At 62.5% G+C, this 47,328-nt stretch carries 42 protein-coding genes and 1 tRNA gene; 30 read left to right on the top strand and 13 right to left on the bottom strand.

Going from position 1 to position 47,328, the window contains the following annotated elements; genetic code table 11:
• Positions 1–223: 223 nt before the first annotated feature.
• Entirely contained in the window at positions 224–1,063 is an 840-nt protein-coding gene (locus V2B23_RS26620; protein WP_430953048.1) for an alpha/beta fold hydrolase, read from the top strand.
• A gap of 3 nt (positions 1,064–1,066) precedes the next feature.
• On the opposite strand, the gene V2B23_RS26625 is transcribed toward V2B23_RS26620, so the two are convergent.
• The 4 genes from V2B23_RS26625 to V2B23_RS26640 all read right to left on the bottom strand — a co-directional run bounded on the left by V2B23_RS26625 (position 1,067) and on the right by V2B23_RS26640 (position 5,650).
• A complete protein-coding gene (locus V2B23_RS26625; protein WP_430953049.1) occupies positions 1,067–2,443 on the bottom strand; it encodes an alpha/beta hydrolase domain-containing protein in 1,377 nt (458 codons plus the stop codon).
• Positions 2,444–2,550: 107 nt separating this feature from the next.
• On the bottom strand, positions 2,551–3,690 hold the full coding sequence (locus V2B23_RS26630) for a sulfotransferase family protein (RefSeq protein WP_430953050.1): 1,140 nt from the start codon (positions 3,688–3,690) through the stop codon (positions 2,551–2,553).
• 7 nt (positions 3,691–3,697) lie between these two features.
• Positions 3,698–4,480, bottom strand: coding sequence for an SDR family oxidoreductase (locus tag V2B23_RS26635; RefSeq protein ID WP_430953051.1), 783 nt, complete (start codon positions 4,478–4,480; stop codon positions 3,698–3,700).
• A gap of 3 nt (positions 4,481–4,483) precedes the next feature.
• A complete protein-coding gene (locus tag V2B23_RS26640) occupies positions 4,484–5,650 on the bottom strand; it encodes a hypothetical protein (RefSeq protein WP_430953052.1) in 1,167 nt (388 codons plus the stop codon).
• Positions 5,651–5,765: 115 nt separating this feature from the next.
• On the opposite strand from V2B23_RS26640, the gene V2B23_RS26645 reads away from it, so the two are divergent.
• The 5 genes from V2B23_RS26645 to V2B23_RS26665 all read left to right on the top strand — a co-directional run bounded on the left by V2B23_RS26645 (position 5,766) and on the right by V2B23_RS26665 (position 11,063).
• Entirely contained in the window at positions 5,766–6,689 is a 924-nt protein-coding gene (locus V2B23_RS26645; RefSeq protein ID WP_430953053.1) for a helix-turn-helix domain-containing protein, read from the top strand.
• A gap of 93 nt (positions 6,690–6,782) precedes the next feature.
• Positions 6,783–7,709, top strand: coding sequence for a sulfate adenylyltransferase subunit CysD (gene cysD / locus V2B23_RS26650; protein WP_430953054.1), 927 nt, complete (start codon positions 6,783–6,785; stop codon positions 7,707–7,709).
• Complete coding sequence (cysC, locus tag V2B23_RS26655) at positions 7,709–9,553, top strand: adenylyl-sulfate kinase (RefSeq protein WP_430953055.1); 1,845 nt, start codon at positions 7,709–7,711, stop codon at positions 9,551–9,553. The genes cysD and cysC overlap by 1 nt, the downstream gene beginning before the upstream one ends.
• The gene (locus tag V2B23_RS26660) at positions 9,550–10,695 is read left to right on the top strand and encodes a 3'(2'),5'-bisphosphate nucleotidase CysQ (protein ID WP_430953056.1); all 1,146 of its coding nucleotides are present in this window, start codon (positions 9,550–9,552) and stop codon (positions 10,693–10,695) included. Before cysC ends, V2B23_RS26660 begins: the two co-directional genes overlap by 4 nt.
• Positions 10,692–11,063 carry a limonene-1,2-epoxide hydrolase family protein gene (locus V2B23_RS26665; protein WP_430953057.1) on the top strand — a complete coding sequence of 124 codons (372 nt, stop codon included), beginning with the start codon at positions 10,692–10,694 and terminating at the stop codon, positions 11,061–11,063. The genes V2B23_RS26660 and V2B23_RS26665 overlap by 4 nt, the downstream gene beginning before the upstream one ends.
• A gap of 6 nt (positions 11,064–11,069) precedes the next feature.
• On the opposite strand, the gene V2B23_RS26670 is transcribed toward V2B23_RS26665, so the two are convergent.
• The gene (locus tag V2B23_RS26670) at positions 11,070–12,218 is read right to left on the bottom strand and encodes a N(5)-(carboxyethyl)ornithine synthase (RefSeq protein WP_430953058.1); all 1,149 of its coding nucleotides are present in this window, start codon (positions 12,216–12,218) and stop codon (positions 11,070–11,072) included.
• A gap of 235 nt (positions 12,219–12,453) precedes the next feature.
• Positions 12,454–12,831: a MarR family winged helix-turn-helix transcriptional regulator gene (locus tag V2B23_RS26675; RefSeq protein WP_430953059.1), complete on the bottom strand. Its 378-nt coding sequence runs from the start codon at positions 12,829–12,831 to the stop codon at positions 12,454–12,456.
• Positions 12,832–12,916: 85 nt separating this feature from the next.
• Here V2B23_RS26675 and V2B23_RS26680 point away from each other — a divergent pair, with 85 nt between their 5' ends.
• A complete protein-coding gene (locus V2B23_RS26680; RefSeq protein WP_430953060.1) occupies positions 12,917–14,416 on the top strand; it encodes an MFS transporter in 1,500 nt (499 codons plus the stop codon).
• A gap of 59 nt (positions 14,417–14,475) precedes the next feature.
• On the opposite strand, the gene V2B23_RS26685 is transcribed toward V2B23_RS26680, so the two are convergent.
• The 4 genes from V2B23_RS26685 to V2B23_RS26700 all read right to left on the bottom strand — a co-directional run bounded on the left by V2B23_RS26685 (position 14,476) and on the right by V2B23_RS26700 (position 18,866).
• A complete protein-coding gene (locus V2B23_RS26685) occupies positions 14,476–16,338 on the bottom strand; it encodes an FAD-dependent monooxygenase (RefSeq protein WP_430953061.1) in 1,863 nt (620 codons plus the stop codon).
• A 2-nt stretch (positions 16,339–16,340) separates the two neighbouring features.
• Positions 16,341–17,651 (bottom strand): MFS transporter, encoded by a 1,311-nt coding sequence (locus tag V2B23_RS26690; protein WP_430953062.1) that lies wholly within the window; start codon positions 17,649–17,651, stop codon positions 16,341–16,343.
• Between the two features lie 128 nt (positions 17,652–17,779).
• Positions 17,780–18,706 (bottom strand): LysR substrate-binding domain-containing protein, encoded by a 927-nt coding sequence (locus V2B23_RS26695; RefSeq protein WP_430953063.1) that lies wholly within the window; start codon positions 18,704–18,706, stop codon positions 17,780–17,782.
• 84 nt (positions 18,707–18,790) lie between these two features.
• A tRNA-Arg gene (locus V2B23_RS26700) sits at positions 18,791–18,866 on the bottom strand.
• Between the two features lie 198 nt (positions 18,867–19,064).
• Between V2B23_RS26700 and V2B23_RS26705 the strand changes: the two genes are divergently transcribed.
• The gene (locus tag V2B23_RS26705; protein WP_430953064.1) at positions 19,065–21,434 is read left to right on the top strand and encodes a phosphoketolase family protein; all 2,370 of its coding nucleotides are present in this window, start codon (positions 19,065–19,067) and stop codon (positions 21,432–21,434) included.
• Between the two features lie 45 nt (positions 21,435–21,479).
• Here V2B23_RS26705 and V2B23_RS26710 read toward each other — a convergent pair whose 3' ends face one another.
• Both V2B23_RS26710 and V2B23_RS26715 read right to left on the bottom strand, forming a co-directional pair.
• Positions 21,480–22,190 carry a DUF305 domain-containing protein gene (locus tag V2B23_RS26710; protein ID WP_430953065.1) on the bottom strand — a complete coding sequence of 237 codons (711 nt, stop codon included), beginning with the start codon at positions 22,188–22,190 and terminating at the stop codon, positions 21,480–21,482.
• Between the two features lies 1 nt (position 22,191).
• Entirely contained in the window at positions 22,192–23,019 is an 828-nt protein-coding gene (locus V2B23_RS26715; RefSeq protein ID WP_430953066.1) for a DUF3105 domain-containing protein, read from the bottom strand.
• A gap of 217 nt (positions 23,020–23,236) precedes the next feature.
• Here V2B23_RS26715 and argS point away from each other — a divergent pair, with 217 nt between their 5' ends.
• The 21 genes from argS (at position 23,237) to V2B23_RS26820 (ending at position 45,218) form a co-directional block, all read left to right on the top strand.
• On the top strand, positions 23,237–24,889 hold the full coding sequence (gene argS / locus V2B23_RS26720; RefSeq protein WP_430953067.1) for an arginine--tRNA ligase: 1,653 nt from the start codon (positions 23,237–23,239) through the stop codon (positions 24,887–24,889).
• Complete coding sequence (gene lysA / locus V2B23_RS26725; protein WP_430953068.1) at positions 24,886–26,307, top strand: diaminopimelate decarboxylase; 1,422 nt, start codon at positions 24,886–24,888, stop codon at positions 26,305–26,307. The genes argS and lysA overlap by 4 nt, the downstream gene beginning before the upstream one ends.
• Positions 26,304–27,617 carry a homoserine dehydrogenase gene (locus V2B23_RS26730; RefSeq protein WP_430953069.1) on the top strand — a complete coding sequence of 438 codons (1,314 nt, stop codon included), beginning with the start codon at positions 26,304–26,306 and terminating at the stop codon, positions 27,615–27,617. The genes lysA and V2B23_RS26730 overlap by 4 nt, the downstream gene beginning before the upstream one ends.
• A complete protein-coding gene (gene thrC / locus V2B23_RS26735) occupies positions 27,614–28,696 on the top strand; it encodes a threonine synthase (protein WP_430953070.1) in 1,083 nt (360 codons plus the stop codon). Before V2B23_RS26730 ends, thrC begins: the two co-directional genes overlap by 4 nt.
• A 44-nt stretch (positions 28,697–28,740) precedes the next feature.
• On the top strand, positions 28,741–29,685 hold the full coding sequence (thrB, locus tag V2B23_RS26740; protein ID WP_430953071.1) for a homoserine kinase: 945 nt from the start codon (positions 28,741–28,743) through the stop codon (positions 29,683–29,685).
• Positions 29,686–30,153: 468 nt separating this feature from the next.
• The gene (gene rho, locus V2B23_RS26745) at positions 30,154–32,274 is read left to right on the top strand and encodes a transcription termination factor Rho (RefSeq protein ID WP_430953072.1); all 2,121 of its coding nucleotides are present in this window, start codon (positions 30,154–30,156) and stop codon (positions 32,272–32,274) included.
• Between the two features lie 235 nt (positions 32,275–32,509).
• Positions 32,510–32,743, top strand: a complete 234-nt coding sequence (gene rpmE / locus V2B23_RS26750; RefSeq protein WP_033236138.1) for a 50S ribosomal protein L31 — start codon at positions 32,510–32,512, stop codon at positions 32,741–32,743.
• A gap of 146 nt (positions 32,744–32,889) precedes the next feature.
• The gene (gene prfA / locus V2B23_RS26755) at positions 32,890–33,969 is read left to right on the top strand and encodes a peptide chain release factor 1 (protein ID WP_045071323.1); all 1,080 of its coding nucleotides are present in this window, start codon (positions 32,890–32,892) and stop codon (positions 33,967–33,969) included.
• Between the two features lie 50 nt (positions 33,970–34,019).
• The gene (gene prmC, locus V2B23_RS26760) at positions 34,020–34,952 is read left to right on the top strand and encodes a peptide chain release factor N(5)-glutamine methyltransferase (RefSeq protein WP_430953073.1); all 933 of its coding nucleotides are present in this window, start codon (positions 34,020–34,022) and stop codon (positions 34,950–34,952) included.
• The gene (locus V2B23_RS26765; RefSeq protein ID WP_033236099.1) at positions 34,949–35,611 is read left to right on the top strand and encodes an L-threonylcarbamoyladenylate synthase; all 663 of its coding nucleotides are present in this window, start codon (positions 34,949–34,951) and stop codon (positions 35,609–35,611) included. The genes prmC and V2B23_RS26765 overlap by 4 nt, the downstream gene beginning before the upstream one ends.
• Positions 35,612–35,651: 40 nt before the next feature.
• A complete protein-coding gene (locus V2B23_RS26770; protein WP_430953074.1) occupies positions 35,652–36,836 on the top strand; it encodes a glycosyltransferase family 4 protein in 1,185 nt (394 codons plus the stop codon).
• A 23-nt stretch (positions 36,837–36,859) separates the two neighbouring features.
• Positions 36,860–37,339, top strand: coding sequence for a hypothetical protein (locus V2B23_RS26775; protein WP_430953075.1), 480 nt, complete (start codon positions 36,860–36,862; stop codon positions 37,337–37,339).
• Positions 37,340–37,621: 282 nt separating this feature from the next.
• Positions 37,622–38,449: a F0F1 ATP synthase subunit A gene (gene atpB / locus V2B23_RS26780; protein WP_092807602.1), complete on the top strand. Its 828-nt coding sequence runs from the start codon at positions 37,622–37,624 to the stop codon at positions 38,447–38,449.
• 80 nt (positions 38,450–38,529) lie between these two features.
• Complete coding sequence (locus tag V2B23_RS26785; protein ID WP_033236102.1) at positions 38,530–38,778, top strand: ATP synthase F0 subunit C; 249 nt, start codon at positions 38,530–38,532, stop codon at positions 38,776–38,778.
• A 9-nt stretch (positions 38,779–38,787) separates the two neighbouring features.
• On the top strand, positions 38,788–39,348 hold the full coding sequence (locus tag V2B23_RS26790; protein WP_092807604.1) for a F0F1 ATP synthase subunit B: 561 nt from the start codon (positions 38,788–38,790) through the stop codon (positions 39,346–39,348).
• 5 nt (positions 39,349–39,353) lie between these two features.
• Positions 39,354–40,178 (top strand): F0F1 ATP synthase subunit delta, encoded by an 825-nt coding sequence (locus tag V2B23_RS26795; RefSeq protein ID WP_430953076.1) that lies wholly within the window; start codon positions 39,354–39,356, stop codon positions 40,176–40,178.
• Positions 40,179–40,240: 62 nt separating this feature from the next.
• Positions 40,241–41,884 (top strand): F0F1 ATP synthase subunit alpha, encoded by a 1,644-nt coding sequence (gene atpA / locus V2B23_RS26800; protein ID WP_092807606.1) that lies wholly within the window; start codon positions 40,241–40,243, stop codon positions 41,882–41,884.
• Between the two features lie 48 nt (positions 41,885–41,932).
• On the top strand, positions 41,933–42,916 hold the full coding sequence (locus tag V2B23_RS26805) for a F0F1 ATP synthase subunit gamma (RefSeq protein WP_092807608.1): 984 nt from the start codon (positions 41,933–41,935) through the stop codon (positions 42,914–42,916).
• Between the two features lie 3 nt (positions 42,917–42,919).
• Positions 42,920–44,371, top strand: a complete 1,452-nt coding sequence (gene atpD / locus V2B23_RS26810) for a F0F1 ATP synthase subunit beta (protein ID WP_003941349.1) — start codon at positions 42,920–42,922, stop codon at positions 44,369–44,371.
• 6 nt (positions 44,372–44,377) lie between these two features.
• Entirely contained in the window at positions 44,378–44,746 is a 369-nt protein-coding gene (locus V2B23_RS26815) for a F0F1 ATP synthase subunit epsilon (RefSeq protein ID WP_033236107.1), read from the top strand.
• A 49-nt stretch (positions 44,747–44,795) separates the two neighbouring features.
• Positions 44,796–45,218 (top strand): DUF2550 domain-containing protein, encoded by a 423-nt coding sequence (locus V2B23_RS26820; protein WP_033236108.1) that lies wholly within the window; start codon positions 44,796–44,798, stop codon positions 45,216–45,218.
• A 14-nt stretch (positions 45,219–45,232) separates the two neighbouring features.
• Here V2B23_RS26820 and V2B23_RS26825 read toward each other — a convergent pair whose 3' ends face one another.
• A complete protein-coding gene (locus V2B23_RS26825) occupies positions 45,233–45,805 on the bottom strand; it encodes a cob(I)yrinic acid a,c-diamide adenosyltransferase (protein ID WP_430953077.1) in 573 nt (190 codons plus the stop codon).
• Positions 45,806–45,859: 54 nt separating this feature from the next.
• On the opposite strand from V2B23_RS26825, the gene murA reads away from it, so the two are divergent.
• On the top strand, positions 45,860–47,119 hold the full coding sequence (gene murA / locus V2B23_RS26830; protein WP_430953078.1) for a UDP-N-acetylglucosamine 1-carboxyvinyltransferase: 1,260 nt from the start codon (positions 45,860–45,862) through the stop codon (positions 47,117–47,119).
• Positions 47,120–47,328: the final 209 nt, after the last annotated feature.

Below are 47,328 nucleotides of genomic sequence, written 5' to 3' on the forward strand. Positions count from 1 at the left end.
GCGGTGAAGAAGGCGATGGCAGCGGCACCGAGCTTGAAAACCTTGGTGATGTCATCGAGGGTGACGCCTTCGGGCAATACGTCTTCAACAGACTGCATGTCGTAATTCCTTACGTTTGTGGGAACTGTGGTCCAGTACCGCTGCAAGCAAGATACCTAACGGCACGCTTCTGTGGACGGTGGACTGGGTCACAAATGCAACGAATTGCACTTAAAGTCGTGTTATGACGCGCCCGGTGCCGAGATTGCGAAGGTACACACGCTCTGGTTTGTCGTTTGACGTCCGTGACGAAGGCCCACTCGACGGACCGGTAGTTGTCCTACTTCACGGCTTTCCGCAGGATTCGACGTCCTGGGATCGGCTGGTGCCGTTGCTCCATGCTCGGGGCTATCGGACGCTCGCGCCGGATCAGCGTGGATATTCGCCGGATGCCCGGCCGAGAGCTCGGAGTGCGTATCGCCGAAGCGAGCTTGCCGCCGACACCATCGCACTGATCGACGTAGCGGGAATCGCACCGGTGCACCTGGTCGGCCACGACTGGGGAGCTGCGGTGGCTTGGCAGGTCGCGGCGGAGCGCCCGGACTTGATCCGCACCTTGACGGCGTTGTCGGTTCCGCATCCCGCAGCGTTTGTCCGAGCGCTGCTGACCAGCAGTCAAGCCCTGCGCTCTTGGTACATGCTTGCCTTCCAGCTGCCGATGCTTCCGGAATGGGTACTGAATCGAACCGCTGGCGCAGTCCTGGTCAAGACCGGGCAGAGCCCAGATTGTGCCCGGCGTGATCGGGACGCGATTGCCTTGCCTGGACGACTACGCGGAGGCCTGAATTGGTACCGTGCGTTGGCCTTGAATAGTCCGAGTACGGGTTCCGGGCGCATCAACGTGCCAACCCTGTACATCTGGAGCGACGGAGACGTTGTGCTCGGAAGGAAGGGAGCCGAGCTCACGGCGCGATTCGTGGACGGCCCGTATCGATTCGAAATTCTTCGCGGCGTGAGCCACTGGATACCCGACGAGGTTCCGGAACAACTGGACCGGTTGCTCGCCGAGCACCTGCAGAAGTGACCGCTAACGGCCGACGTCGGAACCCTGAGCGTCGGCGATCAGAATCGCAGCGTCCTCGGGGAGCAGGAAACCGTTGTCGACGCCGCGCTGAGTGGCGTCGGTGAAGGCGGTGACGTACGCGTCGTGGCTCGGGTAGAGCTCAGCGAGTGTCGCGGCGTCGAAGGCGACGGTTGCGCCGTTATGAGGCACGTGGGTCAGTTCGCCCGTCAATGTGGCAATCGGGGCATCGAGTTGAGGAGTGCGCACACCGCCGGTCGCGTTGCCGTGGTGGTCCCGCACCACCGCATTGTCGGCAATGTCGATGAAGGGTGCCGAGGTGGGGGCAGCGCCCCCTGCGGCCCATTGACGCAGCCCGCGCAGGGCGGCCTTCGCGACGTAGCGCTGTGGTCCGTCGTTGACGATCGGGAACAGTGCTGCCAGATCCCTGATGTCGGAGAACTGCCGAACATACTGTGGATGAAGGATTTTCAGAGAGTAGGCGTCGGAGTGGGCGGTGCCGGCGATTTCCCACGTGCGGATCATGTCGGTATCGGGCTGACGGGCCGCAACGAAACTGGTGGGGCCTGGTCCGCCGCACAGTTCGAAAAGTTCGGTCTCGGTGATCAACTGAAATACGGGCACATCGAGATCGGTGCGCACGCGGGCAGGCGCCGGATCCATGAGCATCATGCCGTCGCCGAGTGGGGCCCCGATGCCGCCGCGGGCGTGAATGATCATGCCGTCGAACACTCGTGCGTGAGGATGAACGGCGTTGACGTAGGTCAGCATGCGGAAACCTGACTGTGACTGCCCGGTAGCGAGCAGTTGTGTCGGAACCAGGCCGCCAAGCGGATCGACATCGCCGGGCGTGCGCAAGGCAGTGCCTACCTGAGAAAAGATGTCGTAGGAGTACCGATCACCTGGGTGATCAAGTGCGCTGTATCGCTCGGGATCCCAGGCGAGAAGGCCCACGACTCCGTCGCCGAGGCCGCTGCCTCCGGTGCTGGTGATTCCGGCAGCCTGTGCGGAGACTCCGACCCACGCATACCCTCTCGTGATCTCCTCGTGCATGTGTCCGAAGTCGACATCGATATCGGTGTTGCCACTGACATTGAGCCATTCGACAACCACGGTTCCGTTGAACCGGCTGGGGTCGGCAGGTGTGCGTACAAGGATCCGGGTGGTAAACGGTGCGCTGGGTCCTTCCTTTACCGACCACTGGCCATCAAACGCCCAGTCTTCTGCGGCGACGTACGACGCTGCGTCGCCGCTGACGAAAAACTCACGCTCGACGTACCCTGCCGCCGCGATATCCAACGATGTCGACGTACCTGGGAACCCGTGGGATCCGCCGTCGATCGGTCCGGAAATAAGTGCGGATCGGTTGAGATGCAGAGTCATCGCGAGCGGGCCCTCCGGTTTCGGCTACAACCGACGAGTTCGGTTCTCGCGGATGATCACACAGTGGAGGGCCCGTCACCGAGACTTTTCCCGATGAGCGGGACGCGTCAGCGCGCCCCGAATCGCTCCTCAACTTGCTCGGCACTCAGGCCGAACTCCTCCAGGGTGTACTTGTGTGCCGGTTTGCGTGCACCGGAACGGCTTTCGTCATGCATTGCCTCCATCGACTGTTGTGCGGTGGAGGTGAGCGGAAGGTCGAAATGGGTGTAGATGTTCTCTACGGTGGCGAGTGGATCGGCAACAAAATCCTGGTAGTCGACGTCGATGAATTGGGCGGGGTTGTGGTGGGCCCGTGCCGCGTCGAATTGTTCGAGCCCTCTAGCCCACAGTTCGAGTTGACTCTCGCCGATCACCTTGTCGGTGAACGTATTCGACCAGCCCTCGGTGGCTTGCGCGGCGAGGCTGCATACCGACGGAATGATGGTCGTGGGGGAGCGGTGGGTCTGGACGATCAGTGCGTCCGGGTACACCGCCATCAGTTCGTCGAGTGCAAACAGGTGACTGGGATTCTTGAGCACCCACCGGCGATCCTGATCCGGGAGACCGATCAGCTGCAAGTTCTTCTTATGCCGCGCATAGGCATTGGACCATTCCTGACCCTTGAGCCAATTCGAGTATGTGGGCAGGTTGGCCAGGCACTCGTACGAGACCGACTTGAAAGTCTGCCGGAGCAGTTGCCAGCATTCTTCGACTTCGCTGGCGGACATGTAGTGCACACCCATGAACTCGGGGTGTTCGACGTGGTGTTGGCCGAACGTCTCCTCGATCTTGGCGAACACCGGGTTCGATGCCCACGTATCGCGTGGCGGACGAGGCTGCGGGAACTCCGTCAGCCACATTTCGAGACCCTGATGTGCGGGGTCGACCGTCAAGAGTCGGTGCAGTGCCGTGGTTCCGGTGCGGGGCAGCCCGGTGACAAAAATCGGTCGTTCGATCTTGACCTCGGAATGCTCCGGATGCTGCTTCCACGCAGATTCACTGAGGAGGCGGGCAACAAGTGCACCGCGGAGGAAAACGCGAGAGATTTTGCTACCGAACGGAGTCAGGTCCTCGTCACGGTCGTACGACTCGAGGAGAACTGACAGGGCTTCGGTGTAATCGTCGACGCCAAAATCGGTGAGCCCCGTCATCTTGGTTGCGGATGCATGAAGATCTTCGACGGTTCCGACGTGTGTGCGCTCAGCCATGATGCTCCTAGTGATGGAATTCGCCGCAGTTGACGTCGATACATTGACCGGTGATGGCGCTGGCCATCGGCGATGCGAGGAAAATTGCCGCGTCGGCAACTTCGTCGGTGGTGGGGAGGCGCTTCAAGTCGGTGTTGGCCGCAGTGTGCTCGTAGATCTGCTCCACGGTCATACCGAACTTCTCGGCTTGATGGGCGAAGTAACCTTTGAGGGTGTCACCCCAGATATATCCGGGTGCAATCGAATTGACGCGGATTCCCTGTGGGCCGAGTTCGGTGGCCAAGGATTGAGACATCGCAAGCAAAGCCGACTTTGCCATCTTGTAGCTGCCGTACCGCTCTTGAGAGTGTCGCAGAACCATCGAGTTGATGTTCACTACCGAGCCTTTCGACTCGGCCAGCGGCGTTGTGAAGAGTTGCGTCAGTCGAAGTGCACCGAGAACGGTGAGTTCGATGCTGTCGCGGATGTGCTGATAGTCGGTGCGCGCCAACGGCTTCATCGACGGTACGGAAAAGGCGTTGTTGATCAGCGTGTCGACTTTGCCGTAGGCGGAGAGGGATTCGGCCACCAGGTTTTCGGCGGACGCCTGATCGGTGATGTCGGTGGCAACGGTGACAGCGCGTCCACCCGCGTCGACTATCTCCTTGGCAACGTCGTCCAATCGTGACTGCGTGCGCGCTGCGAGAACAAGATTCGCGCCCGCCGATGCGCAGCGCAGTGCCAGTGCACGGCCCAGCGCGGGGCCGACTCCGGAAATGACAACTACTCGGTCTTTCAGTAATTCGGTCATCGGTTACCCCAGCATTCGATTGTCGATGGCGGACTGGCGCTGAGCGATTCGCTCTGCCCATTCGTCGGTAGTGATGGCGTTGGTGTCGAAATGTGGCAGGTGTTTCGGAATGTCCTCAACGGTAACGATTTCGACGGTGGGACCGTCCTCGGGCGTCAGTTCGCGCGAGACCCGCTGCCAGCGGAATTGCAGGATCCCGCGCGGGTGGCCGACAGTTTCGATCCAGTTGGTGATGCCAGGATTCTTCTCGCTCACCACCATTCGGATCATGCCGTCCGGGTCCACCTGAGCCTGGCTGTTGTTGAGTGACGTTTGGTGATTGATGTAGTCGAGCGAGATGTACCACAGGCTACCGAGTTGGAAGCCCTGGTAGGGCGCATCCGAAGCGGGAACGGTGATGATCATGGCCTGATCGTCGTTGAGTTCGTAATGCCCCACCGAGGAATACTGCGTGGCGAGGCCACCCGGGGTCAGGCGAGGTTCGGTCATCGTGTTGACCGGGAGCTTCAGGTAGAACCACTCCGGGAACTGAAGCCACGTCTTGACCCGGGTGACCAGTGCTTTCCCGGCCCGCGCGAAACGCTTCTCGGTCTCCTCGGCAGTGAGCGGCGCGGGCGCCGTGCCGATCGAATCGGTCCGCTCGATGCGAATGACTCCGCGTTCCTGGCTCCAATCGCTGTACACCTCTCGCGCGACGAGCTGTGACGATCCCGGTGCAAGTGTGTAGTAATTTGCGCGGCCGTCGGCCGGTCCGGGGCCGAACCACACGACAAAAGTGCCGTCATCTGCGATTTCGAGTTCACGGTCGTCGAACGCGATCTCGCTGCCGGGCACATTCGAGTTGGTGTAATTTCCGCTCAGGACCTGGAAACTGAGATCGGCTGTGGTGCCGCGCTTTCCCGTGACCTTGTATTCCTGATCGTCGTTGATGCGGGCGCCGAAGTACATGGTGTCGGGATTGTCGAGCCCCATTTTTGTGAATGGCCCGGTTCCCTGGATAAAACTGGGGTGGGTTTTCTCGGCAGCCCAGGCTGCGTGCATCGTCGCGATGATTCCGCCTGCCAGGTACTGGTAGCCCTCGAGCAGGTCTTGTTCGGATCTGATGTGCGGGGCCGTCTCGATGAGTTTTTCGGCCTCGGCGATGGCCTGGGCAAACGGGTCGGTCAGCACGCTGGCTCCTCACAGTTCCGGCAGCCTCGCCGGCCCAGAGCGTCGTGGTACAAATATGTACCTATGGGGTAGATCTTGGTATTCTGACAATAGAACGCGTTCTAGGGAGTGGTCAATGCCTGAATTCGAGAAGCCGCATTCGGCGGGGCGTCAGTCACCGCCCACCGAACGCGTCGTGCAGGTTCTCGACTACCTGGTGGCGCGTCCAGACCAGCGTTTCGGGTTGTCCGAACTTGCCAGGACGCTCGAGATCAGTAAGCCCACCGCGCTGGGAATCCTGACGGTGTTGGCGGATCGTGGGTATCTGACGCGCGACGACGCCGTGAAGACCTACGGGCTGGGGCCGGCGCTGATTGCGGCGGGCCGGGCGGCGCAACGCGGATTTGCCGTCGGCCCCATTGCCCGGGCTCAGCTGGAGAAACTGAGCGCCGAATTCGATACGACCTGCACGGCGTCGGCGGTGGTCGGCGACCGGATCAGTGTTCTCGAAGTGACGGGGCCGGAAGGTATACGGAAAGCCGCAAAGGTCGGTCAGGTGTATCCGTTCGCTCCGCCGGTCGGGTTGATGTACGTGCTGTGGGGAAGCGATCATGATCTCGAGAGTTGGTTGACGCGGGAACCGAGTCTGCCGGTGCGCCTCGATCGGGACCGGTTGTGGACTGTGGTGCGCGACTGTCGTGATGCTGGGTATCTCGTCGAGAGTCTCGATCCGATCGGTCAGCGCCTGCATACGTTGATGGCAGGTGTTGTGACACATGATCTTCCGTCCGAGGTGCGGGAATTGTTAGGCGAAATGGTGTCGAGTCTGGGGGAGCGCGTCTATCTCGGGCGAGATATCAGCTCGGACGACGAGCATCCTGTTTCGTTGATCGCGGCTCCCACTTACGACGCCGAAGGCCATCAGGCGTTGGTGCTGACGCTCTATGTGGGGGGTTCGATTACCCGTTCCGAGATCGAACGTCGCGCCACGGCGTTGGTGGCTGCGGCCGATGCCGTGACTGCGGAGGTGGGCGGACGAGCTCCGGTTCGCAGTCATTGACCGCTAGATAGAACAAGTTCTATTCTGTGAAGGCGTTCGTTCTCGAACCAGTCCGGTACAAAAATGTACCGGCGCCGAGTAGGAGCTGAAGCGATGCCAGCACTCCAGACCCCGCCCGCCTACGAGCTGTCCCATCTGCGGGCGCTCGAGGCCGAGGCAGTCCATGTCTTCCGGGAAGTTGCCGCAACTTTCGAAAAGCCGGTGCTTCTGTTCTCCGGTGGCAAGGATTCCGTGGTGATGCTCCATGTCGCGGCCAAGGCCTTCTGGCCGGCGCCGTTGCCGTTTGCCGTCATGCATGTCGATACCGGGCACAACTTCGACGAAGTGATCGAGTTTCGTGATCGAACCGTGGAGCGGTTCGGCTTGCGCATGGTGATCGCCAGCGTGCAGGACGACATCGATGCAGGCCGGGTCAGCGAGGAGACCGGCGTCGGGGCGAGTCGTAACCGCCTGCAAACTCACGCACTGCTCCGCGGAATTCGGGACGGAAAGTTCGACGCCGTATTCGGGGGAGCTCGCCGGGACGAAGAAAAGGCGCGAGCAAAAGAACGAGTCTTCAGTTTCCGGGACGAATTCGGCCAATGGGATCCCAAGATGCAGCGCCCGGAACTGTGGAACCTGTACAACGGCAAACACCGTAAGGGTGAACATATTCGGATCTTCCCGCTCTCGAACTGGACTGAACTCGACATCTGGCAGTACATCGAGAGCGAGCAGATCGACCTTCCCGGCATCTACTACGCCCATCGGCGTGAAGTAGTTCCGCGCGACGGAATGTTGTTGGCACGCACCCGTTTCCTCGAGCTCCGTGCCGGTGAAGAATCGTACGAGGCGTTGGTGCGCTTCCGGACGGTCGGCGACGCAACGTGTACCGGGTGCGTCGAATCCTCGGCCGAAACACCGTCCGCCGTAGTGGAAGAGGTTGCGGCGAGCCGTATTACGGAGCGCGGAGCAACCAGGGCAGATGACCGGATTTCCGAAGCAGGCATGGAAGATCGAAAGAAAGAGGGGTACTTCTGATGCCGCAACTCCTCCGAGTCGCGACGGCGGGCAGCGTAGACGACGGAAAGTCGACGCTCATCGGCCGATTGCTCTACGACTCCAAATCGATCTTCGAAGATCAACTCGAAGCAGTTGAGCGCAGTAGTCGTGAACGCGGTGACGAGTACGCCAACCTCGCACTGCTCACCGACGGCTTGCGCGCCGAGCGTGAGCAAGGCATCACTATCGATGTGGCACACCGATATTTTGCCACTCCGCATCGCAAGTTCATCATCGCGGACACACCCGGGCATGAGCAGTACACCCGCAATATGGTCACCGGTGCGTCGACGGCCGACCTTGCCCTTATCTTGGTCGACGCGCGCAAAGGTGTGCTCGAGCAAACGCGTCGGCATGCGTTTCTGTCGACTCTCTTGGGAATTCCGCACCTCGTGCTGTGCGTGAACAAGATGGACCTGGTGGGGTGGTCGCAGGATCGGTTCGAGGAGATCAAGGAAGAGTTCCGGCAGTTCGCGATCAAGCTTGATGTGCACGATCTGTCCTTCATTCCCGTATCAGCGCTGTTGGGGGACAACATCGTTGCGCGCACCGAGAACATGTCCTGGTACGACGGTCCGTCACTGCTGCACCATCTCGAGCAGGTGCACATCGCATCGGATCGCAATCTCATCGATGCGCGATTCCCGGTGCAGTACGTCATCCGTCCGCAGCAACAGACCGACGCAGATCTTCACGACTTCCGTGGATACGCCGGCACAGTAGCAAGTGGAGTCTTCAAACCGGGCGACGAAGTAGTAGTTCTCCCTTCAGGTTTCACTTCGACGGTCAAGGCTGTTCACGGACCGGGCGGAACAGTGATTGACGAAGCTTTCGCCCCATCCGCCGTCTGCATCGAACTGAGCGAGCACCTCGACGTCAGCCGCGGAGATCAACTGTGTCGGATCAACAACCGGCCACAGGTAGGTCAGGAGATCGACGCAATGATCTGTTGGCTCACCGACCAATCCACACTGTCGGAGAACAACCGGTACTCGTTGCTGCACACCACTCGTTCCACCAAGGCACAGATTGTGCGCCTCGACTACCGTCTCGATGTCAATACACTGCACCGGGACGAGAAAGCGGAGGCGCTGTCCCTCAACGAAATTGGGCGTATCTCGATCAAAACGCAGCAGCCGTTGATGTTCGACCCTTACCGTCGTAATCGTGTCACCGGCAGCTTCATCCTCGTGGACGAGACCACCGGAAATACCGTCGCAGCGGGAATGATCAACGGCCCGACGCTCAAGGATTCACACGTCGTCTGGCACAGTTCCGAAGTCTCCCGGGAAGAGCGCGCGACCGCAGGCGCCACCGTGTGGCTCACCGGCCTCTCGGCATCCGGGAAATCCACGATCGCAGTGGAACTCGAACGCAGATTGGTTGCGGCAGGTACCCCCGCCTACCGACTGGACGGGGACAACCTTCGACATGGACTCAATGCCGATCTGGGGTTCAGCGCCGAGGACCGCGCCGAGAACGTGAGGCGGGTGGGATCGGTGGCGCAGTTGTTCGCCGATTCCGGCGCAGTCGCAGTGGCCTGCCTGATCAGCCCGTACCGCGAGGATCGGGACCGCGTCCGCGCTGCTCACGAAGCCGCGGGACTGCGCTTTGTCGAGGTGTATGTCGATACTCCGATCGAGCAGTGCGAGGCCCGGGATCCCAAAGGCATGTACGCAAAAGCGCGGGCGGGGGAGATTACCGGCTTCACCGGCGTCGACGATCCCTACGAGGTCCCTGAACACGCCGAACTGGTAATTCGACCCGAAGACGGAACGCCTGCCGAACTGGCACAGCGAATTATGGAAGTGTTGGCCAGGTGAGCGAACCTACGCACAGCCGAACTGCCGACGCCGAGTTGGCGACGCAGTTGGCAGAAGCCGCCGGAGAGATCCTTCTCGGTATTCGAGCGGAAGGTCTCGGCGCCGGCGACGGCAGGGAATTGGGCCGACGCGGTGACAAAGCTGCTGACGTCTACATCCTCGACCAACTTGCTGATGCCCGTCCCGGCGACGCAGTCCTGTCCGAAGAATCCGCCGACGATCGCACCAGGCTCGAAGCCTCGAGGGTGTGGATCATCGACCCGCTCGACGGATCCAAGGAATACGGGATGCCCGCTCGCTCCGATTGGGCTGTGCACGTCGCGCTCTGGGAACGGGGACACGGCATCACTGCGGCGGCGGTGTCGCAACCAGCGCTCGGGCTGGTGTACTCGAGCAACGACGCAGTGTCGGACGCACCGGCCAACCAGCCACTTCGTATTGTTGTCAGCGGCTCGCGCCCGCCCGCGTTCACCGATGCGGTGGCGGCCGAGCTCGACGCAGAGGTTGTGCACATGGGCTCCGCCGGAGCCAAGGCAATGGCCGTCGTGCGCGGCGACGTCGACGCGTACCTCCATGCCGGTGGGCAGTGGGAATGGGATTCGGCTGCTCCCGTCGGCGTAGCCCAGGGCGCGGGCCTGCACTGCAGTCGCATCGACGGTTCGCCGTTGTTGTACAACGAATCTCATCCATACCTGCCCGACCTGGTGATCTGCCGACCAGAGCTGGCCGAGTCGATTCTGGGTGCAATAGCCAAGCACTCCACGGAGTCTGCCGTCAGCGGACGCGTCGCCATGGCGCGCGAGTACGTGAACGCGTTGCTCACTCACGACGCAACGAAGGTTCGCTTTGCTGCCGACGCGTGGCGCGTGGAGAACGGCCAACGAACCGGTGACAGCGGGGCTTTCATCAGCAGCGAACTCGAACAGGGGCAGCAGTACCGCGGAATTGTCGCCATACGTGAACTTGCGCTGCGTGAGTGGGGCGAGAGCGTCGTAGCGCGGTATCTGCTGGACCTCGGAACTGCGGGCCAAGCGCCGGCCGTCACGGTATTCGTTACCGAATACTTCGCGATACCGGCCGGTGAAATCGAAAGCATCATGGCAATCATCGAACCCCACCCGAAAAAGGATGACGCACAATGACACCCGACACTTTGGTCACCGAATTCTGCAAGGAATGGGCCGACGCGGACATCGCGAAGATAGTCGACTACTTCACCGATGACATCGTCTACCACAACATTCCGATGGAACCCGTGGTCGGGCGTGACGCCGTCCGAGCCTTCATCGAACAATTTGTCGGCGCCTTCGGCAACATCGACTTTCAGACCAAGCGTCAGATTGCCACCGGCGACGTAGTCATGAACGAGCGCGTCGACGTCTTCAGCATCAACGGCGCAGAGGTCGCACTGCCGGTGATGGGTGTGTTCGAAGTCCGTGACGGGAAGATCAGCGCCTGGCGCGACTACTTCGACATGGCGCCGATCACCGCGGCAGCCGGCCAGGGCTGATTGTCCTTACGTCAGAATCGGGTGGGGATAGTCCGGTGAGCGGTGCTGGAATCGGGTGATGGCCGGATTCACGATGACGCCGTCACGGATTTCGATGGCCCGATCCAGAGTCTCGTCTGCTTTCCAGGCCGTCTCGCCGGCCATGACGGAAGGTAGGTACGGGAGAAGTGATTCGCTGATCTCCCACGACGCGGAGTTCCACAGGTACGACGGGCTGTGATCGACGCCGTAGTAGGTGATGTTGTCACCGACGATGAAGGTCGGCTCCGCAAACGAGGTGGGGCGTGCCCAGCTGAAGCCCATTCCTTCGTCGCACGACACGTCGACGATGAGGCTGCCGGGTTGAAAGTTCACGAGGTCTTCCTCAGTGAGAAACGTCAGTGGTGTGTCCGTGTTCTGCAGTACACAATTGACGACGATGTCGTGCTCGGCGAGGAACCCGGGGACCGGCACGCTGTGATTGTCGAGCATCACGTGGCTGCCGCGGACATCGCCGTTGTTGTTGTCGAACGAGACCATCCGAGCCGAGTGGATGGGGGAGCTGACGGCGGTGACTCCGCGTTGGGTCAGCACGTCGACTTCATGGATGCCGTGCGCCTTGAGCGCTGTGACGGCGCCGCGGGCGGTGGCGCCGAAACCGATGACGGCAGCGGTGAGACGGCGTCCGTAGTCGCCGGTGGACCCGATCAACTGCAACGCATGGAGGACCGAGCAGTAGCCGGCCAACTCGTTGTTCTTGTGGAAGACATGCAAGTTGAAGGATCCGTCGCTGTGCCAGTGATTCATGGCCTCGAAGGCGATGAGGGTCAGCTTCTTGTCGATCGCGATCTGGGTCAGTTCGGTGTCCTGCACACAGTGTGGCCAGCCCCAGAGCACCTGGCCGGTGCGGAGTTCGGTGAGGTCGCCCGCCAACGGTTTCGGTAGAAGAACGACGTCGGTTTCCGCCAAAATTTCCTTGCGCGTGCGGATTCCGGCCACCAGGCCCGCGAGGGAATCGTCGGAGTACCCGAAGGCATGCCCGTAGCCCTCTTCGAGGTAGATGCGCGCGCGAAGTTCAGCGTCGATCCGATCGAAATGGGCAGGGTGGATCGGCAACCGGCGTTCTGCCGGTTTGCTCGACTGTCCGATGACTCCAAGGGTGCGTACGTTGTTCAATTGTGTATCTCTCGATAGGAGCAGGTAGAGATGTCAGGCAGGAGCCTGAGGGAAGAGCAGAAGCCGCAGGAACGCTGGCAGAATGCCTGGGCCAGGACCGCTTGAATGCGTGCTGGGTGCGCTGCTGTCGATCGCCGACGGCATCAGAAAAGCGCGTCGGTACGAGGTCAGTCTAGCCGTGGTCGTTCATTGCCTGGGGTTCGGGCATGCGGCGGTACGTTCGAGTGTGTGAAGGCTACTGCTCGCGCAAGTGTGAATTCAGCACGGCCAGTTGAATTTTGCTGGCATCCGAGTGCACTTCGCGCCCTTTGTCGGTGACGTCGATGAAAACTCCGCGCCGGTCGGCTTCGCAGAGTGCTCGTTGAACGAGGCCGGCCTTCTCCAAACGTGCGACGCTGCGGGAGAGCGCGCTGGGGCTCAAGTACATCTCCGAAGCCAGATCCTGCATGCGTGGACGGTCGCACGACGTGTCCATCAGTCGGTCGAGCGCTTCGAAATCGCTCATGCTCAAACCGTGCGCCGATTGCATCTGGCGATCGAGTTCGCACGCAATGTCGTTGTAGCTGCTCGACAGCGAGCGCCACGTGCTGCGTAGTTCCGATTCCGACGTCACGACCGCATCCTAGTCGAAGGCTCAACTACTTGCAATTGCATTAAATGCTTGTGCATTAAGTGCATGTGCATCTATTCTCGCTGACGTGACTTGCACAGACTCGACACCACACTCACTCGACTCAACGGAATCCCCGGGTTCAACGGAATCTCCGGATCTCGCCACAGGGGAGGGCTGGTCCCCCAAGCTCTGGGGCATCCTCGCGGTGCTCTGCCTCGTGTTGTTCCTCGACGGTCTTGATGTGTCGATGGTGGGCGTCGCGCTACCGTCCATCGGCACTGAACTGGGCCTGTCCACTACCTCGCTGCAGTGGATCATCAACGGATACGTACTCGGATTCGGCGGACTACTGCTGCTCGGCGGGCGCACTGCCGACCTGCTCGGACGCCGGAAAGTGTTCCTGATCGCGCTGACGGTGTTTGCGATCGCCTCGCTCGTCGGTGGTCTCGTCGACAACGGAACACTGCTGATCGCCTCACGATTCGTGAAAGGGCTCGCTGCCGCTTTCACCGCTCCGACCGCGATGTCCATCCTCACCACGACGTTCAAAGAAGGTCCGGCACGTAACCGGGCGCTGTCCGTGTTCTCGGTATTCGGTGCCAGCGGCTACTCGTCCGGACTGATTCTCGGAGGCCTGTTGACCAGTGCCGGTTGGAGATTCACGTTTTTGATGCCGGTGCCCTTTGCCGTCATCGCGCTGATCGGTGGGTACTTCCTCATTCCGCGGGACCGTCCCGCGGACAACGGGGGACACGACCTGGTTGGCGCCGTCACCTTGGTGACGGGAATGCTGCTCACGGTCTACACAATGGTCTCGGCTCCGACCCGTGGTTGGGCGCACCCGATGACCTTGGGGTCGTTTGCCGTGGCAGCGGCACTCTTGGCAACGTTCTTTGTCGTGGAGAAGAAGGTGGCGCATCCGCTTGTGCGCCTTGGACTTCTGCGCGTCGGCAGCATCGTCCGCGCGAATCTCGCCATCATCGCGCTCTTCGGGTCCTATCTGAGCTTCCAGTTCATGATGACGATCTTCCTGCAGTCCGCCCTCGGCTGGTCGCCCCTGAAGATGGCAATGGCGCTGCTTCCCGCAGGCATTATCGTGGCCTTCGGTTCGCCGTTTGTCGGACGATTGGTGGATCTGTACGGCAGTGCGACACTCATCATCGCGGCACTGACGTCGCTGAGTGTCGGATACCTGTGGTTCCTGTTTGCCGGCAGTGATTCGCCGTCGTACGTCGTGGCGATTCTGCCCAGCGTCATTCTGCTCGGACTCGGATTTGCGTTGGGCTACACCTCGATCATGGCTCAGGCTACGTCCGGCGTCGACGACTCGGAGCAGGGTTTGGCCTCGGGTCTGGTGAACACGTCCGCTCAGGTCGGTGCGGCCCTTGTACTTGCACTGACGACCGCCCTCGTGACCGCTGGGTCGCATACCGCGACGGGCGCGGGGACTGCTGGGTTCGAACAGTTCCATCCCGGGCTGATCCTGGTCACCGGTGTTGCGCTGGTGGGCTTGGCTATCACCGTCTCGCCGATGGTGCGTGGAAAGCGCACCGAAGCGGAGAAGGAGTTGGCGCCCGTCTCCTGAGCAAAAAAGTTCAGCCGCGCAGGAATTCTCCTGCGCGGCTGAACTATTTTCGATCGTGACTAACGCGAAGCGGACCCCAACGCACTGTCGAAGTCGGCGGTGCTCGCCTGTGAACCGAGGATCATGGCCAGGCGTACCAACATGCCTTCACGATCAGCTGGTTCGGCCTGATCGAGGGCGTTGGAAAGTGCCAACCAGACGTTCTCGCGACGGGCTTCATCACCGACTGCCACGGTTGTCACGGTCGTTGCCGCGTCGAAGTGCGTCGGCGCGGTTCCGGCGGTGAGATGCTTGGCCACGTCGCCCAATTGCGCGGGATCGCTGATTCGGCAGAGCACCAAGCCGTCGGGGCGGATCACGAAGATCTCGCCGACGCGAGCACCGAGGGCGGATGCAAGGTCGCCGCGAGTGTCGTCGATCGTGGCGTCGGCACCGCCCACGGTGATCACCCGCACGGTTTCCGGTGCAAGTGCGCGAGCAAGAACATCGGCCTGCGCGCCGAGTTCGGACGCCAATTCAGCAGACAGTCCGAACGCCAGCAGGCCGAATCCCGTACCGCGCAGACGATTCAAGGAGGTTGCCGAGCCGTCCACCGACACCTCGACGAGCCGGTCTTCCAGCGGATCGCCGGGCAGAACGCCTTCGGTGCCCGGCGCGGTCGGCCACGTCAGCGGCGAGAGGTGGGCGTGCGTAGCGCTCGACTGGCGCGGATTGATCAGGTGCGCGAATTCGCCTCGAGTGGTGGCGAGTTCGAGCACCGCGTCGCGGGTGGTTCGGTGTCCGTGGCTGCCCGGGGACATGATGAGCGTCGACTTGCCCGCATTGTCGACGTTCTGCTGCCACGCGCTGCGACGTTCCGTCGAATACGCGTCGAGGATGGCGGTGTCGGACGCTCCGTTGATGACGGAGGCCAACTGCCACACCAGGGTTTCGGCGTCTTCCATGCCGGAGTTGAGGCCACGAACACCGAAGATCGGAACGAGATGTGCTGCGTCACCGGCAAACAGGACGCGGCCGTGGGTGAAATCTTCCAGGGCCAAGGCGTGAGCGCGGTAGAAACCGAACCATTCGAGGGTCCACGGGATGTCGCTCTGCAGCCATTCGAGGTGGCGGGTGATGCGGTCGCGGATGCGATCTTCCTGCGTCTCTGCCGCTGGATCGTCCGACGCGTCGAGCTGGTAGTCGATGCGCCAGATGTCACGCGGCTGGCGGTGCATGATGATCGTGGAACCCGGGTTGCTGGGCGCGTCGAACCACACCAGGCGTTCGGCCGGTAGTTCCGATTCCCAATGGATGTCCGCGATGACGTAGTTGCCCTCGTAGCTGTTGCCCTGCAGGCGGATTCCGCTGAGTTCGCGCATCTTGCTACGGCCACCGTCAGCGGCCACGACCCAGGCGGCACGCAGTTCGCGAGTTCCGAACGCGGTGTCGACGGTCAGCGTCACCTCGTCGTCGCTGCTCGAGATGCCTGCGATCGACGACGACCAGTGGAAGTTCACGAGGGGGTGAGCCAGCAGCTTGTCGGTCATGATCTGCTCGAACTCGGACTGCGACACGTTGACCATGGGGCCGCGTGCGTCGTGATCGGCGGACGCCATCCGGAAGTGTAGTACTTCCTGATCGCGGTAGTAGCTCCGCCCGCCCACCCACGGCAGGACGATGTCTTCGAGTTCCGCGCCGAAGCCAAGACGCTCGGCAACTTCGAGGCTGTGCCGGGAGACGCAGATCGCGCGGCTGCCGAACGAGACCTGATCTGCCGCTTCGAGAATCGTGACGGGAATGCCGCGCTGGGCCAAGCCCATGGCAACGCCCATGCCGACGGGACCTGCGCCGACGATCACTACCGGAAGCGCGTCGGCCGACGGAGCCAGGGAGGCAAAATCCTCGGGAGCGTACTTCTTCGGATGAAAGTAAGTCGACATGATCACGAGGCTTTCTGTGCGGCAGAAGGTTCGGGGAGCAACAGGATCGAGACGAGGCTGATCACGGCGATTCCCACGAAGTAGACGGTGATGGCAAGCGACGTGCCGAATCCCGCAAAGAGCGCGGTGGCGATCATCGGGGCCAGGCCGCCGCCGAGGATGGCGCCGATCTGGTATCCGAGCGACGCGCCGCTGTAGCGGATGTGGGCGGGGAACAGTTCGGCGAACAGCGCGGACTGTGGGCCGGCGCAGCAGCCGAGTGTGAATCCCAGGCCGATCATGGCAAACAACATCGCCGGGATGATCGCGGTATCCATGAGCGGGAAGAACGCTGCCGCGGCAACGACCAACGCGATGGAGCTACGGATGTAGACGGTTCGGCGTCCGATCGAGTCCGACTTGTGCGCGCTGAACGCCATTCCCGCCATCCAGAAGGGGCAGGACGCGATGAGCAGGAACAGCATCGTTGTCTTGCTGAATCCGAGTTCCTTCTCGCCGTACTTGAGGACGTACACCATGTACGCGTACGCAATTCCGTTGGTGGCGATGAAGGTGCCACCGGCGAGCAGCACGGTCTTCCAGTGCTTGGTCAGCACCTCGAGGATCGGCAGTGTCTCGGCGGGAGCGTCGTCCTTGGACGCGGTGAACTCGTCACTTTCCTCGAGCCCGAGTCGAATCCACATCGCGACGCCCACCAGAACAGCGCTGAGCAGGAAGGGAATTCGCCAACCCCACGCGTTGAAGCTGCTGTCGTCCATGAACGCGGCGAGCGGCAGGTAGACGAGGTTGGCCATCAGCACACCGGCCGGAACGCCGATCTGCGGCGCTGCGCCGTAGAGGCCCTTCTTGCCTTCGGGTGCGTTTTCGGTCGCAACCAGGACAGCTCCACCCCATTCGCCGCCGACGCCCAGGCCCTGGATGAAGCGGAACGTCACGAGGAGGACGGGCGCAAAGACGCCGATCGCGTCGTAGTTCGGCAGCAGGCCGATGGCAACGGTTGCGCCGCCCATTAGAAGCAGTGAGAGCACGAGCATGGACTTGCGTCCGATGCGGTCGCCGAAATGTCCCATCACGATTCCGCCGATGGGGCGCGCGATGAAGCCGACCGCGAGTGTCGCGAAGGCGGCCAAGGTTCCGGCGAGCTCGGACGTGCCGGGGAAGAACTGGGTGCCGAGTACGAGCGCCGCAGCGGTGCCGTAGATGAAGAAGTCGTACCACTCGATGGCGGTGCCGACAAAGCTGCCGAGGGCGGCTTTGCGCGCTTTGGCGCTCGCGGCAGCGCGCACCGTAGGCGGCGTGGCGGTGGAGGTCATGAGTTGCCTTTCGACATGAATAGCGCTTGAAGACACAATGACGCGCGCCACAACACTTGAAAAGCTAAAGAATTGGAGGTTCTTCCACGGAAAAATGATGGAATGGGAGGTTTGTCCTGGTCAGGTCGTTATTGCCGATCGTCCTTATGTGAAACGAATTCTATAAAACTTCGTGCCACTCGACTCAAGCGTGCGGCCTGGTGCCAGGCCAGCACTACGTCCACCGAAGGAACTGCCGGCGATCCGATCGTTTTCACGACTACCTCGAGGCCCTCGTACGTAATGTCCATCTTCGGGCGTTGGAGCAGGAGCGTCCAGCCGAGACCGCGCCCGACAAAGGCTCGCGCCGTCTCGAAGTTCCCGGTTCGGTAGGCGACGTCCGGGACAAACCCGCCGAGGCGGCACACGTCGAGTGCGTGTTTGGTGCTCGGTGGCGCGTTGAGGAGGACCATCGGAAACGCGGCGAGATCAGGGAGATGAATGGGGTGCTCCGACCCCGCCAACGGGTGCTCGGCACCCAGGACGATCAGCGGTTGCCGGGTGGTCAAGGGAATCGTGCGCAGTTCAGATGAGAGATCCAGGTCGTACGCGATCGCAAGATCCAACTCGCCGTTTTCCAGATGGGTCTGCAGTCGGTTCTGGTTGTCCTCGCGAAACTCCACCTGTGTTGCCGGGTAGGCGCGTGTGAAGCCGGCGATCATCGACGGCAGAATTGTCGGCCCCAACGCCGGGTAGCACCCGATCGCAATGGGCCCGGAAACGGTGCCGGCGGTTCCGAGCGCGTCGGACTCGAGTTCGTCGGCTTGTTGCAGAAGGGCGCGGGCGCGCACCAGAACGGATTCGCCGGTGCGAGTGAGCTGAACGCCGAATGATCGACGACGAACGCACAGTTGAACTTTCAGGGCGCGTTCGAGCTCGGTGATGGAGGCGGACAGTGCCGAGGGGGAGAGGTGCATGAGGTCGGCTGCCGCGGTGATGGTTCCGGTCTCTGCCACCGCCACAAACGCAGCAAGCTGACGCATCGTGTAGGTCGGGGCAGAATCGCGGCGCGGCATGCTGCCAACGGTAGTCGCTTGGAAATGAGGCACCGAGAAATGTGGCACCGAGACGCGCAACCGGTAAGAAAACCTGCGCTGTCGTGGTGCCCCCGGCAGGATTCGAACCTGCGGCCTTTCGCTCCGGAGGCGAACGCTCTATCCCCTGAGCTACGGGGGCGCACCGATGAAAATCGGTGTGCCGACTTGGGCTGCGTTAGCGTAGCGCATCACACCCGCATGTGGTCAAACCGGCCCCACAGAAGGGTGTGTCGAGCGTCGGTAAGTAAGACATCCGTGCGGTTTGCACCTAGGCTCGCCTCTGGGCACAGGTTCGGGCGGACCGCTCGGGCACCCTCGTGAAGTACGGGAGTCGACGATGACCGATCACCAGTATTCCGACGACGATCTCGAGCTGGACCTGCAGTGGTGGGCAGCAGCGAACTATCTGACCGTCGCGCAGATTTACCTGCAGGACAACACTTTGCTGCGAGAACCGTTGCAAGCGAAGCACATCAAACCCAGGCTACTCGGGCATTGGGGGACCAGTCCGGGCCTGTCGATGATCTACACATTGCTGAATCGGCACATCGTTGCCACCGACGCGGATTGGCTGTACGTGACGGGGCCGGGACACGGCGGACCGGCATTGGTCGCGTCGACGTACCTGGAAGGAACGTACTCGGAGATCTATCCCGACATACCGGCGGACGGCGAAGGCATTCATCGGATGTGCCGACGGTTCTCGGCTCCAGGTGGCGTGCCAAGTCACGTCAGCGTGCAGACTCCCGGCAGCATTCACGAAGGTGGCGAGTTGGGGTACGCACTCGCACACGCGGCGGGCGCCGCGTTCGACCATCCGGACCTGTTGGTGGCATGCGTCATCGGTGACGGAGAGGCGGAAACGGGACCGCTGTCGGGATCGTGGAAACTCCCGGCTTTTCTCAACCCGCGCCGCGATGGAGCGGTGTTGCCGATCCTGCACGTCAACGGCGCCAAGATTGCGGGACCGACGGTGTACGGACGCAGTAGCGACGAGGACGTCAAGGCGTTTCTCAGCGGCCAGGGGTGGGATCCCGTTGTTGTGTCCGGAGACGATCCCGGCGCGGTCTTCCCGGAGTTGTACCGAGCAATAGTCAATGCTCACAACATGATTCGTGACCGGCAGGCAAAGGCGCGCGGCGGCCAGGCGTGGTCGGGTAAATGGCCGGCGATTGTCCTGCGCACGCCCAAGGGGTGGACCGGGCCACACACCGTTGACGGGAAATTGGTGGAAGGCACCCACTGGGCGCATCAGGTGCCGCTGTCGGGAGTGCGCACCAACGAAGCGCATCTGCGCCAACTCGAAGAATGGATGCGTTCCTACCGGCCGGACGAGTTGTTCGACGCAAACGGATCACTGCGACCCGACCTGGCTGCGTTGGCGCCCGCCGGCGACAAGCGGATGGGCAGCACGCCGTACGCCAACGGTGGGCGCCTGCGCGTCGACCTTCCCGTGCCGGCCCTCGAGAAGTACGCGCTCCCCATTGAATCGCCCGGTTCGACGTTCCACGAGACCACGAGGGTTCTCGGAGAATTGCTCCGAGACGTCTACGCCGCCACCGAAACCGACGACGGGGGTGGAACCTTCCGACTCTTCTGTCCGGACGAGACGTCGAGCAACCGTCTCGGCGCCGTCTTCGAGACAACCGAGCGTTGTTGGCAATTGCCGATCACCGAGTTCGACGACGGACTCTCCCCAGACGGGCGAGTCATGGAAGTGCTCAGTGAGCACCTGTGCGAGGGTTGGCTCGAAGGCTATCTGCTGTCCGGCCGGCATGGAATGTTCGCCAGCTACGAGGCCTTTGCGATGGTGAGCGTCTCGATGCTCATCCAGCACGCCAAATGGCTCCAACACGCAGTCGAATTGCCGTGGCGTGCTCCGGTGGCATCACTCAACGTACTGCTCACGAGTACGTGTTGGCGTAACGATCACAACGGTTTCAGTCATCAGGGCCCGGGAATGATCGACGCCGTGATTCCCTTGGCGCCCAGTGTGATCCGGGTGTGGCTGCCGCCGGATTCCAATACGTTGCTGTCGATTTCGGATCACTGCCTGCGCAGCACCGATCACGTGAATCTGATCGTCGTCGACAAACAGCCACATCTGCAGTACCTCACGCTCGAGCAGGCGCACGCGCACTGCGCTGCCGGTGCTTCGGTGTGGGAGTGGGCGGGAACAGAAGTACACGGCGAAGAGCCGGACGTTGTGCTCGCGGCAGCGGGAGACGTTCCGACACAGGAAATTCTTGCCGCAGCCCAGCTACTCCGCGAGCACACGCCGGACTTACGGGTGCGGGTTGTCAACGTTGTCGACCTCATGGCGTTGCTGACGCCCACCGAGCACCCACACGGATTCGGTGAGCGAATCTTCCTCGATCTGTTCACTGCGCAGACCGACGTAGTGTTCGCCTTCCACGGCTACTCCCGCGCAATACACGAGCTCATGCACGGGCGGCCGTCGCCGGAGCGGTTCCACGTTCGAGGATTCAGCGAACAGGGAACCACGACAACACCGTTCGACATGGTGGTCCTCAACAAGATGAGCCGCTACCACCTGGTGATCGAGGCACTACGACGCTCGAAGCGGCGAACGGCCGGATCCCCGGAGCTGGCGGAATTCTGCCGGACGCAGCTGGAAAAGCATTCCCGCTACATCGTCGAATACCTCGAGGACATGCCGGAAGTAGAAAACTGGACCTGGTCCTGAAGTAATTTCAGGACCAGGCCCAGTTCGGGTCGGAGAAGAGCCGGATCAATTCATCGGCAGGGGAGCGGCTCCGCGCGCGGCCAGCATGCTGGTCATCAGTGCGGACTCGCTTTGCTGCGTGTCGACCATCGTCTGTGCGAGGGACCGCACGGGGCCCTCGGTGGCGTCGGCTGCGGCGTACTCCATCATCGGCAGACCGCCCTCGTGGTGACGCAACATCAGCTGCAGGAACAGGACGTCGAGTTCGGTGCCGGACGCGGCGCGCAGTGCGGCCAAGTCCTCGGGTGACGCCATGCCCGGCATGGTGTCGACCGGGCCCGAATGATCCATGTCCATAGTGCTCGAGGTCCCGTGCGATGCGTGGCCGGAGCCCGAATCGGACGACATCCACTCCATGTACGGGCCGACCTTGCTGAGCGGCTGGTCCCACATCGTCAACCAGGCCTGCATCTGGCCGAGCTGATTCTGCTGCGTGGTCAGGATGTCGTAGGCCAACGTGCGTACGTCGTTGTCGGTGGACTTCGTCAGCGCGATGGACGCCATGTCCACGGCCTGGCTGTGATGCACGCTCATGTCCTGCGCAAAGCCCACATCTACCGAGTCCGATGCCGGGACTGTCAGTGAGGACTCGGCGTCGGGACTCAACAGGTTGGTGAGCGCACCAAGGGCGAAGCCGATCGCGATGGCGCCGATCAGCCCGATGATCAGCAGCGCGGTGCGCTGACTGGGCTTCGACGGCTGGTCTGTGCCTGGCACGTTATCCACCCGCGGGAATCTGCTCGTCGGTAGCTGCCGTGGTGCCTGCCCCGTCCATCGGAACGGCGTCGGGACCCGGAGCGGTGGGATCGAACGGCGAGGTTTCCGGGCTGAACAGCGGGTTGGAGCAGCTGGCGCCGACCTCGGGATAGGTGTTCGGGTTCTGGTTCAGCGCGGTGATGAACTGGTCGATGCGCTCGTCGTCGGCGTTGTCGACCTCGAGGCGATGGCCCCACGACTGGAGCGAGATGGGGCTGCTCTGACCCGGGTACGGCGACATCAGCATGTAGGACTTGCCGTTGACGCGCGTCGCCAAGCTGTCGATCTGGTCCTGGTCGACAAGATCGGGGTTGTACGAGATCCAGATGGCGCCGTGCTCGAGGGAGTGGACCGCGTTTTCGGTCCGGATCGGGTCTGCGTACACGGTGCCGGTGCAGTTCGCCCAGGTGGAGTCGTGGGGTCCACCGAACGGCGGGGTCTGGTCGTAGGCCACGCGCTGCGTCGCCTCGACGTGCTGACCGGCCGGGTACTCGATCTTGAGGACACCGTCGATCTTGTCCGACGGATCCTTGTTCTCCGAGCTGTACTTATAGGGCTCCAGTGCCTGCTGCTCCTCGACCTTGGGCCACAGATTGATGCCGAGCACGGCGATGAGTGCGAGCACAGCTACACCGGCGCCGATCGTCAGCCACGGGATCTGGCGAGGGGCGGGAACGCCTCCCTTGCCTTTCTTGGCCGGGCGGCCACCCCTGTTGGCAGCCTTGATGGCTTTGGCTGATTTGGCCCCGGATTTGTTCTTGGGACCACGACTATCCGAACCGCTTGGCATCGATTGGGCTCTTTCGGTGTGTGGGCAAATATGCAGCAGACCCTCCCGTCGGACGTACGTGACGGTAGCTCGGGCATTACCACTGTACTTTCCGAGTCTGAGGGCAATCTGGGAGAGTGGCGTGCGACACGCCCAAATCGGTCGTCAGCCTACCCGCAGGCGGCCGGGCGTGAGGCGAGTCTCCACCTCGAGTGTGCAGGCAATAAGATGAATACCTGTGACTCCAGCTGACCTTGCCGAACTGCTCCGCGGAACCGCTGCGAGCGTCCTAGCCGAACGCGGCCTCGACGTCTCGGTGCTCCCCGAAACCTTGACAGTCGAGCGTCCTCGCAACCCCGAGCACGGCGACTACGCCACCAACATTGCCATGCAGGTAGCCAAGAAGGTCGGCACGAATCCGCGCGAGCTGTCGGGCTGGCTTGCCGAAGCCCTCACCGCAGCCGAAGGAATCGAATCCGCCGAGATCGCCGGACCGGGCTTCCTCAACATCCGGCTGGACAAGAACGCCCAGGGCGCGATCGTCGTGTCGGTTCTCGAAGCCGGTCCGTCGTACGGCTCGGGCGATTCCCTCGCAGGCAAGAAGATCAACCTCGAATTCGTCTCCGCCAATCCCACCGGACCGATTCACCTCGGTGGAACCCGTTGGGCCGCAGTCGGAGACGCGCTCGGACGCATCCTGTCCGCGCAGGGCGGCCTGGTCACACGTGAGTACTACTTCAACGACCACGGCGCCCAGATCGACCGCTTCTCGCGTTCGCTGATCGCCGCGGCCAAGGGCGAACCGGCACCCGAGGACGGCTACGCCGGCGCCTACATCGCCGACATCGCACGGACCGTTATGGAGCAGCGGCCGGACGTTATGGACCTGCCTGCCGACGAGCAGCAGGAAACCTTCCGCGCCATCGGCGTCGATCTGATGTTCACGCACATCAAGCAGACGCTCCACGACTTCGGTGTCGACTTCGACGTCTACTTCCACGAGAACTCGCTCTTCGAATCCGGCGCGGTCGAAAAGGCAGTCGAATCCCTGAAAAGCTCGGGCAATCTGTTCCACGAGGACGGTGCCTGGTGGCTCAAGAGCACCGACTACGGCGACGACAAGGACCGCGTTGTCATCAAGAGCGACGGCAACGCTGCCTACATCGCCGGTGACATTGCTTACTTCCAGGACAAGCGCGCCCGCGGCTTCGATTTGTGCATCTACATGCTCGGCGCCGATCACCACGGATACATCGGCCGGCTCAAGGCCGCCGCTGCCGCATTCGGTGACGACCCGGACACCGTCGAGGTTCTGATCGGACAGATGGTCAACCTCGTCAAGGACGGCTCCGCCGTCAAGATGAGCAAGCGCGCAGGCACCGTCATCACCCTCGACGACCTCGTCGAGGCCATCGGCGTCGACGCGTCGCGTTACGTCATGATCCGCTCGTCCGTCGACTCCAGCATCGACATCGACCTCGACCTGTGGACCAAGACCAGCAGCGAGAACCCGGTCTACTACGTCCAGTACGCACATGCCCGCCTCTCCGCGATCGCCCGCAATGCCGCAGACCTCGGACTCTCTGCCGACGCGAGCCACCTTGCCCTGCTCACGGTCGAGCAGGAAGGCGATCTCATTCGCACGATCGGCGAATACCCCCGCGTCGTGTCCAGTGCGGCGAACCTGCGTGAGCCCCACCGCATCGCTCGCTACCTCGAAGAACTCGCAGGTGCGTACCACCGCTTCTACGGCGCGTGCCGCATCCTTCCGCAAGGCGACGAAGACGCCACCGACGTGCACCGCGCGCGTCTGGCACTCTGCGCCGCCACCCGACAGGTCCTGGCCAACGGCCTCGAACTGCTCGGCGTGACCGCACCGGAGCAGATGTGAACGCGCACCCCGCCGGCCCCAAGCATGCCGAGCAGTTGCAGGCCCCCGGCTTGCCCGACCGTCCCACCAGCCCCGAGGCTTTCGGTGAACTCTCGCCGCAGGTGTGGCCGCGCAATGCATCTCGCGGTGACGACGGTGAAGTGACCCTCGCGGGTGTCAAGGTCAGCGAGCTTGCCGAGAAGTACGGCACCCCGCTGTTTGTCATCGACGAGGACGACTTCCGTTCGCGCTGCCGCGACATGGCGCGAGCGTTCGGCCCGGATGCCAAGGTGCACTACGCATCCAAGGCATTCCTGTGTGGTGAGATCGCACGCTGGGTCGCCGACGAAGGCCTGTCACTCGACGTGTGCTCCGGCGGTGAATTGGCGATCGCGTTGCACGCCGATTTCCCGGCCGAGCGAATTGCCATGCACGGCAACAACAAGTCCGTTGCCGAATTGACGGCCGGTGTTGCTGCCGGTGTCGGTCACGTCGTCCTCGACTCGGCAGTCGAGATCGAGCGACTCAACCGTGTTGCCGGTGAAGCTGGAGTTGTTCAGGACGTCCTGATCCGCCTGACCGTCGGTGTCGAAGCGCATACCCACGAATTCATCTCCACCGCACACGAAGATCAGAAGTTCGGATTCTCGTTGGCCGGGGGAGCGGCAATCGACGCAGTGCGTCGGGTCTTTGCCGCCGAGAATCTGCGCCTCGTCGGACTGCACAGCCACATCGGCTCGCAGATCTTCGACGTCGACGGCTTCGAGGTGGCAGCCCATCGCGTCATCGGCCTGCTTCGCGACGTCGTCGCGGAGTTCGGCGTCGCGAAGACCAAGCAGATTTCGATCATCGACCTCGGTGGCGGCATGGGAATTTCGTACATCCCGTCCGACGACCCGCCGCCCGTCGACGAACTCGCAGCCAAGCTCGGCCACATCGTTCGCAACGAATCGGCACTGGCCGGGCTGCCCGAGCCCACACTGGCGGTCGAACCCGGCCGCGCCATCGCCGGACCCGGCACGGTGACGCTCTACGAGGTCGGCACCATCAAGGACGTCACGGTGGGCAGCGCACTGACACGCCGCTACATCAGCGTCGACGGCGGCATGAGCGACAACATCCGTACATCGCTCTACGGTGCGGAGTACGAAGCCAAGTTGGTGTCAAGAACATCCGAGGCCGATCCCGTTGTTGCACGTGTTGTCGGAAAGCATTGCGAATCCGGTGACGTCGTCATTCGGGACACCTGGATGCCCGAGGACGTCGGACCTGGTGATTTACTTGCGGTAGCAGCGACCGGTGCATACTGCTATTCGATGTCGAGCAGGTACAACCTGCTCACCCGCCCAGCCGTGGTGGCGGTGCGTGACGGAGTTTCACGCGTGATTCTGCGGAGGGAAACAGTGGAAGATCTGCTCAGCTTGGAGGTATCGCAGTGACGAGCCAATCGGCGCATCGCGCTATCGGTGTGGCCGTTCTCGGCCTCGGTAACGTCGGAAGTGAAGTTGTCCGCATCATTCGAGAGCAGGCCGAGGAGCTCGAAGCTCGCGTCGGCGCTCCGTTGGAACTGCGGGGAGTTGCCGTTCGTCGTGTCGGCTCCGACCGCGGAATTCCCGAGGACATGCAGACGACGGATGCAGAATCTCTGGTCGCCCGCGAGGACGTGGACATCGTCGTCGAGGTGATCGGCGGAATCGAGCTGCCGCGAAAGCTGATCCTCTCCTCGCTCAATTCGGGCAAGTCCGTCATCACCGCCAACAAGGCGTTGCTCGCGGACCACACCGGTGAATTGGCCGAAGCAGCCGAAGCCAACTCGGTCGACCTGTACTTCGAGGCGGCTGTTGCCGGCGCGATCCCGGTCATCCGCCCGCTGACGCAGTCGCTCGCCGGCGACCGGGTCAACAAGGTTGCCGGAATCGTGAACGGCACCACCAACTTCATCCTCTCCGCGATGGCCGAAACGGGCGCGGACTACGAGGAAACCCTCGCCGAAGCCGGCCGCCTCGGATATGCCGAAGCGGATCCGACAGCTGACGTCGAAGGCTACGACGCCGCAGCAAAGGCCGCGATCCTCGCGTCCATCGCGTTCCACACCCGCGTCACCGCCGCCGACGTGTACCGCGAAGGAATCTCCACCATCACCTCCGCGGACCTGGCGTCGGCGAAGGCACTCGACTGCACGATCAAGCTGCTCTCGATCTGCGAGCGGATCGTCACGCCCAAGGGCAAGGAGCGGATCTCCGCGCGGGTCTACCCCGCACTGGTTCCGCTCACTCACCCGCTCGCCACCGTCAACGGCGCATTCAATGCCGTTGTCGTGGAAGCGGAAAACGCCGGCCGGCTCATGTTCTACGGCCAGGGTGCAGGCGGCGCCCCCACCGCTTCCGCGGTGATGGGTGACCTGGTGATGGCGGCGCGCAACAAGGTTCACGGAGGCCGCGGCCCCCGCGAATCCAAGTACGCCAAGCTCAAGGTCGCTCCGATGGGCGACATCCTCACGCGCTACTACGTGAACATGGAGGTGGCGGACAAGGAAGGCGTGCTGTCCGCAGTCGCCGCCGAGTTCGCGAAGCACGGCGTGAGCATCTCCGTCGTCCGTCAGGAAGGTGCCGGAGCCGGCGCCCGCCTGGTGGTCGTCACTCATGTAGCAACCGACGCGGCTCTCTCCGACACCGTGGCGGCCCTCAACGAACTCGAATTCGTCACCGCTGTGACCAGCGTGCTGCGACTGGAAGGCACTGAACAATGACCGGCATCGTCAATCCCGTCCACAAAGCTTGGCCGGGACTCATCGAGGCATACCGGGATCGTCTGGCAATCGGCGACAACTGGAAGACCGTCACCTTGCGTGAGGGCGGAACCCCGCTCCTGCCGGCCGGTCATCTCTCCGAAATCACCGGTTGCGACGTCTACCTCAAGGTCGAGGGCCTCAACCCCACCGGTTCGTTCAAGGACCGCGGCATGACGATGGCCGTCACCGACGCCCTCGCTCGTGGCCAGCGCGCCGTGCTCTGCGCCTCCACCGGCAACACCTCCGCCTCCGCTGCCGCCTACGCAGCCAAGGCCGGTATGACCTGCGCCGTCCTGATCCCGCAGGGCAAGATCGCCATGGGCAAGCTCGCACAGGCAGTCATGCACGGCGCCAAGATCATTCAGGTCCAGGGCAACTTCGACGACTGCCTCGAACTGGCACGCAAGACCACCGCCGAGTTCCCGACCATCGGTCTCGTCAACTCCGTCAACCCGGTGCGTATCGAAGGCCAGAAGACCGCGGCATTCGAAATCATGGACGTCCTGGGCAAGGCTCCCGACGTCCACGCACTCCCGGTCGGAAACGCCGGAAACATCACCGCGTACTGGCGCGGATACTCCGAGTACTACGCGGACGGCCTGACCACGGTCAAGCCCCGCATGCTCGGCGTTCAGGCAGCCGGAGCCGCACCGTTGGTCCACGGCGCGCCCGTCAAGGATCCCGAGACAATCGCCACCGCAATCCGGATCGGTTCTCCCGCATCCTGGAACGGCGCTGTCGCGGCCAAGGAAGAGTCGAACGGCGCATTCCGCGCCGCAACCGACGAGAAGATCCTCGAGGCCTACCGTCTGATCGCTGCCACCGAAGGCGTTTTCGTGGAGCCGGCGTCGGCAGCCAGCGTTGCCGGGCTCCTCGCAGCCCGCGCCGAAGGATGGCTCGAGCCCGGACTGACCGTCGTGTGCACCGTGACCGGCAACGGCCTCAAGGATCCCGATACCGCTTTGAAGGGCATGCCCAACGTCGAGCCCATCGGTGTCGATCCCGTTGCCGTTGCGGCTGCCCTCGAGCTTGCATAGTGTCCGTGGACTCGTCAACCACTCCGCGGAATCCGGTATCTGACATGACCAGAACCCTGCCTGTCGGTATTTCGGTGACTGCACGCGTCCCGGCCTCGAGTGCAAACTTGGGGCCGGGGTTCGACACCCTCGGCTTGGCTCTGGGGCTGTACGACGAAATCGTGGTCACCACAACGGATTCCGGCCTGAACATCCAGGTCGAAGGTGAGGGCGCCGCAGATGTGCCTTGGGGCCCTTCGCATCTGGTCGTTCGGGCCATCGAGCGCGGACTCGAAGCTGCCGGCGTGTGGGCCAGTGGCCTGGATGTGCTGTGCCGCAACGCGATCCCGCATTCGCGTGGTCTCGGTTCGTCCGCGTCGGCGGCCGTGGGTGGACTTGCTGCCGCAAACGGATTGGCCCGTGTGCTCGACGCCGAGATCGGTCTCACCGACGAGCAGTTGGTCCAGCTGTCCTCCGAGTTCGAAGGACACCCGGACAATGCGTCGGCGAGTGTCCTGGGCGGCGCAGTGGTGTCGTGGAGTTGCCCGTCCACGGTCGATAGCGACGAGCCGATCTACTCGGCCGCAAAACTCGACGTTCATCCCGATATCCATGCAGTAGCACTGGTTCCGGAAGAACGATCCTCCACCGCGCACACCCGCGGACTGCTCCCCGAGATGGTTCCGCACCAGGATGCGTCGTTCAACGCAAGCCGCAGCGCTCTGGCCGTCGTCGCTCTGACAACGCGTCCGGATCTGTTGATGGCAGCCACCGAGGATCGTCTGCATCAGAGCCAGCGCGCTCCCGCGTTGCCGTTGACAACACGATGGATCTCGATCCTTCGCGAAGCCGGTATCGCGGCCACCGTTTCCGGCGCCGGCCCCACCGTGCTCGCGCTGAGCACGGAACCGTTGCCCGAGCACCTGGCTGATGCGGCGCGCGCCGACGGTCTCCGGGTTCTCGAACTCGAGATTGCTTCCGGCGTCGAGGTTCGTCCGACCCTGGACTGAGTTGGCTCCCGGCCGGTTGCCAGGGAAGTGAAGTGACACACGCGGGTTTCGGATAATCTTGCCGGACTCGTGGATCGGCGCTATCCTGGCAATGTCCGTACATCGTGCGCGTCAGTCGCCGGTGCATCATCAAGGGGCCAAACTCCTACCCAGTCGGGAATTGGGGTCCACAATCCTTGACGTGATCCTCGCACTTGTACCTTCTCGGGAAGGTCTGAATCCTCGACGGCACAATCCGTCGATGTTTCGTCAGTCGCGGCAGGTGTGCGACAGCATGTCTGTTTGAAACAGGGGCGGTTCGAGCACCGGTTTCCGACGGCCATGTTGATGACGGGCAAGCCGGTAGTTCTTGACATGCAACTCTCGACATGCAACTAAGTACGGCACCTCCGAGTTCGGTAATCAATCGAAACTTCGGGACGAACCCTCGACTCTGCGCCGCGCAAGTGAGGGAAGGAAAGGACCTCCGTGACCGATACGGACCTCATCGCCACCACTGCACCCAAGGCGAATTCCGCTGGGGCGCAGTCAGGCGACAATTCTCAGGCGTCATCTTCAGCACCCAGCGGTGCGGTGGCGACCTCCACGAAGCGTGCCGACGCACGTCGTGGCGCCGGGCTCTCCGGCATGGTGCTCACCGAACTGCGCAGTCTTGCCGGTGAACTGGGCATCAAGGGCACTTCCGGGATGCGCAAGGGCGACTTGATCGCCGCGATCAAGGAACGTCAGGGCGGCAGCGCCAAGGCGGCACCCGCTCAGAGTGAACTCACGCTCGACGACGCACCGGTTACCCGCACACGCGCCAAGAGCACTCGCACCGCGCGCACCGAAACTGCTGAAGCTCCGGCTGCTGTCGAGGCTCCCGTAGCCGAGCCCGCCGCAGCACCAGCCACGCGTAACGACACGTCCGAAGAAGCCGAGGCGGGAGCGCCTCGTCGTGGCCGTCAGCGCCGCGGCGCTGCACGTCGCGCCGGTTCACCCGATCAGGGTGAGCTGAACATCGAGCAGGAGTCGGCACCGGTTGCGGTCGCACCGGCAACTGAAGCACCCGTCGAGCGTAAGCAGAACGAGCGCACTGAGACCCGGACCGATTCCGATCAGTCCGGCTCTGCCGAGCAGACCACCGAGCGTCCCCGCCGCGAGCGCAACAACCGCGACAACCAGGGTCAGCGCGACAACCAGGGACAGCGCGACAACCAGGGTCAGCGCGACAACCAAGGTCAGCGCGGTAACCAGGATCGTCAGGATCGCGGAAACCAGAGCAACGCCGGCCAGAACAATGCGGGCCCGCGCACTGACAACCGCAACAACGGTCCGGACGACGACGAAGAGGGTGGCCGCGGGCGTCGCGGACGCCGCTTCCGTGAGCGTCGTGGCCGCGGTCGCGAACGCGGCGAGGGTGGTGCACCCAACGAGTCACGCGAGACCGAGATCCGCGAGGACGACGTCCTGCAGCCGGTAGCCGGCATCCTCGACGTACTCGACAACTACGCCTTCGTGCGTACGTCGGGATACCTCGCCGGACCCAACGACGTCTACGTCTCCATGAACCTGATCCGCAAGAACGGTCTACGCCGCGGCGACGCCATCACCGGTGCTGTCCGCGTATCCCGTGACGGCGACCAGAGCAATCAGCGTCAGAAGTTCAACCCGCTGGTGCGTATCGACACCGTCAACGGTGGCGACGTCGAGGCTGCGAAGAAGCGTCCCGAGTTCAACAAGCTCACGCCGCTCTACCCGAACCAGCGTCTGCGTCTCGAGACCGAGCAGAACATTCTGACGACGCGTGTCATCGACCTGGTGATGCCCATCGGTAAGGGCCAGCGTGCCCTCATCGTGAGCCCGCCCAAGGCCGGTAAGACCAGCGTGTTGCAGGCGATCGCCAACGCCATCGCGACCAACAACCCGGAGTGCTACCTCATGGTCGTCCTCGTGGACGAGCGTCCCGAGGAAGTGACCGACATGCAGCGCAGCGTGAAGGGCGAGGTTATCTCCTCGACCTTCGACCGCCCGCCGGGAGACCACACCTCGGTCGCCGAGCTCGCCATCGAGCGTGCAAAGCGTCTCGTGGAAATGGGCAAGGACGTCGTGGTCCTGCTCGACTCGATCACTCGATTGGGTCGTGCGTACAACAACTCGTCGCCCGCGTCAGGACGCATCCTCTCCGGTGGTGTCGACTCGACGGCTCTGTACCCGCCGAAGCGATTCCTCGGTGCTGCCCGCAACATCGAGCACGGTGGCTCGCTCACCATCATCGCTACCGCGATGGTCGAGACCGGTTCCACCGGCGATACCGTGATCTTCGAAGAGTTCAAGGGCACCGGCAACGCCGAGCTCAAGCTCGATCGCAAGATCGCCGAACGTCGTGTGTTCCCGGCTGTGGACGTCAACCCGTCCGGTACGCGTAAGGACGAGCTGCTCCTGAGCCCCGACGAAGCCGCTGTGCTGCACAAGCTGCGTCGTGTCCTGTCCGGACTGGACTCGCATCAGGCCATCGATCTGCTGATCGACCGTCTGAAGAAGAGCAAGAACAACCTCGAGTTCCTGATGCAGGTCTCCAAGACCGCACCGGGCGCAATCGACGACTGATCTTCAGTCACGAAAGAAGAACCCCACAGCCCGCGTGGCCGTGGGGTTCTTCGCGTCCGTGGAACAAATTGACGGGGGAGTGCGTTATGGAATTCGTACAGCCCACTTCCTTCAGGAAGTTCAGACGCGGATTACCGGCCCTACCACCACGTCTGGCATACTGAACGGCCGAGTCCGGTTCCGGTTCACGATGTCGATTGGCGACGTCGACCCGGCGACCATTGAAAGGGACACCATGAAGGCAGGAATCCACCCAACCTACGTAGCGACCACCGTCGTTTGCGGTTGCGGTAACACGTTCGAGACTCACAGCACCAAGGAGTCCGGACGCATCAACGTCGAGGTTTGCTCGCAGTGCCATCCCTTCTACACGGGCAAGCAGAAGATTCTTGACACCGGTGGACGCGTTGCTCGCTTCGAGGCTCGCTACGGCAAGCGCGCAGACAGCAAGGTTCAGACCGAAGACTAGCTGTTCCGCCGACGCCCGATCTGCATCTGCAGATCGGGCGTCGGCTTTTTTGTGCCTGCACTCGGTTTTGCGCGTTTCCCGGGTAGTAGCGTCGAATTATCTTTAAGCGCGCACCGTAGGAAACGAAACTCAGAGCGGAGCGAACCATGGCAGGCGCAACCAAGCCCTCGGCCATCGACGACATCCTGGCAGAACATGCCGGTCTCGAAGCGCAGATGTCCGACCCGGCGCTGCACAACGATCCGACGGCGGCCCGCCGCGTCGGAAAGCGGTTCGCCGAGCTCTCGCCCATCATGTCGACGTACAACAAGCTCACTGCTGCGCAGGACGATCTGGAAGCCGCGCGTGAACTCGCTGCCGACGATTCCAGCTTTGCCGCGGAGATTCCGGACCTCGAGGCCGAGGTCGCACAGCTCGAGCAGACGCTGACCGATCAACTTGCCCCGCGTGACCCCCACGACGGTGACGACGTCGTCCTCGAAGTGAAGTCGGGCGAAGGTGGCGAAGAGTCAGCTCTCTTTGCGTCCGACCTGGCCCGTATGTATGTCCGCTACGCGGAACGTCACGGCTGGCGCGTCGAAATCCTCGACGCGACGGTCTCCGACCTCGGCGGATACAAAGAAGCAACCATTTCGATCAAGAGTAAGTCCGATACCCCCGACGGCGTGTGGGCACGACTCAAGTTCGAGGGCGGCGTTCACCGCGTCCAGCGCGTGCCCGTCACCGAATCGCAGGGGCGCGTGCATACTTCCGCCGCCGGTGTCCTGGTGTACCCGGAACCCGAAGAGGTCGAACAGGTTCAGATCGACGAGGGTGACCTGCGCATCGACGTCTACCGTTCGTCCGGCAAGGGTGGCCAGGGCGTCAACACCACCGACTCCGCGGTGCGAATCACTCACTTGCCCACCGGAATTGTGGTCACGTGCCAGAACGAGCGCTCGCAGCTTCAGAACAAGGCCCGTGCCATGCAGGTGCTGGCTGCTCGTCTGCAGGTTGTCGCCGAGGAAGCCGCGGACGCGGAAGCGTCGGCCGGACGCCAGAGCCAGGTCAGGACAGTCGACCGCTCGGAACGTATCCGCACCTACAACTTTCCCGAGAACCGCATCACCGACCACCGCATCGGATTCAAGTCGCACAACCTCGACGCCGTCCTCGACGGAGAGCTTGATCCGCTCCTCGACGCACTGGGCAAGGCGGACCGCGAGGCCCGCCTCGCCGCCGAATAGGCGGGCGACATGGCAACTCGTGAATTTCTCAGGCGTGGCAGGCTGTACGCGTGAGCAGACTCCCACTCCGTTTGGCGCTGATCGAGGCCGCCAAAGAGCTCGACGCGGCCGGTGTACCCAGCCCACGTACTGATGCCGAACTACTGGCGTCGCACCTGCTTGGTATAGAGCGCACGCGTCTTGGCCTGGTTCCGTTGGTCGATGCCGAGGTGATCGAGGCGTTCAACGCCATGGTGGCGCAGCGCGCGAAGCGAATCCCGTTGCAACACATCATCGGCAGCGCGTCGATGGGCAATATCGACGTTGCCGTCGGTCCGGGTGTGTTCATCCCGCGGCCCGAAACCGAGTTGCTGATGGGCTGGGCGCTCTCGTTCCTCGAAGGATGCGGCAGTAGGCCACCGGTTGTCCTGGATCTGTGCACCGGCTCGGGCGTGCTTGCACTGTCCATCGCCGAGGCAAGGCCGGACGCTGTGATGCACGCCGTGGAGAAGGAGCCTGCGGCGCTGGCATGGGCGCGTCGCAACGCCGCGGACCGTGAAGCAGCGGGCGACACCCCGATTCATCTTCATCAAGGTGATGTCACCGATCGCAATCTGCTGCAGGCGCTCGAAGGCAAGGTCGATCTTGTCGTCTCCAACCCGCCGTACATTCCCGAAGGGGCGCAGCTGCAGCCCGAGGTCATGGATTACGACCCGCACACGGCTCTCTTCGGTGGCCCAGACGGTTTGTCCGTCATCAAACCCATGATCAGCAACATCGCACGCTGGCTGCGGATCGGCGGCGCCGCCGGAATCGAGCACGACGACACCAACGGTGACGGCGTCGCGGCACTGTTCTCCGGTCGACGGGTGTTCGGCGAAGTGGAGCAGCATCCGGACCTGGCCGGTCGCCCCCGTTTTGTTGTCGCGAGACGCGTCGCCACCGATGTGGAAGCCCAGCGTGAGCGAGACCACGGAATGCCGAGTGACAGGATGGTCCAGTGAGCACCGTTTACGACTGTAGTGAAATTGATACCCGCACGGCAGGTCTAGCTGCCGCTAAGAATGCACTCAAGGCCGGCCGCTTGGTTGTCCTTCCGACGGACACGCTGTACGGATTGGCTGCCGATGCGTTCGACAGCGAGGCCGTCACGAGCCTGCTCCGTGCCAAGGGGCGCGGCCGGGACATGCCCGTTCCCGTTCTGGTCGGATCGTGGAACACCATCGACGGACTCGTCTACAGCGTCCGTCCGCAGGCGCGCGATCTCGTTCGCGCCTTCTGGCCGGGCGGGCTGAGTCTGGTTGTCGAACAAGCACCCTCGCTGGCCTGGGATCTCGGCGATACGCGCGGAACGGTCATGCTGCGCATGCCGTTGCACCCCGTCGCACTGGAATTGCTACGCGACGTCGGACCGCTTGCCGTCTCGAGCGCCAACATCTCCGGACGGCCACCGGCCACCACGGTCGACGAGGCTCGTGATCAACTCGGCGGCTCGGCCAGCGTCTACCTCGACGGTGGACCGGCAGCACATGCGGTGGCGTCGACGATCGTGGATCTGACCGGTGACTCGCCCCGTATCCTGCGAGTCGGCGCTGTGTCCGCGGAAGATATCGCAGACGTATTGGGCACTACCCCCGAAAGCCTTGTAGAGGGAGTTTCGTAACGATGGTCGGTGCCCGCCAGAACACGGGTGATTGTCCCCAGTGATCACGACGCACCGGGCCACCGAGATCCTCGCGCAGTCCAGCGGGGGAGTGGGCGTACCGATCCGAGAACTCCTCCTGGTTCTGTGCACCGCTGCGGTGGTCACCTATCTGGCTACCGGCGCAGTGCGGGTCCTGGCCATTCGATTCGGGGCGGTGGCGATACCGCGTGACCGTGACGTCCACGTTCAGCCGACGCCTCGTCTCGGTGGTGTCGGAATGTACGTGGGTTTGGCTGCCGGACTACTCTTCGCGCAGCAATTGCCTGCTCTGACACGAGGATTCGAGTTCGACAGTCATGACGTTCAAGCGGCGCTGGTGTCCGGCGGTGTCATAGTCCTGGTCGGCATCATCGATGACAAGTGGGGGCTCGACGCCCTCACCAAGTTTGTCGGCCAGGTGACTGCCGCCGGAATCATGGTCGTGATGGGCGTCAGTTGGTACATCATCTACAACCCGTTCGGCGACGGCGGATCGACCATCATTCTCGACCAGATCCAATCGGGTCTGTTCACCGTTGCCGTTGCCGTCGCGACCATCAACGCCATGAATTTTGTCGACGGCCTCGACGGTCTGGCGGCGGGACTCGGCCTTATTGCCGCGGTCGCGATCCTCCTCTTTTCGATCGGACTCCTGCACGATCAGGGCGGCGATGTCAGCGTGTACCCGCCGGCGATGATCGCCGCTGCTCTCGCCGGAGCGTGCCTCGGATTTCTGCCGCACAATTTCAATCCGGCACGGATCTTCATGGGTGATTCGGGATCCATGTTGATCGGACTCATGCTCGCCGCGATTTCGACGTCCGCGTCTGGCCGGATTCCGCTGGTGGCCTACGGCACGCGCGATCTTGTCGGTCTCCTCGCCCCGTTGCTGCTGGTCAGTGCTGTGATGTTCATCCCCATGCTGGACATGCTGCTCGCGGTCATCCGTCGCACGAGGGCAGGTGTGAGTCCGTTCAGCCCGGACAAGATGCATCTGCATCACCGGCTACTGCAGATCGGTCACACCCATCGCCGGGTTGTGCTGGTCATCTACTCGTGGGTGGGGGTTCTGGCGTTCGGCGCTGTGGGATCTTCACTGCTGGATCGACAGTTGGTTGTCGTCCTCGTGGCGGCCGGATTGCTCGCGGCATTTCTGTTCACCGCGATCCCGTCGTTGCGCGATCGCCGGCAGGAGCGGCAGTAGCGAACTTTTCCGATCCATTACCCTTGGTCATCGTGACGAACACCCCGCAATCAGTGCCAGCATCGCAGCCCATTCCCGATTCGACCGCAGCAATGCGCTCTGCTGTGAAGTGGGGCGTGATCGGACTGGTTGTTCTGACTATCGTCGGTTCCCTGCTCGGGTGGCTGATCGGCGGTAAGGAAGGCCTGTACGGCGCGCTTCTCGGAGCGGCTGTCGGCGGCGGGTTCATTCTCTTCACCGCGCTGGGCGTTCTTCTCACGTCGAAGCTGCCGGCATTGACCGCCGGTGCAGTTCTTCTCGGAACTTGGTTGCTCAAGATGATCCTGGCAATCGTGGTGCTCGCGATCCTGAAACCGCTCGACTTCTACGACAAGACCTCGTTGGTACTGGTCATGGTATTTGCGTTGGTTATCGTCCTGGGTGCGGAAACTTACGGTGTTCTCGGAACCAAGACGCCGTACGTGGACCCCACTCCGAGCGCTCCGGTCAACGACGACGAGTAGTACTACAAATCGTAACGAACCGCCCCTTCAGGTACCCCATCTACACAATGTCGTAGATGACTTGGTAGGGTCAGCGTCAAGCGAGAGCAAAGGCAGGCTAGGTAACCCTCAGCCGACGATGCCATGTGCTCGCAGGTGGCCGATATTCTGGGCCACCGAGTCGACGAGAGTCGCCGACACCGACAGAAGCCAGGCCCCCGCGAGGGTTCTCCAGCAACTGACGAATGCGCGAGTCGAACTTGTCGACTTGTAGATCGTCAATGTCCGATCGAACCGCAGTCAATGATGGCTGCGGACCGACTACGGGAGAGAACGCTGAGCGTCACCACCCTGGCCGCGGATGAATTCCATGCGCCGTCACTAGACGATTTTTTCCCGCCCTCCGTGTTGATTCACGCGGGCCCCTTCGAGCTCGACCGATTGATGCTCATCCGCATCTTGATGTCGGTGTTGGTTGCAGCGTTCTTCGCAATTGCGATGCGTAGCCCGCGGTTGATTCCGCGTGGCGTGCAGAACGTGGCCGAGATCGCTCTGGACTTCGTTCGCGTACAGATCGCGGAAGATGTCCTCGGCAAGGAGCAGGGCAAGCGCTTCCTGCCGGTCATCACGACAATCTTCTTCCTCGTGATCGCCAGCAACGTGTCCGCGATCATCCCCTTCTTGAACATCTCGCCCAACGCCCGTATCGGCATGCCGCTGGTACTCGCGGCGCTTGCCTACATCGTGTTCAACTACGTGGGCATCAAGAAGTACGGCTTCTTCAAGTACGTCAAGAGCACAATCGTCGTTCCCGGCGTCCCGCCGGCACTGCACGTCTTGCTGATTCCGATCGAGTTCATCTCGACCTTCGTACTGCGCCCGTTCACGCTGATGGTTCGTCTTATGGCCAACATGTTGGCCGGCCACATCCTGCTGGTGCTGTTCTTCAGCGCGACGAACTACTTCTTCTTCGTGGCCGGCGGGTTCCAGGCAGTCTTCGGCGTCCCGTCGATCATCGCCGGCCTTGCATTCACGTTCTTCGAGCTGCTGGTCATCTTCCTGCAGGCTTACGTCTTCGCGCTGCTGGCCGCTGTGTACATCGACATCGCGCTGCACGCAGACGAGCACTGACCACACCACATATCAGCTACACCACGATCTGAGCCTTCCGTCGATACCGGCGGAGGTCAACTGAAAGGGAATGGAACACCATGAGCGTCGCTTACCTGGCACAGGAAGTTGCCGAGCAGACCATCACCAACAAGGGTTATGGCGCCATCGGCTACGGCCTCGCGGCAATCGGCCCCGGCATCGGCATCGGCATCGTCGTCGGTAAGGCAATCGAGGGCATGGTTCGCCAGCCCGAGATGGCCGGACAGGTTCGTACCACCATGTTCCTCGGTATTGCATTCACCGAGGCCCTCGCGCTGATCGGCCTCGTCGCCGGCTTCATCTTCTAAGAGACCGACATGGCAGCCACCATTACATTGCTCGCGGCATCCGAGGGAGAGGTACCTAACCCCCTCCTGCCCGCGACGTACGACATCGTATGGTCCATCGTCTGCCTCGTGATTGTCGGTTTCGTCTTCTGGAAGTTCGTACTTCCGATGTTCCAGAAGGTCCTTGCCGATCGCACCGAGCAGATCGAGGGCGGGATCCAGAAGGCCGAAGAGGCACAGGCAGAAGCAAAGGTTGCGCTCGAGCAGTACCGCGCGCAGCTCGCTGAAGCTCGTACCGAGGCCGCGCAGATCCGTGAGGAAGCGCGCACCCAGGGTCAGCAGATCATTGCTGACATGAAGGTTCAGGCGCAGGAGGAGAGCGATCGCATCGTGGCCGCAGGCCACAGCCAGCTCGTCGCCCAGCGTCAGCAGATCGTCGCTGAGCTCCGCTCGGATCTCGGCAAGACCGCTGTAGACCTGGCCGAGAAGGTCATCGGAGAGTCCCTCGCCGACGACGTGAAGCGTGCCGGAACGGTTGATCGATTCCTCAACGAGCTCGACGCCGTCAGCGCTGATTCAGCCAGGAAGTGAGCAACATGTACGCAGCGAGCCGTGAATCCTTGGCGCAGACGCGTTCTGCGCTGAGCAGCGCCCTGGGCGCAGTCTCTGCAGGTGCCGCTACCGCGGCCGCTGCGCAGGCTGGGTCCGAGCTCTTCTCGGTGGTCGAGGTACTTGACGGCCAGCGCGCTCTTCGCAGCGCGCTGGCTGACGCTTCGGCACCGGCCGCTGGTCGCCAGGGCTTGGTTGAGCAGTTGTTCTCCGCAAAGGTCGGCGCCGAGGCGCTGGCCACCGTGAAGACAGCTGCAGGCCAGGACTGGTCGGCGACCCGCGACTTGGTCAACTCGCTCGAACTGCTGGGCCGCGAAGCTCTGCTCCGCGCCGCAGCCGATCAGGGCCAGTTGGACACCGTCGAGGACGAGTTGTTCCGTCTCGGCCGCATCGTGGCAGGGGATCCCAACCTCGAGCAGACGCTCTCGGATCTGTCGGTTCCCGCAGCCCGCAAGCGTGAGTTCCTCTCACGCCTGCTCTACGGCAAGGTCACCGCGGTCACCGAGGCACTTGCCGGACAGGCCGTCGGCCGGTTGAAGTCTGCACCCGCAGACACTTTCGACCAGCTGTCGAATCTTGCCGCCGCGCAGCGTGATACCGCTGTTGCCCACGTGCGCAGCGCTTCGGCGTTGAGTGCGGAGCAGACGGATCGTTTGACGAGCACACTTACCCGCACCTACGGGAAGCCGGTAACCGTGCACGTCGAGATCGATCCCGCACTTCTCAGCGGCTTGGTCGTCCGGGTGGGCGACGAGGTCATCGACGGTAGTGCAGCGGGACGACTCGCAGCACTGCGGAAGAACCTCAAATAGTCCTTCAGCCGAACACACACTCCAGATCTTTTCGAAGACCAGATACCGAGAGCAGGAAAAACATGGCGGAGCTGACGATCTCCTCCGACGAGATCCGTAGCGCGATCGACAACTACACCGCGAGCTACTCCCCGGAGGCCTCCCGTGAGGAGGTCGGCACAGTGACCGACACCAGTGACGGCATTGCGCACGTCTCTGGCCTGCCTTCGGCTATGTCCAACGAACTGTTGGAGTTCCCCGGTGGAATCGTCGGCGTCGCGCTCAACCTGGATGCCACCGAAATCGGTGCAGTCATCCTGGGTGACTACCAGAACATTCAAGAAGGCCAGGAAGTAAAGCGCACGGGCGACGTTCTGTCGGTTCCCGTCGGCGACGCTTTCCTCGGCCGCGTCATCGACCCGTTGGGTGCTCCCATCGACGGCCTCGGCGAGATCGAGAGCACCGAAAACCGTGCACTCGAACTGCAGGCCGCTTCGGTGCTCGAGCGCCAGCCGGTCGAAGAGCCGCTCCAGACCGGTATCAAGGCTATCGACGCCATGACCCCGATCGGCCGCGGCCAGCGCCAGCTCATCATCGGCGACCGCAAGACCGGCAAGACCGCGGTCTGCATCGACGCGATCCTGAACCAGAAGGCCAACTGGGATTCCGGCGATGTCAACAAGCAGGTTCGCTGCATCTACGTTGCCATCGGTCAGAAGGGCTCCACCATCGCGGGCGTCAAGGCTGCCCTCGAGGAGAAGGGCGCGATGGAGTACACCACCATCGTTGCTGCTCCGGCTTCTGATTCCGCAGGCTTCAAGTGGCTCGCACCGTACACCGGCTCGGCCATCGGCCAGCACTGGATGTACCAGGGCAAGCACGTTCTGGTCGTGTTCGACGACCTGACCAAGCAGGCAGAGGCGTACCGCGCCATCTCGCTGCTGCTGCGTCGCCCGCCGGGACGTGAGGCATACCCCGGTGACGTCTTCTACTTGCACTCCCGTCTGCTGGAGCGTTCGGCGAAGCTGTCCGACGCACTCGGCGGTGGCTCGCTGACGGCTCTGCCGATCATCGAGACCAAGGCAAACGACGTCTCGGCATACATCCCGACCAACGTCATTTCCATCACCGACGGCCAGGTCTTCCTCGAGTCCGACCTGTTCAACAAGGGCGTTCGCCCCGCGATCAACGTCGGTATCTCGGTCTCCCGCGTCGGTGGCGCTGCACAGACCAAGGGCATGAAGAAGGTCTCCGGTTCGCTGCGTCTGGAACTGGCTCAGTTCCGTGAGCTCGAAGCGTTCTCCGCCTTCGCATCCGACCTCGACGCTGCCTCCAAGGCTCAGCTCGAGCGCGGTGCCCGTCTGGTCGAGCTGCTCAAGCAGGATCAGTACAGCCCGATCCCCGTCGAAGACCAGATCATCTCGATCTACCTCGCGGGCGAAGGCACCTTCGACAGCGTCCCGATCGGCGACGTCCGTCGCTTCGAGAAGGAACTGCTCGAAGACCTCAAGCACTCGGCTGCAGGCGTCTACTCCAGCATCAACGGCGGTAAGGCACTCGATGCCGACAACGCTGCTGCGCTGATCGCTGCAACCGACAAGTTCAAGGAAGGCTTCATCGCAGCCGACGGAAGCCGGGTCGTGAACGAAGCCGAGGCCGACGCTCTGGGTGCAGACGAGGTCGCGAACGAGCAGATCAACGTCAAGCGCAAGACCATCAGCAAGTGACGGACGCGCCCATGACACTGCGAATTCCGAAGGGAGAGTGATTGATCGATGGCAAGCATTCTCGAATTGCGGTCCCGTATCAAGTCGGTCAACTCGACCAAGAAGATCACCAAAGCACAGGAACTGATCGCGACTTCGCGTATCACGAAGGCTCAGATTCGCGTCGCCGCATCGAAGCCGTATGCCGAGGAGATCACGAAGGTACTCACCGAATTGGCGAGTGCGTCTGCTTCGCTCGATCACCCGCTGCTCAACGAGCGTCCGGAGCCCAAGCGGGCTGCGGTGCTCGTTGTCACCAGTGACCGCGGCATGTGTGGTGGCTACAACTCCAACGTCCTCAAGCAGGCAGAAGAGCTCATGGCTCTGCTCCGCACCGAGGGCAAGGAGCCGGTTGTCTACGTGCTCGGTTCCAAGGGACTCGGTTACTACACCTTCCGTGGCCGCGACATCGGTGCTGCGTGGACGGGCTTCTCGCAGGATCCGGGTTACTCGGATGCCGCGAAGGCCAGCCGCCACCTGGTGGAGCTCTTCATGGCAGGTTCGGGCAACCAGGTCGACGCTCCGAACGGCGAAGGCACCATCGAGGGCGTCGACGAGCTCCATATCGTCTACACCCGCTTCGTGTCGATGCTGACCCAGACCCCCGAGGTTCGCCGTATGGCGCCGCTCGAGGTGTCCGTGTCCGAAGAGCACATCGAACTCGGTGACGACATGCTGACCAACGGTCACGACGACGACCACTCCACCGGTCCCGTCGCTGACTTCAGCTTCGAGCCCGAGCCGGAGAAGCTGCTCGGCGCACTTCTGCCGAAGTACGTCAGCACGCGTATCTTCTCGTCGCTTCTCGATGCTGCGGCATCGGAGTCGGCAGCCCGTCGTACCGCTATGAAGGCCGCGACGGACAACGCAAACGAACTGGTGAACACGTTGAGCCGTCAGGCCAACCAGGCTCGCCAGGCCCAGATCACCCAGGAAATCAGCGAGATCGTCGGCGGCGCCAACGCGCTCGCCTCGAGCGCAGGAAGTGACTAGCACATGACCGCAGCAGTAACCGAAAACAACGGGGCAGGTTCGGCTTCGGCCGTAGCCGGCCGCGTCGTGCGGGTCATCGGTCCCGTCGTGGACGTTGAATTCCCGCGTGGCGCTGTTCCTGAACTGTTCAACGCCCTGAACGCCGAGATCACGCTTCCCTCGGTCGCCAAGACGCTGACGCTCGAGGTTGCACAGCACCTCGGTGACAACCTGGTCCGCACCGTCTCCATGCAGCCCACCGACGGCCTCGTCCGCGGCACTGCAGTGACCGACTCGGGCAAGCCGATCTCGGTTCCCGTCGGTGACGTCGTCAAGGGCCACGTGTTCAACGCACTGGGCGATTGCCTCGACACCCCCGGCCTCGGCCGTGACGGCGAGCAGTGGGGCATCCACCGCAAGCCACCAGCCTTCGATCAGCTCGAAGGTAAGACCGAGATCCTCGAGACCGGCATCAAGGTCATCGACCTTCTCACCCCGTACGTCAAGGGTGGAAAGATCGGTCTGTTCGGTGGTGCCGGCGTCGGCAAGACCGTTCTGATCCAGGAAATGATCACGCGTATCGCTCGCGAGTTCTCGGGCACCTCGGTGTTCGCAGGCGTCGGTGAGCGTACCCGTGAGGGCACCGACCTCCACCTGGAAATGGAAGAGATGGGCGTCCTCCAGGACACCGCCCTTGTCTTCGGCCAGATGGATGAGCCGCCCGGAACGCGTATGCGCGTCGCCCTGTCCGCACTGACGATGGCGGAGTACTTCCGCGACGTTCAGGGCCAGGACGTTCTGCTGTTCATCGACAACATCTTCCGCTTCACGCAGGCAGGTTCCGAGGTTTCCACCCTCCTCGGTCGTATGCCTTCGGCAGTGGGCTACCAGCCCACGCTGGCGGACGAGATGGGTGAGCTCCAGGAGCGCATCACGTCGACCCGTGGTCGCTCGATCACGTCGCTGCAGGCTATTTACGTGCCCGCCGACGACTACACCGACCCCGCGCCGGCTACGACGTTCGCGCACCTCGATGCCACCACCGAGCTCTCGCGCCCGATTTCGCAGATGGGTATTTACCCCGCTGTGGATCCGCTGAGCTCGACCTCTCGCATCCTGGAGCCCGGCATCGTCGGTGCCGAGCACTTCCGCGTTGCCAACGAGGTCAAGCGCATCCTGCAGAAGTACAAGGAACTGCAGGACATCATCGCCATCCTCGGTATGGACGAGCTTCAGGAAGAGGACAAGGTCCTCGTGGGCCGCGCCCGTCGTATCCAGAAGTTCCTCGGCCAGAACTTCATCGTTGCCGAGAAGTTCACCGGTGAGCCCGGCTCCGTCGTGCCGCTCCGCGACACCATCGAAGCCTTCGACCGCGTCTGCAAGGGCGAGTTCGATCACCTGCCCGAGCAGGCATTCAACAGCTGTGGTGGACTCGACGACGTCGAGGCTGCAGCCAAGAAGATGGCCGGGAAGTAGTCCACGATGGCTGAGATGACCGTAGAACTCGTTGCCGTCGAGGAGCGCTTGTGGTCGGGTACGGCGACGCTGGTCAGCGCTCAGACGACTGAGGGCGAGATCGGCATCATGCCTGGGCATGAGCCGGTTCTCGGCCAGCTCATCGAGGGCGGCACCGTGTCGATCACCTCTGTCGACGGTGAGCGCATCGTCGCAGCGGTTCACGGCGGTTTCCTGTCGGTGACGGCTACCACCGTCACGATTCTGGCCGAGTCTGCGGACATGGCCGAGGACATCGACGTGAGCGCTGCCAAGGCAGTTCTCGCTGACACCCAAGCCGACGACGAGGCGATTGCGGTCGCCAAGGGTCAGCTTCGGGCAGTCGAGCGCGCGTAGTTAATCAGAGCAAAGCCGCGACGGGAGCCGACGAACAGTGACATTCGGAATGACTGTGTTGATCATTCTGGTTGTGCTGCTTGCGGTTCTCGTCGCGGCTTTTCTGTACCGTCTGGTGATCCTTCGCCGCGGCGGTACGGCAGCACTTCTTCGTGTTCTGCCCTCTCCGGGGGACAGCGGGTGGCGGCACGGAATCATTCGCTACGGCGAAAGCTCCTTCGTCTTCTTCAAACTTTCTTCTCTCCGGCCCGGTCCGGATTCACGTGTCGACCGTCAAGGTATCGAGGTCGAGAGCCGTCGCTCTCCCTCCGGTACCGAATTCGACATCATGAGTGACGACATCGTTGTCCTGCGTCTGCGTGACGGGTCGTCGAACTACGAAATCGCTTTGGACAGTGGAGCGTTGACTGCGTTCCTGTCCTGGGTGGAATCTCGGCCAGACGGGCGTGCCCGCAGGCGACGCACCGCCTGACCGGAGGTGCCGCGTCAGGCGCCGGCGCCTGGCTTCCAGAGAACATCACCGTTCGGATTGGCAACTCTTCCCATGATGAAGAGCAGATCCGACAACCTGTTGAGGTATTTGGCGGGCAGCACGCTCGTGTCCTCAGGGTGCGCATCGATAGCCGACCACGCCGCTCGTTCGGCTCGGCGAGATACGGTCCGAGCAACGTGCAGTAGAGCTCCCAATGGCGTTCCGCCGGGCAGAATGAACGAATTCAGCGGTGCCAGTTCATCATTGAGCTCGTCGCACCAGCCTTCGAGGCGATCGATGTATGCCTGGGTAACGCGCAGCGGCGGGTATTTGGGATTCTCGACGACCGGGGTGGACAGGTCGGCCCCCGCGTCGAAGAGATCGTTCTGAATCTGTCGAAGTATCGCCGTCAGATTTTCCGGCGGATTGCCGAGCGCCAACGCAACACCGATCGCGGCATTGGTTTCGTCGCAATCCGCGTATGCAGTCAGGCGCGGGTCGTTCTTGGACACGCGCGAAAAGTCGCTCAGTCCGGTGGTGCCGTCGTCGCCGGTCCGGGTGTAGATCTTCGTTAGGTGAACACTCATACGCCAACGGTACCGGCGCGGAGTTTCGTCGGTTGTGGCTCTAGGCTGTGAACCGTGAGTGAGCACTTTCTTGTAACCGGGGGTCAGCGCCTCGAGGGTGAAGTTTCAGTCGGGGGCGCCAAGAACAGTGTGCTGAAGCTGATGGCTGCAGCATTGTTGGCCGAGGGCACTACCGTCGTGACCAACTGCCCAGACATCCTCGACGTTCCTCTGATGGCGGACGTGCTGCGAGGCCTCGGGTGCGAAGTCGAACTCGAAGATTCGGAAGTTCGGATTACGACGCCGGCCGAACCGAAATACCACGCAGACTTCGACGCCGTGAAGCAGTTCCGCGCATCGGTGTGTGTCTTGGGACCACTCGTGGCGCGCTGTCGACGGGCCGTGGTTGCCCTTCCCGGCGGCGATGCGATCGGATCCCGCCCACTCGACATGCATCAGTCGGGTCTCCGACTTCTCGGTGCGCACAGCGAAATCGAGCACGGCTGTGTTGTGGCGCATGCCGACGACCTGCACGGCGCAAACATCCGCCTCGTATTTCCCTCAGTCGGAGCTACTGAGAACATCCTCATGGCTGCCGTTCTCGCGCGTGGCGAAACGGTCATCGACAACGCCGCCCGTGAACCGGAGATCGTCGACCTGTGCAACATGCTGAACCAGATGGGGGCAAAAGTCAGTGGTGGGGGTTCCACGACGCTCACCATTCAGGGTGTTCGCAAACTGGAACCGACCACGCACCGGGTCATCGGTGATCGCATCGTTGCAGCAACCTGGGGCGTCGCAGCGTCGATGACCAGGGGAGACGTACGCGTTCGCGGGGTCAACCACAAGCATCTCGGGTTGGTCCTCGACAAGCTGCGAACTGCAGGCGCCGAAGTGACGCCCGAAGTCGACGGCTTTCGAGTTGTCCAACGTGAGCGGCCCAAAGCCGTCAACTTTGCGACGCTCCCGTACCCGGGATTCCCGACCGACCTGCAGCCCATGGCCATCGGACTGGCAGCAGTGGCAGAGGGAACGTCGATGATCACCGAGAACGTCTTCGAATCCCGTTTCCGGTTTGTCGAGGAAATGATTCGTCTTGGAGCTGACGCGCGGACCGATGGTCACCATGCCGTAATCAGGGGAGTGCCGGTTCTGTCCAGCGCGCCGGTGTGGTCTTCGGACATTCGCGCCGGAGCTGGTCTTGTTCTGGCCGGCCTGGTGGCAGATGGGGTGACCGAAGTGCACGACATCTTCCACATCGATCGCGGCTATCCGCGCTTTGTCGAGAACCTGCGCGGACTGGGCGGGATTATCGAGCGGGTCAGCACCGAATAGCGGGGGGTGCTCGGGGTCACATCTAGCAGTTGTGCGGGTTAGTTGGTTTCAGCTGGCACGGAAATCGCTGTGACCTCGGGAATCTTGTCCAATCACGTAGTGCGACCAGGCGATTTGTTAATTCGTTGAAGGTTCGCGTAACTTATTCCAAGTCAGAGCGACACGGACACCGACTCCCGCTTCACAGCGAGTGACACGAGGTTGTACGA

This window comes from Rhodococcus sp. 24CO, from assembly GCF_050586165.1.
Lineage (GTDB): Bacteria > Actinomycetota > Actinomycetes > Mycobacteriales > Mycobacteriaceae > Rhodococcus_F.

What these genes read in the sequence shown, in the direction of transcription:
- thrC (WP_430953070.1), top strand. Translation starts at nt 27,614, where the DNA reads ATGACCGGCATCGTCAATCCCGTCCACAAAGCTTGGCCGGGACTCATC.
- atpA (WP_092807606.1), top strand. Translation starts at nt 40,241, where the DNA reads ATGGCGGAGCTGACGATCTCCTCCGACGAGATCCGTAGCGCGATCGAC.
- V2B23_RS26645 (WP_430953053.1), top strand. Translation starts at nt 5,766, where the DNA reads ATGCCTGAATTCGAGAAGCCGCATTCGGCGGGGCGTCAGTCACCGCCC.
- V2B23_RS26795 (WP_430953076.1), top strand. Translation starts at nt 39,354, where the DNA reads ATGTACGCAGCGAGCCGTGAATCCTTGGCGCAGACGCGTTCTGCGCTG.
- V2B23_RS26665 (WP_430953057.1), top strand. Translation starts at nt 10,692, where the DNA reads ATGACACCCGACACTTTGGTCACCGAATTCTGCAAGGAATGGGCCGAC.
- atpD (WP_003941349.1), top strand. Translation starts at nt 42,920, where the DNA reads ATGACCGCAGCAGTAACCGAAAACAACGGGGCAGGTTCGGCTTCGGCC.
- V2B23_RS26695 (WP_430953063.1), bottom strand. Translation starts at nt 18,706, where the DNA reads ATGCCGCGCCGCGATTCTGCCCCGACCTACACGATGCGTCAGCTTGCT.
- V2B23_RS26705 (WP_430953064.1), top strand. Translation starts at nt 19,065, where the DNA reads ATGACCGATCACCAGTATTCCGACGACGATCTCGAGCTGGACCTGCAG.
- V2B23_RS26630 (WP_430953050.1), bottom strand. Translation starts at nt 3,690, where the DNA reads ATGGCTGAGCGCACACACGTCGGAACCGTCGAAGATCTTCATGCATCC.
- cysD (WP_430953054.1), top strand. Translation starts at nt 6,783, where the DNA reads ATGCCAGCACTCCAGACCCCGCCCGCCTACGAGCTGTCCCATCTGCGG.
- V2B23_RS26625 (WP_430953049.1), bottom strand. Translation starts at nt 2,443, where the DNA reads ATGACTCTGCATCTCAACCGATCCGCACTTATTTCCGGACCGATCGAC.
- rpmE (WP_033236138.1), top strand. Translation starts at nt 32,510, where the DNA reads ATGAAGGCAGGAATCCACCCAACCTACGTAGCGACCACCGTCGTTTGC.
- atpB (WP_092807602.1), top strand. Translation starts at nt 37,622, where the DNA reads ATGATGGCTGCGGACCGACTACGGGAGAGAACGCTGAGCGTCACCACC.
- V2B23_RS26820 (WP_033236108.1), top strand. Translation starts at nt 44,796, where the DNA reads ATGACTGTGTTGATCATTCTGGTTGTGCTGCTTGCGGTTCTCGTCGCG.
- V2B23_RS26785 (WP_033236102.1), top strand. Translation starts at nt 38,530, where the DNA reads ATGAGCGTCGCTTACCTGGCACAGGAAGTTGCCGAGCAGACCATCACC.
- V2B23_RS26715 (WP_430953066.1), bottom strand. Translation starts at nt 23,019, where the DNA reads ATGCCAAGCGGTTCGGATAGTCGTGGTCCCAAGAACAAATCCGGGGCC.
- V2B23_RS26620 (WP_430953048.1), top strand. Translation starts at nt 224, where the DNA reads ATGACGCGCCCGGTGCCGAGATTGCGAAGGTACACACGCTCTGGTTTG.
- V2B23_RS26815 (WP_033236107.1), top strand. Translation starts at nt 44,378, where the DNA reads ATGGCTGAGATGACCGTAGAACTCGTTGCCGTCGAGGAGCGCTTGTGG.
- V2B23_RS26790 (WP_092807604.1), top strand. Translation starts at nt 38,788, where the DNA reads ATGGCAGCCACCATTACATTGCTCGCGGCATCCGAGGGAGAGGTACCT.
- V2B23_RS26685 (WP_430953061.1), bottom strand. Translation starts at nt 16,338, where the DNA reads ATGTCGACTTACTTTCATCCGAAGAAGTACGCTCCCGAGGATTTTGCC.
- prfA (WP_045071323.1), top strand. Translation starts at nt 32,890, where the DNA reads ATGGCAGGCGCAACCAAGCCCTCGGCCATCGACGACATCCTGGCAGAA.
- thrB (WP_430953071.1), top strand. Translation starts at nt 28,741, where the DNA reads ATGACCAGAACCCTGCCTGTCGGTATTTCGGTGACTGCACGCGTCCCG.
- V2B23_RS26635 (WP_430953051.1), bottom strand. Translation starts at nt 4,480, where the DNA reads ATGACCGAATTACTGAAAGACCGAGTAGTTGTCATTTCCGGAGTCGGC.
- V2B23_RS26805 (WP_092807608.1), top strand. Translation starts at nt 41,933, where the DNA reads ATGGCAAGCATTCTCGAATTGCGGTCCCGTATCAAGTCGGTCAACTCG.
- cysC (WP_430953055.1), top strand. Translation starts at nt 7,709, where the DNA reads ATGCCGCAACTCCTCCGAGTCGCGACGGCGGGCAGCGTAGACGACGGA.
- V2B23_RS26690 (WP_430953062.1), bottom strand. Translation starts at nt 17,651, where the DNA reads ATGACCTCCACCGCCACGCCGCCTACGGTGCGCGCTGCCGCGAGCGCC.
- V2B23_RS26825 (WP_430953077.1), bottom strand. Translation starts at nt 45,805, where the DNA reads ATGAGTGTTCACCTAACGAAGATCTACACCCGGACCGGCGACGACGGC.